General features: G+C 37.9%; 58 protein-coding genes, 2 pseudogenes and 1 riboswitch (2 of these 61 cut by a window edge). Of the genes and pseudogenes, 7 read left to right on the forward strand and 53 right to left on the reverse strand.

Features of this window, described 5'->3' with window-relative positions:
• The 3 genes from ACI3K6_RS19675 to ACI3K6_RS19685 form a co-directional block, all read right to left on the reverse strand.
• Positions 1 to 587, reverse strand: partial view of a DUF817 domain-containing protein gene (locus tag ACI3K6_RS19675; protein ID WP_435556225.1) — the 5' portion only. 187 nt of this gene lie to the left of the window's left edge; the window shows 587 of its 774 coding nt (coding positions 1-587); its start codon is at positions 585 to 587; the stop codon falls past the left edge of the window.
• Between the two features lie 133 nt (positions 588 to 720).
• Complete coding sequence (locus ACI3K6_RS19680; RefSeq protein WP_335479372.1) at positions 721 to 942, reverse strand: helix-turn-helix domain-containing protein; 222 nt, start codon at positions 940 to 942, stop codon at positions 721 to 723.
• Between the two features lie 10 nt (positions 943 to 952).
• Entirely contained in the window at positions 953 to 1,435 is a 483-nt protein-coding gene (locus ACI3K6_RS19685) for a DUF2975 domain-containing protein (protein WP_435556168.1), read from the reverse strand.
• A 250-nt stretch (positions 1,436 to 1,685) separates the two neighbouring features.
• On the opposite strand from ACI3K6_RS19685, the gene ACI3K6_RS19690 reads away from it, so the two are divergent.
• The gene (locus tag ACI3K6_RS19690) at positions 1,686 to 2,297 is read left to right on the forward strand and encodes a TetR/AcrR family transcriptional regulator (protein WP_435556169.1); all 612 of its coding nucleotides are present in this window, start codon (positions 1,686 to 1,688) and stop codon (positions 2,295 to 2,297) included.
• A 2-nt stretch (positions 2,298 to 2,299) separates the two neighbouring features.
• Positions 2,300 to 2,737 carry a hypothetical protein gene (locus ACI3K6_RS19695; protein WP_435556170.1) on the forward strand — a complete coding sequence of 146 codons (438 nt, stop codon included), beginning with the start codon at positions 2,300 to 2,302 and terminating at the stop codon, positions 2,735 to 2,737.
• A gap of 160 nt (positions 2,738 to 2,897) precedes the next feature.
• Here ACI3K6_RS19695 and ACI3K6_RS19700 read toward each other — a convergent pair whose 3' ends face one another.
• The gene (locus ACI3K6_RS19700) at positions 2,898 to 3,296 is read right to left on the reverse strand and encodes a hypothetical protein (protein ID WP_435556171.1); all 399 of its coding nucleotides are present in this window, start codon (positions 3,294 to 3,296) and stop codon (positions 2,898 to 2,900) included.
• A 220-nt stretch (positions 3,297 to 3,516) separates the two neighbouring features.
• Between ACI3K6_RS19700 and ACI3K6_RS19705 the strand changes: the two genes are divergently transcribed.
• Positions 3,517 to 3,675, forward strand: a complete 159-nt coding sequence (locus ACI3K6_RS19705) for a hypothetical protein (RefSeq protein ID WP_435556172.1) — start codon at positions 3,517 to 3,519, stop codon at positions 3,673 to 3,675.
• A gap of 450 nt (positions 3,676 to 4,125) precedes the next feature.
• Here ACI3K6_RS19705 and sstT read toward each other — a convergent pair whose 3' ends face one another.
• From sstT to sda, 4 genes are all read right to left on the reverse strand, one after another.
• Positions 4,126 to 5,364, reverse strand: a complete 1,239-nt coding sequence (gene sstT, locus ACI3K6_RS19710; protein ID WP_435556173.1) for a serine/threonine transporter SstT — start codon at positions 5,362 to 5,364, stop codon at positions 4,126 to 4,128.
• A 406-nt stretch (positions 5,365 to 5,770) separates the two neighbouring features.
• Positions 5,771 to 6,295 carry a hypoxanthine phosphoribosyltransferase gene (gene hpt, locus ACI3K6_RS19715; protein ID WP_435556174.1) on the reverse strand — a complete coding sequence of 175 codons (525 nt, stop codon included), beginning with the start codon at positions 6,293 to 6,295 and terminating at the stop codon, positions 5,771 to 5,773.
• A 47-nt stretch (positions 6,296 to 6,342) separates the two neighbouring features.
• Entirely contained in the window at positions 6,343 to 7,380 is a 1,038-nt protein-coding gene (locus tag ACI3K6_RS19720; RefSeq protein WP_435556175.1) for a DUF3231 family protein, read from the reverse strand.
• A 156-nt stretch (positions 7,381 to 7,536) separates the two neighbouring features.
• Positions 7,537 to 7,677: a sporulation histidine kinase inhibitor Sda gene (gene sda / locus ACI3K6_RS19725; RefSeq protein ID WP_335474542.1), complete on the reverse strand. Its 141-nt coding sequence runs from the start codon at positions 7,675 to 7,677 to the stop codon at positions 7,537 to 7,539.
• A gap of 649 nt (positions 7,678 to 8,326) precedes the next feature.
• On the opposite strand from sda, the gene ACI3K6_RS19730 reads away from it, so the two are divergent.
• Positions 8,327 to 8,590 carry a hypothetical protein gene (locus tag ACI3K6_RS19730; RefSeq protein ID WP_335480786.1) on the forward strand — a complete coding sequence of 88 codons (264 nt, stop codon included), beginning with the start codon at positions 8,327 to 8,329 and terminating at the stop codon, positions 8,588 to 8,590.
• A gap of 43 nt (positions 8,591 to 8,633) precedes the next feature.
• Here the strand turns inward: ACI3K6_RS19730 and qoxD are convergent, their stop codons facing one another.
• The 4 genes from qoxD to qoxA are packed head-to-tail and all read right to left on the reverse strand — an operon-like array spanning position 8,634 to position 12,421.
• Complete coding sequence (qoxD, locus tag ACI3K6_RS19735) at positions 8,634 to 8,915, reverse strand: cytochrome aa3 quinol oxidase subunit IV (protein ID WP_335480784.1); 282 nt, start codon at positions 8,913 to 8,915, stop codon at positions 8,634 to 8,636.
• Position 8,916: 1 nt separating this feature from the next.
• Positions 8,917 to 9,513: a cytochrome aa3 quinol oxidase subunit III gene (gene qoxC, locus ACI3K6_RS19740; protein ID WP_435556176.1), complete on the reverse strand. Its 597-nt coding sequence runs from the start codon at positions 9,511 to 9,513 to the stop codon at positions 8,917 to 8,919.
• Positions 9,513 to 11,459, reverse strand: a complete 1,947-nt coding sequence (gene qoxB, locus ACI3K6_RS19745; protein WP_435556177.1) for a cytochrome aa3 quinol oxidase subunit I — start codon at positions 11,457 to 11,459, stop codon at positions 9,513 to 9,515. Before qoxB ends, qoxC begins: the two co-directional genes overlap by 1 nt.
• Before the next feature lie 53 nt (positions 11,460 to 11,512).
• Positions 11,513 to 12,421 carry a cytochrome aa3 quinol oxidase subunit II gene (qoxA, locus tag ACI3K6_RS19750; protein ID WP_435556178.1) on the reverse strand — a complete coding sequence of 303 codons (909 nt, stop codon included), beginning with the start codon at positions 12,419 to 12,421 and terminating at the stop codon, positions 11,513 to 11,515.
• 541 nt (positions 12,422 to 12,962) lie between these two features.
• Here qoxA and ACI3K6_RS19755 point away from each other — a divergent pair.
• The gene (locus tag ACI3K6_RS19755; protein ID WP_435556179.1) at positions 12,963 to 13,775 is read left to right on the forward strand and encodes a cobalamin-binding protein; all 813 of its coding nucleotides are present in this window, start codon (positions 12,963 to 12,965) and stop codon (positions 13,773 to 13,775) included.
• A 35-nt stretch (positions 13,776 to 13,810) separates the two neighbouring features.
• On the opposite strand, the gene ACI3K6_RS19760 is transcribed toward ACI3K6_RS19755, so the two are convergent.
• The 15 genes from ACI3K6_RS19760 to ACI3K6_RS19830 form a co-directional block, all read right to left on the reverse strand.
• Positions 13,811 to 13,936, reverse strand: a complete 126-nt coding sequence (locus ACI3K6_RS19760) for a bacitracin ABC transporter ATP-binding protein (protein WP_335480774.1) — start codon at positions 13,934 to 13,936, stop codon at positions 13,811 to 13,813.
• A gap of 1,079 nt (positions 13,937 to 15,015) precedes the next feature.
• The gene (locus ACI3K6_RS19765; protein ID WP_335480772.1) at positions 15,016 to 15,351 is read right to left on the reverse strand and encodes a DUF3870 domain-containing protein; all 336 of its coding nucleotides are present in this window, start codon (positions 15,349 to 15,351) and stop codon (positions 15,016 to 15,018) included.
• 23 nt (positions 15,352 to 15,374) lie between these two features.
• On the reverse strand, positions 15,375 to 16,592 hold the full coding sequence (gene lhgO / locus ACI3K6_RS19770) for an L-2-hydroxyglutarate oxidase (protein ID WP_335480769.1): 1,218 nt from the start codon (positions 16,590 to 16,592) through the stop codon (positions 15,375 to 15,377).
• 117 nt (positions 16,593 to 16,709) lie between these two features.
• Positions 16,710 to 17,657 (reverse strand): glutarate dioxygenase GlaH, encoded by a 948-nt coding sequence (gene glaH, locus ACI3K6_RS19775; protein WP_435556180.1) that lies wholly within the window; start codon positions 17,655 to 17,657, stop codon positions 16,710 to 16,712.
• Between the two features lie 358 nt (positions 17,658 to 18,015).
• On the reverse strand, positions 18,016 to 19,251 hold the full coding sequence (gene hmpA, locus ACI3K6_RS19780) for an NO-inducible flavohemoprotein (RefSeq protein ID WP_435556181.1): 1,236 nt from the start codon (positions 19,249 to 19,251) through the stop codon (positions 18,016 to 18,018).
• 152 nt (positions 19,252 to 19,403) lie between these two features.
• A complete protein-coding gene (locus ACI3K6_RS19785) occupies positions 19,404 to 19,970 on the reverse strand; it encodes a hypothetical protein (RefSeq protein WP_435556182.1) in 567 nt (188 codons plus the stop codon).
• A 192-nt stretch (positions 19,971 to 20,162) separates the two neighbouring features.
• Positions 20,163 to 21,011: a GHMP family kinase ATP-binding protein gene (locus ACI3K6_RS19790; RefSeq protein ID WP_435556183.1), complete on the reverse strand. Its 849-nt coding sequence runs from the start codon at positions 21,009 to 21,011 to the stop codon at positions 20,163 to 20,165.
• 50 nt (positions 21,012 to 21,061) lie between these two features.
• Complete coding sequence (gene cobO / locus ACI3K6_RS19795; protein WP_435556184.1) at positions 21,062 to 21,616, reverse strand: cob(I)yrinic acid a,c-diamide adenosyltransferase; 555 nt, start codon at positions 21,614 to 21,616, stop codon at positions 21,062 to 21,064.
• 12 nt (positions 21,617 to 21,628) lie between these two features.
• The gene (locus ACI3K6_RS19800) at positions 21,629 to 23,134 is read right to left on the reverse strand and encodes a cobyric acid synthase (protein WP_435556185.1); all 1,506 of its coding nucleotides are present in this window, start codon (positions 23,132 to 23,134) and stop codon (positions 21,629 to 21,631) included.
• On the reverse strand, positions 23,127 to 24,497 hold the full coding sequence (locus tag ACI3K6_RS19805; protein ID WP_435556186.1) for a cobyrinate a,c-diamide synthase: 1,371 nt from the start codon (positions 24,495 to 24,497) through the stop codon (positions 23,127 to 23,129). Before ACI3K6_RS19805 ends, ACI3K6_RS19800 begins: the two co-directional genes overlap by 8 nt.
• 147 nt (positions 24,498 to 24,644) lie before the next feature.
• Positions 24,645 to 24,834: riboswitch (cobalamin riboswitch) on the reverse strand.
• 576 nt (positions 24,835 to 25,410) lie between these two features.
• Positions 25,411 to 26,511, reverse strand: coding sequence for a GerAB/ArcD/ProY family transporter (locus ACI3K6_RS19810; RefSeq protein WP_435556187.1), 1,101 nt, complete (start codon positions 26,509 to 26,511; stop codon positions 25,411 to 25,413).
• A gap of 22 nt (positions 26,512 to 26,533) precedes the next feature.
• Positions 26,534 to 26,746 (reverse strand): hypothetical protein, encoded by a 213-nt coding sequence (locus ACI3K6_RS19815; protein WP_435556188.1) that lies wholly within the window; start codon positions 26,744 to 26,746, stop codon positions 26,534 to 26,536.
• Positions 26,747 to 26,750: 4 nt separating this feature from the next.
• Entirely contained in the window at positions 26,751 to 28,010 is a 1,260-nt protein-coding gene (locus tag ACI3K6_RS19820) for a Ger(x)C family spore germination protein (RefSeq protein ID WP_435556189.1), read from the reverse strand.
• Between the two features lie 25 nt (positions 28,011 to 28,035).
• A complete protein-coding gene (locus ACI3K6_RS19825) occupies positions 28,036 to 29,565 on the reverse strand; it encodes a spore germination protein (protein WP_435556190.1) in 1,530 nt (509 codons plus the stop codon).
• Positions 29,566 to 29,854: 289 nt separating this feature from the next.
• Positions 29,855 to 30,490, reverse strand: coding sequence for an FMN-dependent NADH-azoreductase (locus tag ACI3K6_RS19830; RefSeq protein ID WP_435556191.1), 636 nt, complete (start codon positions 30,488 to 30,490; stop codon positions 29,855 to 29,857).
• Between the two features lie 575 nt (positions 30,491 to 31,065).
• Here ACI3K6_RS19830 and hpaB point away from each other — a divergent pair.
• On the forward strand, positions 31,066 to 32,502 hold the full coding sequence (hpaB, locus tag ACI3K6_RS19835; protein ID WP_435556192.1) for a 4-hydroxyphenylacetate 3-monooxygenase, oxygenase component: 1,437 nt from the start codon (positions 31,066 to 31,068) through the stop codon (positions 32,500 to 32,502).
• Positions 32,503 to 32,511: 9 nt separating this feature from the next.
• Here the strand turns inward: hpaB and ACI3K6_RS19840 are convergent, their stop codons facing one another.
• The 5 genes from ACI3K6_RS19840 to ACI3K6_RS19860 all read right to left on the reverse strand — a co-directional run bounded on the left by ACI3K6_RS19840 (position 32,512) and on the right by ACI3K6_RS19860 (position 36,725).
• A complete protein-coding gene (locus tag ACI3K6_RS19840; protein ID WP_435556193.1) occupies positions 32,512 to 33,318 on the reverse strand; it encodes an ABC transporter ATP-binding protein in 807 nt (268 codons plus the stop codon).
• Between the two features lie 248 nt (positions 33,319 to 33,566).
• Positions 33,567 to 34,037, reverse strand: a complete 471-nt coding sequence (locus ACI3K6_RS19845; RefSeq protein ID WP_335475815.1) for a flavin reductase family protein — start codon at positions 34,035 to 34,037, stop codon at positions 33,567 to 33,569.
• Between the two features lie 230 nt (positions 34,038 to 34,267).
• On the reverse strand, positions 34,268 to 34,549 hold the full coding sequence (locus ACI3K6_RS19850; RefSeq protein WP_435556194.1) for a hypothetical protein: 282 nt from the start codon (positions 34,547 to 34,549) through the stop codon (positions 34,268 to 34,270).
• 18 nt (positions 34,550 to 34,567) lie between these two features.
• A complete protein-coding gene (locus ACI3K6_RS19855) occupies positions 34,568 to 35,989 on the reverse strand; it encodes a radical SAM protein (RefSeq protein WP_435556195.1) in 1,422 nt (473 codons plus the stop codon).
• A complete protein-coding gene (locus ACI3K6_RS19860; protein ID WP_435556196.1) occupies positions 35,982 to 36,725 on the reverse strand; it encodes a prolipoprotein diacylglyceryl transferase in 744 nt (247 codons plus the stop codon). Before ACI3K6_RS19860 ends, ACI3K6_RS19855 begins: the two co-directional genes overlap by 8 nt.
• Positions 36,726 to 36,918: 193 nt before the next feature.
• Here ACI3K6_RS19860 and ACI3K6_RS19865 point away from each other — a divergent pair, with 193 nt between their 5' ends.
• Complete coding sequence (locus ACI3K6_RS19865; RefSeq protein ID WP_435556197.1) at positions 36,919 to 37,467, forward strand: GNAT family N-acetyltransferase; 549 nt, start codon at positions 36,919 to 36,921, stop codon at positions 37,465 to 37,467.
• Positions 37,468 to 37,485: 18 nt separating this feature from the next.
• Here ACI3K6_RS19865 and ACI3K6_RS19870 read toward each other — a convergent pair whose 3' ends face one another.
• The 21 genes and pseudogenes from ACI3K6_RS19870 to ACI3K6_RS19970 all read right to left on the reverse strand — a co-directional run.
• Positions 37,486 to 37,686, reverse strand: coding sequence for a hypothetical protein (locus ACI3K6_RS19870; RefSeq protein WP_335475804.1), 201 nt, complete (start codon positions 37,684 to 37,686; stop codon positions 37,486 to 37,488).
• Positions 37,687 to 37,743: 57 nt separating this feature from the next.
• Positions 37,744 to 38,124, reverse strand: a pseudogene (locus ACI3K6_RS19875) (VOC family protein); the annotation flags it as partial.
• 354 nt (positions 38,125 to 38,478) lie between these two features.
• Positions 38,479 to 38,793: pseudogene (locus ACI3K6_RS19880) on the reverse strand (VOC family protein); the annotation flags it as partial.
• 132 nt (positions 38,794 to 38,925) lie between these two features.
• Positions 38,926 to 39,471: an outer spore coat protein CotE gene (locus tag ACI3K6_RS19885; RefSeq protein ID WP_335475802.1), complete on the reverse strand. Its 546-nt coding sequence runs from the start codon at positions 39,469 to 39,471 to the stop codon at positions 38,926 to 38,928.
• A gap of 204 nt (positions 39,472 to 39,675) precedes the next feature.
• Positions 39,676 to 40,131: a YlbF/YmcA family competence regulator gene (locus ACI3K6_RS19890; protein ID WP_435556198.1), complete on the reverse strand. Its 456-nt coding sequence runs from the start codon at positions 40,129 to 40,131 to the stop codon at positions 39,676 to 39,678.
• A 1-nt stretch (position 40,132) separates the two neighbouring features.
• On the reverse strand, positions 40,133 to 41,677 hold the full coding sequence (miaB, locus tag ACI3K6_RS19895; protein WP_335475798.1) for a tRNA (N6-isopentenyl adenosine(37)-C2)-methylthiotransferase MiaB: 1,545 nt from the start codon (positions 41,675 to 41,677) through the stop codon (positions 40,133 to 40,135).
• 192 nt (positions 41,678 to 41,869) lie between these two features.
• A complete protein-coding gene (locus tag ACI3K6_RS19900) occupies positions 41,870 to 42,736 on the reverse strand; it encodes a 2-oxoacid:ferredoxin oxidoreductase subunit beta (protein ID WP_335475795.1) in 867 nt (288 codons plus the stop codon).
• Positions 42,737 to 44,476, reverse strand: coding sequence for a 2-oxoacid:acceptor oxidoreductase subunit alpha (locus ACI3K6_RS19905; RefSeq protein ID WP_335475793.1), 1,740 nt, complete (start codon positions 44,474 to 44,476; stop codon positions 42,737 to 42,739). It abuts the gene before it with no gap.
• Between the two features lie 532 nt (positions 44,477 to 45,008).
• The gene (spoVS, locus tag ACI3K6_RS19910; protein WP_038541258.1) at positions 45,009 to 45,269 is read right to left on the reverse strand and encodes a stage V sporulation protein SpoVS; all 261 of its coding nucleotides are present in this window, start codon (positions 45,267 to 45,269) and stop codon (positions 45,009 to 45,011) included.
• Positions 45,270 to 45,444: 175 nt separating this feature from the next.
• The gene (locus tag ACI3K6_RS19915) at positions 45,445 to 46,242 is read right to left on the reverse strand and encodes a TIGR00282 family metallophosphoesterase (RefSeq protein ID WP_335475791.1); all 798 of its coding nucleotides are present in this window, start codon (positions 46,240 to 46,242) and stop codon (positions 45,445 to 45,447) included.
• 95 nt (positions 46,243 to 46,337) lie between these two features.
• Positions 46,338 to 47,897, reverse strand: coding sequence for a ribonuclease Y (gene rny / locus ACI3K6_RS19920; RefSeq protein WP_435556199.1), 1,560 nt, complete (start codon positions 47,895 to 47,897; stop codon positions 46,338 to 46,340).
• 307 nt (positions 47,898 to 48,204) lie between these two features.
• Positions 48,205 to 49,245 (reverse strand): recombinase RecA, encoded by a 1,041-nt coding sequence (recA, locus tag ACI3K6_RS19925; RefSeq protein ID WP_335475787.1) that lies wholly within the window; start codon positions 49,243 to 49,245, stop codon positions 48,205 to 48,207.
• 499 nt (positions 49,246 to 49,744) lie between these two features.
• Positions 49,745 to 50,995, reverse strand: a complete 1,251-nt coding sequence (locus ACI3K6_RS19930) for a competence/damage-inducible protein A (RefSeq protein WP_435556200.1) — start codon at positions 50,993 to 50,995, stop codon at positions 49,745 to 49,747.
• A gap of 22 nt (positions 50,996 to 51,017) precedes the next feature.
• Positions 51,018 to 51,596 (reverse strand): CDP-diacylglycerol--glycerol-3-phosphate 3-phosphatidyltransferase, encoded by a 579-nt coding sequence (pgsA, locus tag ACI3K6_RS19935; protein ID WP_335475783.1) that lies wholly within the window; start codon positions 51,594 to 51,596, stop codon positions 51,018 to 51,020.
• Positions 51,597 to 51,683: 87 nt separating this feature from the next.
• On the reverse strand, positions 51,684 to 52,580 hold the full coding sequence (locus tag ACI3K6_RS19940; RefSeq protein ID WP_335475781.1) for a helix-turn-helix domain-containing protein: 897 nt from the start codon (positions 52,578 to 52,580) through the stop codon (positions 51,684 to 51,686).
• Between the two features lie 20 nt (positions 52,581 to 52,600).
• A complete protein-coding gene (locus ACI3K6_RS19945) occupies positions 52,601 to 53,389 on the reverse strand; it encodes a DUF3388 domain-containing protein (RefSeq protein WP_335475779.1) in 789 nt (262 codons plus the stop codon).
• Positions 53,390 to 53,564: 175 nt separating this feature from the next.
• Positions 53,565 to 53,813, reverse strand: coding sequence for a DUF3243 domain-containing protein (locus ACI3K6_RS19950; RefSeq protein WP_335475776.1), 249 nt, complete (start codon positions 53,811 to 53,813; stop codon positions 53,565 to 53,567).
• Positions 53,814 to 53,891: 78 nt separating this feature from the next.
• Positions 53,892 to 54,614, reverse strand: coding sequence for an elongation factor P 5-aminopentanone reductase (ymfI, locus tag ACI3K6_RS19955; protein ID WP_335475774.1), 723 nt, complete (start codon positions 54,612 to 54,614; stop codon positions 53,892 to 53,894).
• Positions 54,615 to 54,688: 74 nt separating this feature from the next.
• Positions 54,689 to 55,981, reverse strand: coding sequence for an EF-P 5-aminopentanol modification-associated protein YfmH (gene yfmH, locus ACI3K6_RS19960; protein WP_435556201.1), 1,293 nt, complete (start codon positions 55,979 to 55,981; stop codon positions 54,689 to 54,691).
• Entirely contained in the window at positions 55,981 to 57,261 is a 1,281-nt protein-coding gene (gene yfmF / locus ACI3K6_RS19965; protein WP_335475770.1) for an EF-P 5-aminopentanol modification-associated protein YfmF, read from the reverse strand. The genes yfmH and yfmF overlap by 1 nt, the downstream gene beginning before the upstream one ends.
• A gap of 169 nt (positions 57,262 to 57,430) precedes the next feature.
• A protein-coding gene (locus ACI3K6_RS19970; protein ID WP_435556202.1) for an ABC transporter permease crosses the window boundary here: on the reverse strand, positions 57,431 to 57,671 show its 3' end. Its footprint extends 719 nt past the window's final position; only the last 241 of its 960 coding nucleotides appear in the window; its start codon lies beyond the right edge, outside the window; it ends in the stop codon at positions 57,431 to 57,433.

The following is a 57,671-nucleotide window of genomic DNA, read 5'->3' on the forward strand; positions in this document are numbered from 1 at the left end:
CCAATGAGTACAAAAGAAAGGGCGAGTGGCATCCGGTAACGAGTTCCATCCACTTCGTATGTAACCCATGATTTCCAAAAGACAATCAAGACAAGCCCAGATAACCACCATCGAACGTCCATCATATAATGGTGGGTGAAAAAATTCAAATAAATTGCCACTGCGAGAGGAACTACCACAAAAAACGGTGGCCACCTAACTAGTTCAACCCTTAACCTTCTCCACGCCTGACAAAGAAAACTTGCAACACTTGCGTACATGAATCCGCTATACAATGGCACTCCAAAAACCTTGAAATACCCTTCCTCCGGATATGACCAGGAACCCATATGAACCTTGAACATCTCAAGAGCAATTCCAATAAGGTGGAACAATGTGATAACTTTTAGTTCATCCATTGTTTCAAGACCTGAACGCACCATCCACCATTGCATTAGGAGGAAGATGATGAGCAGCCAGTCATATCTTGGCAGGATTGGAAGGGATATGAATTTTGTAAAAGCTAAGGTGGTAAATATAACAACAGGAAATATACAGGAAAGTGCCTGCTCCCACCCAAAGAAAACTAGTTGTTTAAGCGTTCTCATGATTTGTGGTTTCAAAGTTTTTTTCTGATCTCCATTTTGAATGGTTACATTCATGAGTACACCCTCTTTTAATGATCTTAATTGAAAGAATAATGGAAACAAAATCCTTCCACGCTAAATTCCGCCAATTTTTTTATTCCTGAATGGCTTCGTCACTGCGGTATTCTAAAATATCCCCAGGCTGACAATCTAAAGCTTTACAAATTGCCTCTAACGTTGATAAGCGGATCGCCTTGGCCTTTCCATTTTTCAAAATAGAAAGGTTCGCCATTGTAATACCAACCTTCTCAGACAGTTCTGTCACACTCATTTTTCTTTTTGCTAACATCACATCAATATTAATAATAATTGCCATTGTTCTCACCTCAGACTATTAAATCATTTTCCGATTTTATATCAATCGCCTCTTTTAAAAGCCTTTGAAGAACAGCAGCAAAGACAGCAATCACCATAGATGCAAAAGGAACAACCAATCCAATAAAAATGACACCTGGGGCATCGTCTTTCTCTGCAAAGAGATAAAAAAGCGGCAAGACGAGCAAATGCAGGGTACTAATGGAGATTACACATTGTTTGATTTTCTTAAGAGCATTTACAGACAAATCGGAAAAAGCCTCATTTTTGTCAATATGGCGCAAAAGTATAAAAGCCTGATACAGCGCAATGTAATAAGGAATCGCGGATGCATAAAAAATGATGAACACGAGATATTTTATATAAGCAAAATCTGGTAGCAATTTTGCAGCAAGATCCCCTAACTCAGGTACCAAAAAAATACATAAAGCAAGAATGGGGATCCCCATTAGAACAATCGTTAACTTTAAAAAGAGTGTTGAACCACTTTTCATATAAAGCACCTCACTTATATTTTCAAATTGATTATAATGAATTATTTATCGATTTACAATAAATTTTTTATCTAAATTAATATAAAGTTATCGTTTTTGCCAAATAAACATGGCACTCCTCATCAATCCGGATCGTGAAAAAAGTTTTTTCCTTAAAGAAAAAGGAAACAACTTTTTACTACTTGAAAAACGAGATTACTCTCGTTATAATAAAAAACGAGAATAATCTCTTTTTAGGTGGTGATACCCTTTGACACCAAAAGTATCAGAGGAATACAAAAGAAAAAAGCGGATTGAAATTTTAAAGGCTGCCTCACAAGTTTTTCAACTAAAAGGCTTTGAACCAACAACCATGAAGGATATTAAAGAGGCGGCAAATATAAGCTTCGGTGCCTTATATTCGTACTTTTCTAACACCGAGGAAATCTTTTTAGAAATCCTAGAGTTATCAAATGTGGAAAATGATTCAAAAGAAAATGAACTAGAAGCAACAGCTTGGGGAAAAATTGAATTCTTATTGGACACACAGGCAGCAGGTTTTGACAGGCTTCAACAATCAATGGTACCTGTCACCTATGAGTATCTCATGACTAGCTGGCGGGAGGAAAAGCGACGGCAGCTTTTGCAGAATCGATACGAGCAGGGAGTAAAAGAACTTCTTTCCTTCATTCAACAGGGAAAGGCAAATGGAGAATTCTCTCCAACTTTATCTGAAACTGCCATTGCCAAGATGATAATCTCAACATTAGAAGGGCTGAATATCAGCTCATTATTTTTAGAGCAAAAATTGGTCGAAGCTAAAAATCAAATTGAAGTTTTAAAGTCTGTTCTAAAAACTATTTTAAATTTGAAGGAGAATTAAACATGTCCCATCTTCAAATGGCATCTTTTATGTTACCGTTACTATTTCTTGTCTACCAAGTTATCATTGATTTTGCCAATCTCTATCCATTTAATGATGTCCAATCCAGGGATAGTCGTTTACGCAAATATGAAGTTTTAGGTAACTATCCACCTCTCATCATCATATCAGCCTGTTTTTTCTATTCAAATGGAGTAGGGCATTGGGTAGGTTGGGCCATGACCTGTATTATAATGGTGATGCATTTACTGGCCTGGTGGATCCCTTATTTCACGGGTTATCCGCATCATGTTCAAGCAGATTATGAAAAATACTTTCACAACACCTATAAGTTTTTGCCTTCGATAAAAAATCATATTATTCCGGATGCTGAGCATGTTGGTGTGGGTGTGCTTCTTACAGCAACACTACTTGTTCAGAGTTTCTATTTATTTAGCTGATATTATCTTTACATTTATTCTTGAAAACCATAGGGGGTAGTCTTTTTGTTTCATTGTCAAATAAAAAAAGCGCTCCCCCTTTGGATCAACGCCTTTTGGATAAAGTTATACTTGCCGTTATCATTATTGAAATGTATCTTTTACACAAGATCTCTAGTTTTTATGGAACCAAACGAGATGTTTTAACTAATTCCTCCTCAAGAACTTGAAGTCCTCCGATGACTTCAATTGCTGAACCTAATGAGACAAGAAAATCTCCTGCAATGGCTACTTTTTGTTCTTCAATAAGTTTCGTTTTATCTGTTTCACCTATTTGTCTTGACACCGAAATAGCCTCTAATATTTGTCCGATCGTCTTTGCCCAAACACCAGTCAGTATTTGCTGTTCACCTTTTGGATTTGCATCTTCTTCCAAATGTTGAATTCCTAATAAACCTGTCAATTCAAGAATATTCCCTGCTACTTGAATCCAAAGCCCTAAAGAAACTTGCTTTTCTAAGCCTAAAATTTTTTTATTTATCTCGTTTTCGTATTGGTAAACCTTCATTTCATTCCCCATGTTTACTCACTCCAAACCCCTGAGTATGCTGTATTGTATGAAAACCAATCATTATTGTTCGACTTTATCTAAATTTCCAAAAGGTAAGAAACAAAAAAATAGGCATAACTTTGCCACCTCTTTCAGTTTTTGTATATGAGCTTCCAATAAGTGAATAAGTCATTATTTTTTTACAATCATGAAATAATAATATGGATTAAATAAAGTTAGGAGGATTTGTATGGTTCAAAAACAAAATGCTAAAGAAAACCTGGGGAAAATGATGAACCCTGAATTTGCCGGAACAGACGCACAAAGAGTAAAGCAAGAAATTCAGAGAGATGTAATCGAAGGACAAGGTGCAATGACCTCCCGGGAGGCGGGAGCTATGCGCGATTAAAAACGAATGTACTTTAACCTCTAAAGTAATTCATTCATGAATGCTTTCAAATTGTATAAAAAATGTTTCATAATAAAAAAATAAATTTAGTGTTATCATGTAACACTAATCTCAATGTGGAGGGATGAACTTTGAATATCCTATTTAGCTTACTCCAAAGTCTTTTTATACTTCTTCTAAAAATAGAGTATTTCATTAATAAAAAGACGTTTGAATATAAGGGTAGATTTAAAATTCCATCTTTAACGTAAAGCGTTGATATTCTTTCATTGCTCTTTACCACATTGGAAAGTAAAAGGTGAGGATTCTATTTCTCACCTTTTACCGTTTTGAACCCCATCTATTTCACCAAATAAAGGTATTATTACTTAAAACTTAACATGATTTATTTTAAAAAAAGAAAAGTTCAATAAATTTAACCCCCTCTAGCCTGATAGAAGGGGTTTTGTTTTATGCTACCTTATTAATTTTAGTAATTCTTCCCTCTTTCAACTGTTTTCGATAATCAGCTGCAGCTGTAAACAGAACGTCAGTGGATGAATTGAGTGCTGTTTCAAAAGAGTCCTGCAATACACCGATGATAAATCCGACCCCTACTACCTGCATGGCCACATCATTAGGGATTCCGAATAGGCTGCATGCCAGCGGAATTAACAATAACGATCCGCCAGCAACCCCAGAAGCACCACAAGCACAAACAGCTGATAGTACGCTCAGGATAATAGCTGTTGGAATGTCCACATGAATTCCAAGTGTATGAACCGCAGCAAGTGTTAAAACAGAAATGGTCACTGCAGCACCAGCCATATTAATAGTAGCGCCCAATGGAATTGAGACAGAATAGGTATCTTTATCTAAATTAAGTTTTTCGCATAATTTCATGTTAACCGGAATGTTCGCAGCCGAACTGCGAGTAAAGAATGCTGTAATTCCACTTTCCTTTAAGCATTTAAAAACCAATGGATATGGGTTTTGACGGATCGTTACATACACGATGATTGGATTAACAACTAAAGCTACAAAAAGCATACAGCCAATCAAGACAGCCAACAATTTACCATAGTTTAGCAAAGATTCAATTCCATTTGTCGTGATGTTTTCAATTACAAGGCTCATGATTCCAAGCGGAGCAAATCTGATGACCCATGTTACCATTTTGGAGATACCATCAGAAAAATTAGAAATCAGTGTTTTTGTTGTATCCTGGGCATTTTTCATCGCAAATCCAAGTACTACCGCCCAAGCTAAAATACCGATATAGTTCGCATTAAATAAAGCTTTAACCGGATTATCAACAACGTTCATAAGTAGTGATTTGAGAACCTCTGTTACACCTCCGGGTGCCGCCAAATCCTCTGTGCCTTTTACAAGCGTAATACCCACTGGGAAAATAAAGCTTGCTATAACAGCGATAAGACCTGCTAGGAAAGTTCCTGAAAGATAAAGAACGATGATCGATTTCATATTTGTTTGATGACCACTCTTATGCTGTGCAATAGCCGACATAACCAGAAAAAGGACCAAAACAGGTGCTACTGCTTTCAAAGCTCCAACAAACAAAGCACCAAAAATCACTAAAGGTTTGGCAACTTCAGGAATGGCAACTGCTAGGATAATACCAATAATAAGACCAATAATAATTTGTTTAACCAAACTTATTTGATTCCATTTTTTCAATGGATTTTTCATCAAATTATTCCTCCCTCTCTATAAATCTACTATTTCCAGAGAATTTTTACTTCTTGAAAAAAAAACAATAGTTAAATAAGATTATAATGAATATTTAGATATATTACAATAGCAATAATGTTTTTGATTTTATTTTATAACAAAAAGTCTCTGTTAGACTTGTCTGTTGATTTCCGCTCCAGGTGCTTCGCTTTCCGTGGGCGTTTCGGCGAGCCTCCTCGGCGCTTGCGCCTGCGGGGTCTCTCCAGAACCGTACTCCCACAGGAGTCTTCGCACCTTCCGCTCCAATAAACAGAGTGTAAAAAATCAACACTGTTCTTTAACACAGCCAACAAAAAAAGGATAGATCCTTTTCTAAATACCGAAGTACTTGATAGGTCTTACCCTTTTACTATTGATCATTTTATTATTCCTTTAACGTGGCTATATAAGGTAAATTCCGATATTTTTCAGCGTAATCGATCCCATAGCCAACAATAAATTTATCAGGAATGATAAATCCGACATAGTCAGCTTTAAGGTCAACCCTTCTGCGCTCAGGTTTATCCAATAATGTACAAATTTTTATAGATTTAGGTTTATGAAGTTGAAAATGTTCTTTTAAAAAAGCTAATGTTAATCCCGAATCTATAATATCCTCAACAAGGACGACGTTTTTGCCAGTGATGTTTACATCAATGTCCTTCAACAATCGTACTTTTCCCGAGGTTTCAGTTTGATCTCCGTAACTGGACGCAGCAACAAAATCAACAGTTACTTTCCCTGTTAACTCCCGTATTAAGTCTGCAGCAAAAACAAATGCACCCTTTAACACAATAATTAAGACAAAGGGTTCCTCTTGATAATCAGCCATCATTTGAGTACCGATTTCTTTCACTTTTCCCTTCAATTGATCCTCTGTAATTAAAACAGTATCCATTTTATATTCCATTATTTAATTTCTGACCCCTCTCAATCAATTTTGGCTCAAGCCTTCGTTTAAGATCGATCAAATGCCTTCGGTGGTGATTCCATCCACCCCTTATCAATTAGGATATTAGCACCGTCTTCTACAAATAATCCAAGTTTAATAAGTGTCCTTCCATACAGCATAGTCAGGTCCCTTCTTCCATTCACTGCTAACGAGTTACCATATGACCTTATCTTCATCGAAAACATATCCACTTTATGAAATAACATGATCTTATCTGAAAAAGGAGGAAATGTAGATGTTGTGACTAAGTGATCTATATAAGATGGAGTGGGCAAGTTTTCAATGTGAAGTTTTTCTATGTATTGCTTAACAGCTTTGTCAGTCATGTCTAAACCACGTTTAAATAAGGCCTTAATCTTTTGGTCCTTGGCAGTCTGATAAAACCCTAATAATAGTGCTTTACTAGTCGCGTTGTTCTCAATATTATCATAAAGATGTGTGATCTCTAAAGCATGCAGTGGACGAATATCTCCCACAAAACCATTTAAATAATCTTGTTTGTCTATAAAATCGACCCCATTTGGTGTTGGAATAATGGGTGGCTTTGAAATTAATTTTTTTTCAACTAAAACATTGTTGATCTGGTATAGAAAAATCGTCGTGCATTGGTTGGCATAGACGAAAAATGCTCTAATATCTTTCCGCATTACCAAGGGGATCGCTACTGCATATAGGCTCATTCCCGCCTTTGCTGCATATTTTAAATAATGGACATAAAATGTATCTTCATATAAACGTGGTGCTGCAAGATTTATATCTTCTTTCGTAAAACCAACTGGTAAAGGAAACTTCTCTCTAGTAAAAAATGTTTCAATCCGCTTCATAAAGTCTTTGGATAGCGCCAAGCCATTCTTCAATAAAGTCTTAATGTATTCATCCTCACAATGTTGAAGAAAATAACTTAAAATTTGACTTGACATGCTGTTTCCAGTATAAGTGGCCCATAGTTTCCCCATTTCAAGTGAAGTTAAAGGCTGGGATTCATCTAATTCGGGTGTACTTAATAGAATTGGCTTCATAACATCCATTGGTTGTAAGTCCATCGATAGTCCCCTTACTCAAATTTTAGTCTATGATTTAACATTAACATTAGAAAGTTATTTTATTCCAATTACACGTAATCGTATACATTTAGCAAAGGAACCTAATTCCCTGTACGTTCATTTTAGAGAAATGCAGTGGTTCCACCCTTCCATTTATTAGGATGCTAATTTGAATGCGTGATCAATAATTCTTTGATTGATCTCATTTACTAACAGCAAAATAAAGTCTTTGCTTGTGTTCAGTTCAATAGCCTTTATAAGTGCTTCAAATAATTGTTCAGTACTTAGGTTCTGCATAAGTAGTCACTCCGTTTGTTATTTACCTTATTAGATTGAGTATTTTTGGGAAAATTAATGGTATATACCCCCGTTATAGGTATATACCATTAATGAAATAATTTAATTAGGTAATATGGGTATTACTTGTTCTAGATCTGAGAATATCGCATAAGCTGATTTATCCATTTCCACATTTTTCTCAATCAGATCAGGAATAATAATGGATCTCATTTTAGCACTGTTTGCAGCCCTTAAACCATTTAGAGAGTCTTCTAAAACGAGCACATTTTCAGGAGGCATAAAAATAAATTAATAACACCTGATGTACAAATTAGTGTAATATAAGCTGTTAATTGCGATTTCATGTTAGATACCTCTGTTGATCTCACTTTAACCTTAATAAATGTAACATAGAAAAATATAAATGTGGATGATTTTGTTGAGTATGAGTTCCAAATAAAAACCGATTATCCTAGCATATTTTGTATAAAAATAATTAACTAAATTTTAACAATTTTTTGAAAAAGTTTTGACAATTTTGTGAACATAATGAATAATAGTATTATATAGAAAGTGGAAATGTTGCTTTTTATAAACAACAAAAAAGAAACCGCTTTCAACTTATCTAAAATTCCAATAATGAATACGTACAGAGGGGGCCGTTATCATGAATTCACGCTTGAAAATCTTAAAGGTAACTCAGTGGGCCGGTGGTATTACATTAATAACTGGTATTATGGTCTTTTTATACGGAATAATAATTAGCCATATGGATCCGGTAATTGGAATTGGAATTGGGACCATCGTAGGATCAGTCATGTTCTTCTTAGTAGGAATGTTATTTATTGCCACTGAGGAAATGGTCGAAAACACCGATAGAGGAATTGAAATGGCGCCAATCAAACCAAAATTATATTTAGTCAAAAGATAAAGAAAGAGAGCATCTGATCAGATGCTCCCTTTCTCTTTTATTCCTACATATCCCAAAGGAATATGAGTAATGTTCCAAAGACAGTTATTAAGGCAATTGCTACCATGAAAAACACTTTTCCGTAAATAATCCATTTGTCATCCGTTTCACCAGCGTGCATGAACACAACTAACTGAAGCAGCGCCTGAACAAAAGCAGTGATGACCAATACGATCATTCCTTGTGCAAATGACAAGTGAAGGTAATAAACAGCTAGAGCAGCGGCTGTTAGAACCAAGGAAAAGACAAACCCCATTATTTGTTTTCGCGGAAATAATTCACTCATCTTACATCAGTCCTTTCAAATAGATGAAGCTGAAGATAAAGATCCAGACCACATCCAAGAAATGCCAATATAACGAAAAGATAAATGACTTGTTTGCCGTTTCAGGACTTAGTCCGCGCTTTTTCACTTGCAAAATGATGGCTGTTCCCCAGAATAATCCAAAGGTAACGTGCGCACCATGGGTTCCCAAGGTAGTCATCAGCATGGCGGTAAACGCACTTGTCTGCAATGTTGCTCCTTCATGGATATAGGTCATAAACTCATCAATTTCAAAGCCCAGGAATCCTAAACCAAGAAGCAGTGTAATCACGAAAAATGTCAACATAGCTTTTGTACGGCCTATCCGCATTGCGTGAACAGCAAGTCCAATGGTGAAACTACTTGATAATAATAAAATGGTTTCAATGATCACCGGTGTAATTTCAAAAATTTCGGTACCGCCTGGTCCGCCTCCGGTTCTATGTTCTAACGTAAAGTACGATGTAAAGAGTGTCGCAAACAGCATGATTTCAGCCGCGAGGAACACCCAAAATCCAAAAATATTCAATCCGTTTTGTTTCGTACTATATTCTAATGGCAGCGAGTGGTCGACTTTCATTAATTAGCACCTCGCAATTTCGTTTCGGTTTCTTCTACTTCTTTTAAAGAAATATAACGGCCATGATCTTTCTCAAAGGATCGCATTGCCATGCATGCAAAAATACCAAGCAACGCAACAATAGCTGGAATCCAAAGAGAGAAAATCAGTGAAAAGCCTAAGACAAAGAAGATTGCACCCATGATAAATGGAACTCCACTGTTATTCGGCATATGGATTTTCTCCAAATTACCCGGGAACAGCTTGTGACCTTTTTTCTTAGAATCCCAGAATGCTTCGTATGATGTAACGTGTGGTTCAATGGCAAAGTTATATTCCGGAATCGGAGTATGTGTTGCCCACTCAAGAGTACGTGCATCCCAAGGGTCAGCTCCAATATTTCTTGGTGAATAACGAACACTGTAATAGACGTTATAAACAATTAATAAAAAGCTGATCGCCATAACTCCTGCACCGACAAATGATAGCATATTCAACGGACCATAGCCTGTCGCTGCGGAATATGTGTACATACGACGGGCTTGCCCATCCAAACCAGTAATATACATCGGGAAGAAGGCTAAGCAGAATCCAATAGAGAGAGTCCAGAAGGACCATTTTCCAATTCTTTCATTTAGCATAAAGCCAAACATTTTTGGCCAATAATACGTTAAACCTGCCAGCATCGCAAATACAACACCTGGGATGATTGTATTATGGAAGTGGGCTACTAAGAACATGGTATTATGGTATTGATAGTCTGCTGCAGACATCGCTAGCATAACCCCAGTCATCCCACCGATAACAAACAACGGAATAAAACCGAGCGAGTATAGCATTGGAACGGTAAAACGAATTTTCCCCTTCCACATAGTAAACAGCCAGTTAAAAATCTTAACACCTGTTGGTATCGAAATGGCCATTGTCGTGATGGAGAAGAAGCTGTTTGATAGTGCTCCTTGGCCCATCGTAAAGAAATGGTGCGCCCAAACCATACAGGAAAGAGCTGAGATCACAACCATGGAAGCTACCATTGATTTATAGCCATAAAGGTTTCTGCTAGAAAATGTCGAGATAATTTCACTGTAAATTCCAAATGCCGGCAAAATAAGGATGTATACTTCAGGATGGCCCCAAACCCAGAAAAGGTTGGCCCACAGCATATCCATTCCGCCATTTGTCATGGTAAAGAAGTGAGTTCCAAATAATCTGTCCATCGTACCCATTGCAAGGGCAACTGTGATAACTGGGAAAACAGTAACAACGATTAAGTTTGTTGCCAACGTAGCCCATGTAAACATTGGCATTTTCATCAATGTCATACCAGGTGCTCTCATTTTGAAAATGGTGGTAAGCATATTAATACCAGTCATCAAGGAGCCAATACCGGATATTTGAACTGCGATCATATAATAGTTGGTACCGACGTGTGGGCTGAATTCATTCCCTGCTAGCGGAAAATATGAAGTCCAACCTGCATCAGGTGAGCCTCCGATTACAAAAGAGATATTAAATAGCATGGCTCCAAAGAAGAAAAGCCAGAAGCTTAACGCGTTTAATCTAGGAAAAGCCACATCACGTGCACCAATTTGCAATGGAACTACGAAGTTCATAAACGCAAAGATGAATGGCATGGCCATAAACATAATCATGACTACCCCGTGTGTGGTGAAAACTTCATTGTAATGCTGTGGGTCTAACATCTTATTATCAGGCACTGCAAGCTGAGCGCGCATCATGATCGCATCAGCTCCGCCTCGGAACAACATGATTAAAGCAGAAAGCATATACATTATACCAATCCGTTTATGGTCCACTGTAGTTAACCATTCACGCCATAAATATCCCCATTTTTTAAAATAAGTCAGGCCCGCAATTATAGCGACCACCGTAAGGCCGATCGCGACCATCGAAGCGTAAATGGCAAGACTTGGATTAGGAATGGCAAAACGATCAAAGAAATCCATTCTTTTTAACTCCTCTCAAGAGATTAACTTTTTACTATTTTTAAATTACCTTATTATTTATCGTGATCTGACATATCCATATTCATATCCATTTCAGAATCCATTTTTCCATCGTGACTCTTTTCTGATCCACTATGATGCAGATTTGGAGCTGGACTAAATTCTAAATGGGTTCCTGTAAATGTCATTTGTCCAAGGTGACCAGGTTTTAATAACTGATCAAATTTTTTCTCTGTTAAAGGTTTTGCTGTTTTCTTTACGTCTTTTACCCATTTATCAAAATCTTTCTCAGACATGGCTGTTACATTAAATGTATTTTCGGCTGTTCCTTTACCGCTGAAGTTTGCGTTTCGACCCATCATTTCACCAGGCTCATCAGCAGCTAAGTGAAGGGTTGTTACCATGTTTGACATGGCATACTTTTGTCCGCCCAGTTGCGGAATCCAGAAGCTAGTAATAGGTCCGTAAGAATACAGTTTAAATTCTATTGGACGATCCGTTGGAATGTATAAATAGTTAACGGTTTCAATATCTTGCTCCGGATAACTAAAATGCCATTTCCAATCTGATGAAGAAGCATAAATCACCATAGGTTTCTGATCCTGATACTGTTTTGGTTTTGCCTCAACGATGTAGTTACTTTGGACAGAAACGATTGAAAAGTAAACGACGATAATAACAGGAATTCCGACACATAGCAACTCTACCCACTTATTTCCTTCGATGTGAGGTGGTTCATAATCAGGACTCTGCTTTGATGCACGATACTTTACCAATACGTAAATCAAAATAGCAAATACAACCAAAACAACTAATGACATGATTCCGATCGATAATAAAATGTCGTGGGCTTGCCTTTCAGCTTGTGGCCCTTTTGGATTCAGAACCATGAGTGGCTCACACCCTGTTAACACTGTAGCAATAGTGAGAACAAGTAATAATAAAGCCGATTTTACTTTCATACTAGTACCCCTTTCCTTTGATTAAAAAATTTCAATTTTATATTATTGTGAATTTCATCACATTTTTAGTTTTGTGATTTAAATCACATCTCGCCACTATTTTAATACCAAATTTGAAATTACGACACCCATTTATGAAATTTGTCACGAAATGTTCAAAAAGAATTCGATATTTCGAAAAAAGTTATACTTTTCATTTGCTTTTAATTGTGAATCGATATATTATCTCTATTTTATTTACCCTGAGCTCAAATACCCTTGAATACTCAGAAAAACCCTGCATTCACAAGGGTTCTAAACACTATTCATTCTTCGAATTAGTATACTCTAGTTTGTTCATGGGTTCTCAAACAATTATATTACTTAAAATTATTACATTTTTCTAGAATGATAAAACCAAAGGAAATGGCGATCCTTTAGGCTTAACTCTCACTTCAGAATTGGATTTTATTTTGTGTTCATTCATCATTATTTTTTGATAGGGAACATGGAGATTTTTATTATAATAGATAGTAAGAAGATTTGATTAGGGGGAAGTATATTGAAATTGATTTCCATTTGTCCGAGTAATACTGAATTTATAGCCTATTTAGGGCTAACTTCTTCATTAATAGGGGTAGATGATTATTCAGATTGGCCGAAAGAAATTACTGAATTGCCAAGGTTGGGACCAGATTTGAACATCGATATGGATAAAGTAGAGAAACTACAGCCTGATTTGGTTTTAGCTTCCCTATCCGTTCCGGGTATGGAACGAAATATCGAGGAGTTAGAGAAACGTAAAATACCATATGTAATTGTGCCTAATCCACAAACACTAGAAGAAGTGGGGAATTGTCTTTTGTTCGTTGGCAATGCCACAAGCACCTACCCACGGGCCAACGAATTATTTGAAAGATTTAATCGTACCTTAAAACTGTATAAATCTTTAAGCAAACAAGTTAAAGAATCAAAAACCCTTTATTGGGAATGGTGGGCAAAGCCGATCTTCACCCCGGGCTCCCTGAACTGGCTGACAGAAATTAGCGTGCTTGCGGGTGGAAGAAATATTTTTGATGACCAAGTGGTTGCAAGTTACCAGACGGATTGGGAAGAGGTTAAGTTCCGCAACCCAGATATAATCTGTGTCGTTTGGGTAGGTGTTCAAAAACATAAAGTTAACCCAAAGGTCATTCTGAAACGCCCCGGCTGGGATCAGATGACAGCGATAAAAAATAACCAACTTCACATTTTAGATGAACCGCTTTTTTGCAGGCCATCCCCTCGGCTTTTATATGGCCTGGCTAAAATAGCTCATATACTCCATCCCGAAATTTTCCCTGGGTTTCACGAGGGAGATGACATGTTATTGTAGCCAGTGTAGAAAAACAAAATGGCAAACAATTATTTTTACTCATCTTCATGGATTGATTCCAGATTTTCTTCTTTGTTAGGCCAGCCATATTTTTCATTTATATCCTTTGTGAGTTCATCCAGGAATTCATCCGAGAATAAGGGGCTATTTTCTTTATACATGTAAACCCTCCTTATCTTTACTAATTCATATTAATAAAATATGTTTTACCCTACTTAACATTTCCTTTGTTCTAAGTTTTAAACTATTTTCGGACGATTAAGGTATGAAAACAAAAAAGAAGCAGAGAAATCACTGCTTCTTTTAACTTTAATCGTATAGGTTGTTGTTTTTGGCACTAAAAATGGACCTTAGAAACCAAGGTCCATTTTTAGTGTACATTTTTTCGGGTTACGAAATAATTATCTCTTTTTGTCAAACCGAGGTCTGGGTAACTTCGGTCATGGTTATGACATTTCAGTTTGATTGTGTCCAAAGTCATGGCAGCTTCGGACACAGTTATGCCAAATTAACTTGATCGTGTTCGAAGTCAAGAGAACTTCAGACATAGTTATACCAAATTTTGCTTGATTGTGTCCGAAGTCAGGAGAACTTCAGACACTGCTACTAACATTTTGCTTGATCGTGTCCGAAGTCAGGGTAACTTCAGACACAGTTATACCAAATTTTGCTTGATCGTGTCCGAAGTCAGGGTTACTTCAGACACAGTTATACCAAATTTTGCTTGATCGTGTCCGAAGTCAGGTGAACTTCAGACACCACTACTACAATTTTGCTTTATTGTGTCCAAAGTCAGGGTAACTTTAGACACAGTTATACCGAATTTGGCTTGATCGTGTCCGAAGTCAGGGTAACTTCAGACACAGTTATACCGAATTTGGCTTGATCGTGTCCGAAGTCAGAGTAACTTCAGACACAGTTATACCAAATTTTGCTTGATCGTGTCCGAAGTCAGGTGAACTTCAGACACCACTACTACAATTTTGCTTTATTGTGTCCAAAGTCAGGGTAACTTCAGACACAGTTATACCGAATTTGGCTTGATCGTGTCCGAAGTCATGGCAGCTTCGGACACAGTTGTGCCAAATCAGTTTGATCTTGTCTGAAGTCTTAAAAACTTGAAATATCAGTAAAACAAAATGAGAGAGAGCCTCTGAAGTTGTATTTACTCCGGACAATTACAACAACCTTTATAAATATTTTTCAAGTGATTTCTGGAATACAAAGTGAAATATTGGTTTTATACAATTGTTATTCCTTCTGCCTTAATTTGTTGAAAATGCAAATGCAAGTCTTTTAAGGCCGCAATTAAAGCGTTTGTTGCTTTGCCCCGATAATAGGTTTCGATTGCCTTGACGGCATCCTCCACTCCATCATTTAAACTTGTCCCCCTTAACAATCCACCGATAAAATCACGTCCGTGTTCAGTGGCCAAGGTACAGGTAGCCTGAATAATTACTCCATATTTTGTATCCACTTCCGCAGTAATCGTTAAGGTTTCGAAGACGCTTTTGGCAGCCATGCCTTGCGGTAACCGAGCATGACCGGCAATAAAAATCGTTTTTCCGTTAAACATCCTTGATCAACCTCTCATTAAAATTAAATGATTAACGCAGTTTCTTTTAAGTTTGTTTGTTCCGGAATCCTACTTACGATTTCTTTTCCAATTTCAATAGAAGCTGTGGCAGCTGGTGATGGTGCATTACAAACATGAATGGTACGCTTGCCCATAATTATGTGGAAATCATCTACCATACTTCCATCATTTCTGATGGCTTGGGCGCGTACTCCAGCAGGCGCCGGTATTAAATCGTCTTCTTGAATCTCCGGAATTAGTTCCTGAAGACTTTTGGTAAATTGTTTTTTACTAAAGGAACGAACGTATTCTTCCATTCCTTCTTTCATAAACTTTCCTGCCATTTTCCAAAGACCGCTATAACTTAGAGATTCTGCAAGATCCTTTACATTAAAATCTGTCTTTTTGTAACCTTCCCGTTTAAAGCTGAGCACTGCATTCGGTCCTGCATCCACTTCTCCAGTAATCATCCGGGTAAAATGAACACCCAAGAATGGGAATTTAGGATTTGGAACAGGATAAATTAAATGTTTTACAAGATACCGCTTTTCCGGTTTTAATTTATAATACTCACCTCTAAAAGGCAGAATCTTCATATCTGTTTTATACCCTGCCGCTAAAGCAACACGATCACTAAAGAGACCGGCACAGTTGATTACCATACGTGCCTTTATTGTACCATTGTTTGTTTCAATGTTCACTTGATCGACTTCTTCGACTATTTTTTCTACCTTTGTATTTAACCTTATTTCTCCACCACTTTCTTCAATTGTATCAGCAAATCTCTCACTAACTTGACGATAATTGACAATACCAGCTTGGGGAACACGTATAGCCCCAAAGCCATTAACGTGGGGTTCAATCTCTTTTAATTCTTCCGGACTAATTTTTTGAATATCAAGTTGATTTTCAAGGCCTCTCTTAAATAAATTATCTAATAGAGGCATTTCCTCCGGCTTTGTAGCAACAATGACCTTCCCGCAAATGTCATGCTCAATTCCATGAGTTTGACAAAATTCTTTCATTGATTGGCTGCCTTGACGGGCAAATCGTGCCTTAAAACTACCTGGCTTGTAATAGATGCCGGAATGAATGACCCCACTATTATGACCTGTCTGATGCTCTGCAATAGCTGATTCTTTTTCAATCACGACTACTTTAGCGTTAGGAAATCGTGTATAAATTGCCATACCGGTCGATAAGCCAACTATACCTCCCCCTACAATCGCAAAATCAAACACAAAAAAGCCCCCTTTTTTTCTACTAAAAACTGTTCCAATGCCTAATAGTTGAAAGAAAAGAATTCATTTTCCACCCTAGGGATAGAAAATGAATTCTCTATAAGTTAATTAAGAGATTTATAGATTATTTTCATTAAATCGTCCACGTTGACGAAGTAACTCACGGTATAAATTTGGATCCTTTTCAAAGGCTGCGCGGCCATGTAGCCAAAAAATATTATTTACCACGACTAAATCACCTACAGGAAGTTCCAACTCGATCACATTTTCATCGTTCTCCATCGAATTAGAAAGATCACTCAAATATTTTGACTGCTCAATTGTCTCTGGATAAACGAATTGATCAATATAACAAATCCCCGGCTTGTTATGATAATTAAAGAATGTCAATCGCTCAACTTCCTGACCCACATTCTTACTGCTCGGTGCTTTATAGGTAAATTTATGGTTAGCTAAAGGGTGTGAAGCATATTTATCTAGTTCGTTCCAATCATCTAGGTGCAATAATCTTGATTCTCCACCACGTGCATTTTGTTCTACCATTTTCATCATTAATAGCCAGTCAGTCGGTTCATCGACAAAGGTACCATCAGTATGAAGTGTAAATAAACGATAAGCCTGACGTAAATAAGAATCACTGTTATCTGTATCTTTCACGCTAAAACGCGCATAGTATTTTCCAGTCATAGCATCAAAATTCGGAATACCTACTAGATGGGAAACAGCAGTTGAGAAAATCACGTAATCATCGGTATTTTCTGTAACCCCGTTCAAACCAAGTGTAAATCCACCAGACTCACGATCGTGAACAATACTTCGAAGTAAGGCACCGAATTCTTCTCCTACTTGATCCAATAAATGTGATGCGATAATATGACGAGCATAAGGAGTATATTCCAAATGTTGGACAGAATAGTTTTCTTTCTTTACTGCTTCAAAAAATTTCATTAGACTTTCCGTCGATAATTCAATGTGATATAAACGATTGGATTGTGTGTGTGCCTTCACTTGATAATGTTCCGTCACCATTTCAAATTTCAATTTACTCTTTTCTGCAATACTCATTTTTCATTCCTCCTGAAATAGTTTTTTAATTACAGGAACAATAAAAAGCCAGTTGTAAAAGGAGTCCTAATATATAGGAATCTACTTTATACAACTGGCTTATATTCACTTCACTGCTCTATGTGAATAGAGTCATAGCAAATAATACAGTTTTATTGTTGATTTATTTTCCTGTCCATCATTATCTACTGTTAACGTTTTTTGAAAGGGTATTTTCCAAAAGGTAAACATCTTAATAACTATGGATAACTTAATTATATACAATTATTTTAAGTTGTCAAATGATTTCTAATTTTTTGTTCACTTTTTAAAAAGGGGCTACCAAAAAATATGGAGCCCCATTGACTACTCTATTATTCTATACAGTAATTCGTTCTTCTTGTTCTTCAAGACTATCTTTTGGTCCAAAGAATTCGAAATGGATTCGATCTTCACTTACACCTAAATCCTTTAACGCCTGGTTGATGGCTCTCATAAATGGAACAGGTCCACAGAAATAGAAGTCGCCTTCTTTTACCGGAACATTTTCCCCAAGCCACTCTTTTGTGACAAAACCTTCAACATCAAAGCGTTTATTTATACGGTCATCTTCAGTTGGCGAATCATAAAAAACAATTGAATCTACAGTTTCGAGCTTAGAAATTTCTTTGATTTCATCCCTTAGTGCATGAACATTACTATTCGCAGCAGCATGGATGAAGCATATTTTTCGTTCTGGCTGAGCGTTTACGACTGTTTTTAACATACTTAGCATTGGTGTTACACCGACCCCGCCGCTTAATAAAACTACAGGAGTATGATGATTCATATCAAGAACAAAGTCACCTGCAGGGGCACTCACCTTTAGGATGTCGCCTTCTTTTACCTGATTATGCAGAAAATTGGATACTTTTCCATCAGGATTGGCAGTGCCTGCCTCTTTCTTCACACTAATTCGATAATAGTCTTTCCCAGGTGCATCCGATAAACTATATTGACGAATATGAGTATATTCCTCGCCATCGATTTCTAATTTAATGCTGATATATTGGCCTGGCAAGAAAGTTGGAATTTCTTTACCGTCCTCTGCTTTAAGATAGAATGAGGTAATGACGTCACTTTCTTTAACTTTACGATCCACCACAAAGTTACGAAAATCATCCCATCCACCTTGCTGATTAGAGGCTTCCTCATACATCTCTGCTTCTACACTAATAAAGGCATTGGCAATCTCACCATAAGCTTTTTCCCATGCCGCTAAAATTTCATCAGTTGCGGCATCTCCCAATACATCTTTAATCGCTAATAAGAGATGCTTTCCAACAATAGGATAGTGTTCGGATTTTACACCTAGACTTCTATGTTTATGGCCGATTTGCTTAACGACAGGCAGAATAGCTTCAAGATTATCAATATACGCTGCTGCGGCATACACAGCTCCAGCGAGTGCCTTTTGCTGTCTCCGTTGTTTTTGATTTGCATGGTTAAAAATATGAAGTAACTCAGGATGATTTCCAAACATCAATTGATAAAATCGAGTGGTAATGGCTTCTCCATGGATTTCTAATACAGGTACGGTTGATTTAATAATGTCAATTGTTTTTTGATCTAACAACATAATCACTCCTTATGTATTAACACTAAACTCACAGTGATTATATTAGATAAATCACTGTGAGTTAGTGATATAGATCACACATTTGGAGAATTGGATCATTTGCTCTATAAAAATACACTTCATCTATGAAGTGCATCTTCATGCCCTACCTACTTTTTCTCCATTGGAAATATTAATTTGAACACTCTTTTGCTTAAACCAGTCCATACAAAGCTGTAGATGATTGAGCAAATCAGAATAATGACAACTATTTTTAGATCAATTGTATAAGATACATCTGGACCTAAAACAGGAAATTTCAATACATATAATAAGAATAATATCCCGATGGATAACGCTGCTCCTCCAAAAAAAGGAATTAGCAGCCAATGGTGATAAAATTTAAAGGCAGCTCCGAGGGCAATCCCTAATAAACCAGTGGTAAAAGGAAACACAAACAATTCGCTCGGCTGCATAATGACTAATAATAAGATCGTGATAAAGTAAGACATGAATCCTATTCTTAAAGAGAGCATGGCTGAAAGGACAATTGGAAGGGTCGCCAATATACTAAACGCAAAACCAATTCCTGTAAAAACTCCTGCAGATTGAAAAAGGGTGGTGATGGCAGCAAGTACAGACCCCATGACTAATTTTTTTGCATTTGTATAAGGTGTGGCCTGATGAACCTTCTTTGATTTTTTAAATGACTGCTTATTTTCCAAATGGTTTTTCATGTCACACCCCCTATATTAATAAAGATTTATTCTTTAAGTCTGTATTTATTACTGCAGTTCTTTTTGATTTTTATTATAGGGCCCTTTAAAGTTGTCTGTTAATTTCCGAACCATCCGCTCCAATCAACCGGGTACAAGAATCATCAATGTTGTTTAACATTGCATATTAAAAAAACCAGGCTTTCGCCTGGACTATTCTGTATTATGGAAGGGGCCCAACATTTGAATGGTGGGGAACTCTGTTAAAATACAAGATATTACCTCTTTTTTTTTCGCTATGTTATGATCCATCATGATTCCTGCAACAGTGCCACTATGTGCAACTACGACACCACCCTGAACCTGTTCAGCCAACATTTTCAGTTGGTTAAAAATAGGTTTGGGCAATATTTTTTGATTAATACTTGCACTTATCGTTGCAGCCTTACAAATATACGATATATTATTTTGCCTGAATCCTTCTTTGATCAAGTCATAGGCTACGATCAATCGATCTTTGTCCTGCTCGCTATACGTTTTCTTTATTTGATTATGTTCGATGGTGTTTATGGTTCCACCTAGGTCTAGCCCTACTAGTGTATATGGTGGCAAGAAACCAAAGCTTTCAATCCATTCACCGTGAATATGGTCATAAGCGACAACTTCCTCGTACATGATTCCATCAGTAGGCTCAATTTTTGCTGCTATTTTTGAGATGGTTTCCTTTGAAAGTGGAATGGAAAAACTGTCTGCGATAGCTTTTAATGTTGCCACAATATCGGCGGAGCTGCTGGCCATTCCCTTACCTTCTGGAATGTTTGAACAAATCTCCAAACGGCCTCCCCACTGCAGCCCATAAAATTGTAAAAGGTATTTCGCTGCTTTTTTGGCTTTACTTTTCGAATTCTCCCCCAATATTTCCGATAAAGTTGGGTCTGGGATAAATAAGGCCTCACTTCGCAAGCCCTGGATTGGCATAGTAATTAAAAAAGGCCGGTCCCCCAGCTGACCTTGTACAAGCTCACCAAACGTTCCATTACAACAACCTTTTCCTGATCTCATGACATGAAGCTCCCTAGTGTTAAACATTATAACGGTGAATCCGCTTCGAGTTAAAACTCTATTCCTCTAACGGCAGGAATACCTTCGTCATAATAATGCTTCATCGGCTTCATTTCCGTCACCAAATCGGATTTTTCGATAATTTCATCCTTGGCTGAACGGCCTGTAATAACCAGATGCATTCCTTTAGGGCGCTTTTCAATCAGCTCTAGCACCTCTTCCAAAGGCAGAACATCATGAATTGGGAATGTTTCAATTGCCAGGGCATTGTTCAGTTCATCCAATATGACAAGGTCATAACCGCCAAATTGAACCATTTCTTTAGCAAATGCCCAGGCTTTTTGGAATGCATCTCGATGCTCTTCAGGTGTTTTTGTCCAGGTGAAACCCACTCCGGTTTGAACGATTTCGATTCCCAATTTTTCAAACATGATTCTTTCACCAGATTTACTTTCTGGAGATTTGATAAATTGGATCACAATGACTTTCTTTCCTTGACCGGCTGAACGGACTGCCAGGCCAAGGGCGGCTGTTGTTTTTCCTTTTCCATCTCCGGTATATACTAGCGTAAGACCTCGTTTTGCTTTATTTTCTCTTTTTTCCATCCCTCTTGCACCTCATCCGTTATTTTTTTGAAATTCTAACATTTTCTGTTCGATTAGTGGTACATTTACATGTTTCCTGACATGACTCGCTAGGCGATCAAACGCTTCCTCCCGCAATTGAGTAAAAGATTCACGCTCTTCGATTGGCTCCAACCCTTTTGCACCACGAAGCTGATTAAGGAATTCCTTGCGAAACTCGTCATTATGAAAAATACCATGAAAATAGGTACCTATCACTTTTTCTTCTGTCGTTTTACACCCATCCCATTGGCCGTATAAATCGATAAGGCCCAAGTTTTCTCCTATCGACTCTGTTTCGCCCATATGAATCTCATATCCTGTAACATCGAACCTCTTGTCAAAAAGAGTTAGAGTCCCATTTGATAGTTCGGTCCTTTTGTCTTTTGTGATAGTTGTCCGAATTGGCAGCAATTGAAGGCCCTCTAATTCGGGATTCATAGACTCGATGGCAAACGGGTCTGCAATTTTTTCACCGAGCATTTGGTAGCCGCCACAGATACCAAAAATGACTGCCTTGGTCTGTAACTCGGTTATTTTTTGGGCAAGCCCGCTTTTTCTTAAAAACAATAAATCCTCGATGGTATTCTTACTACCTGGTAGTATCATCAGATCAGGGTTATGTAATTGGTCGGCTCTTGTAACAAAGCGGACATGGCAATCCGGCTCAGCAAAAAATGGATCCACATCGGTGAAGTTGGAAATTTTTGGATATTGGATTACAGCAATATCTAGATCCTTTTCTCTATTTGGGTTTGAAGAATATTGGTTTAATATTAATGAATCCTCCGCATCAATATTTAAATGATCTAAGTAGGGGATAACCCCAAGAACAGGTTTACCGGTATACTCCTCAAACCATGTTAACCCAGATTCGAGAAGCCTGATGTCTCCCCGGAATTTATTGATGATTACCCCGATAACCCGATCACGATCCTCAGGCTCCATTAGCTGAAGCGTTCCTACTAAACTGGCAAATACACCGCCTTTGTCAATATCTCCAATTAAAATCACCGGTGCGTTAGCCATTCTGGCAACCCGCATATTCACTAATTCCCGATCATTTAAATTTATCTCTGCAGGACTGCCGGCTCCTTCAATCACAATCCTTTCAAATTTTTCGGACAGAACGGAAAGCGAACCTTTTATCAGCTTTAATCCCATTTGAAAAAAATCACTTCGATAGGCGCCGGCTTCCATGTTCAGATAGGGTTTCCCATGGACCACCACCTGTGATTGATACTCACGGTTAGGCTTTAACAAAATAGGATTCATATCCGTTGTTGCCTGAATGCCAGCTGCTTCCGCCTGGACTCCCTGGGCTCTGCCAATTTCTTTTCCGTCAATCGTTATGTAAGAATTTAAAGACATATTTTGTGACTTAAACGGAGCCGTTTTATGTCCATCCTGTGCAAAAATGCGGCAAAATGCAGTGACTATCACACTTTTGCCTACATCTGAATTAGTTCCTTGAAACATAAGAGGAATCGCCTTAGTCATTTGCTTGATACTCCTTACATTTATTGATCCAATTCTCAACCAACTCAGGGCATGAGCCAAAGTGGAGGTGGGTATATCCAGCAATTAGGTTCCCTTTCATATATCCTTCTTGTTGTTCGCTGCGGATCCCAGAAGTTAGGTAGGCATGTTTCCATTCCTCTTTCGGATGAAAGGTTGAATAGTGAAATTCATGGCCTTTGGCAATCAGCTTACCTTTTAGCAGAAAGTTTTCGTCCGCTCCTTTAATTTCGCGATATCCCAAGGCAGCAAGTTGTTTTTGCATTTTTACCTTCCCGGGTATAACTCCTGCCATTTCGTACTTATTCCCATCTGTTGTTTCAATAGATTCCGTTAAATACATAAAACCCCCGCACTCAGCTAAAGTAGGCAAACCATTTTTAATCGCAGAATGGATGGAATTTTTTGTATCAGTATAATTTGCCAATTCTTGGGCAAATTCTTCAGGAAATCCTCCTCCTATATATAAGCCATCAATCCTCTCGGGCAGAATTTCGCCTTTTAGCGGAGAAAATTCAATGAGCTCGGCACCAAAGGCTTCTAACAGCTCTAGGTTTTCCTGATAATAAAAATTAAAAGCTGCATCTCTGGCAATAGCTAGACGAACGGAACGATGCTCTATTTTATTAAAATGGGGTTTTTTTACCACTAAAGGAGGGGCTTGTGCTAGTTTATATAATTCATCAACATTTATCGTTTTTATAACCAAGCTGGCTAGCTTTTCAAAAAAGGGCTTCAATTCACCTCGTTCTATCGATGGAATCAATCCTAAATGCCTCTCCGGAATGGAAAGCTCTTGAGTTTGTTTCAAATAACCAAGGACTGGGATGCCACACCCCTGTTCAATAGCTGATTTGACAATATGATAATGTCCTTCACTCCCCACCTGATTGGCAATTACTGCAACAATATTTGTCCCGCTATGAAACTCCTGAAATCCTTTTACCACAGCAGCAGCACTTCGGGCCATACTAGCACAATTGACTACCAATACAACTGGACTTTCGGTGATCATACTTATTTCTGCAGTTGAGCCTTGATTTCTTAAGGGATCTTTTCCGTCAAAGAATCCCATTACTCCTTCAATAATAGATATATCCGTACTTTCGCCAGCCTTACTTACAATTTCTTTTACCATTTCTTCAGTTAACATCCAGCTGTCAAGATTTCTGGAAATTCTGCCAGTAACCGCTGTATGGTAACTTGGATCTATATAATCTGGTCCACATTTAAACCCTTGTACCGTATACCCCTTTTTCATTAGCGCAGACATAAGTCCAATGGTAAGTGTCGTTTTACCAACACCGCTGCCTGTACCGGCAATTACAATTCTTCGATTTGCCATTCCTATTCTCCTCCTACTATGTTAGAAAACTGAATGTAAAAAATCCGTTCAACAAAAAGCTGAACGGATTAAACGCAAGCAGAAAAAGGTTAGAAAGGCGTACCTTCAAACGCTAACGTCTCACCTTCTCAACCCCCGAAGAAATCAAAACTTTTCATAGTTAAGACAGGTCTCCTGACTTGTGTTTCTTCCTACTATCGACCCTTCCCGCACGGACAATTCTACTCCGATACAGTGGTTTGTCTATTTCGTCCACACTTACAGTTACGGGGATAGTTCCGGACTTTCACCAGATTCCCTATTAAGCCTTCTTGGCATCTTACCTATTTTCATATTTTTCTATTATAGTAACCTAATTATAGACACAATTTCAATAACTTCCATAAAAACTATGAAAAAACCCTTACATAACTTTTATTTAAGTTGGATATGTGAAATAGTTGATATTAAAAGGACACACAATTTATTACCTTCCAACTAAAGCCCAGTTAGTTTGAGTACAAAACTTCACCATCTGCAACTAATATTTGTGTGATTAATGGAATTCGGATTGTCCTCTTATTTTTGAACTGATCCCATCAATTATGAAACGGTTCCAGAAAAAATCTAAAAGAGCTTTATATTCATTAGTATTTTCGATTTATCATTTTAACCACCCTCATCTACTTATGGTACGGTTCACCGCACTTAGTTATGGGAAGGTTATTAAAAAATTACAAATTATAAACTAACTATCGAAACAAACATATTTTAACAGTACTGATTTTATTACTAGCTGCTTTAAAAATGGAGCCAGTTGAATGACAGGGTTTTCTATTATTTGTCTTTAATGTAGAGCTTCAGCAAATAAGAAAAGGACATCCCTCGATATCCTTTTTCCATTCACTATACTTTTTTAAAATCAGTTTCAAACCTACACATTAGCCAGTACCTTTCTCTTACGCCTCACCACAGCCCAAAAGATAAAAAGAAGTGGCAGAACCGTCCCCATTAAAATATTTAGGGGTACATAGGTCTTAAATAGGAATTCTGTTAACTCAATGAAATTTTTAGAGAAAAAAATAGCCCCAACACCTATTAACCATCCTATTGGAACAATCAGTGGCTGGTAGGTCGATATCCTGAGTACTTGTGCGGTACCAAGGCTAAGGCCATAAAAGAATAATGAAATCCTAACCATTAAACCAACAGTCCAAAATAAAATCGCAATAGCATCAAATCGATTTACAACTTCCCCCGCCTCAATATAACGAACCTCTGTAAATGTCGGAAATGACATATTTGCCGCTTCTTCAGGGCCAAATAAGGCAACTGGCCCAGTGATTGGTCCCAAAAAGAAAAGCAAAGTGAACCCCACTGCATATAAACCCGTCTTGATTAGTTTTTCCGGACGCTTTACATATGGCAGAACCATGCCTAAAATAACAAATTCTCCAAACCATCCCATTATGGATACGGCTCCTTTTGCAACCGGGATAACACCATTGCCCATGATGGGAAGAAGGTTGCCATAGTCCTTGTCATTCACAAATGTCATAAATACAACAGATACAGCCGCCAATACTAGAACTGGCAGCATAATTTGGTTAATTCGTGCCAATGTTTCTAATCCTAAATAAACTATAAAGGCAGTTAATAAAAGAATGACAGAGATGAAGGCCCATAATGGAGTCTCTTCCATAATAATTTTATAGGCTTCACCAAATAATCGTACCCCTAAAACGGCCATTATATAAAAATAGAGCAAATAGATAATCCCCAATATTTTCCCAATCCATGAAAAATGTTGAAAGAGAATTTCTATCAAGGAGAGCCCGGGAAAACGTTGAACCAATTTCGACAGGGCTAGAATTCCAATTAAGCTCAAAATAGAACCAACGATTCCGGCAAGCCAACCGTCTTGCTTGCTTTGATCAAGAACCAAGGTGAGCAAAATCAAGTGTCCAATTATAGTTAAAGAGGTGATTGCAAGCATAGCTGCCTGAACGTTGCTGATTTGTCCTTTTTCGCCCATAACGGTCTCCTTCTTTCCATTCTTATAGGGGGGATAATAGATTTAATAATTTTGCAATGGATAACACATTCTGAACTTTATAAATCGCCAGTACCCCGGCAACAATGGTCAAACCGATAATACCAAGCTGAACCGCTAAAATTTTATACTCTTTCTGTTTCCATATATAGTACACGTGGAGACCAGCAGTTCCAAGAACCAGAATAATAAATAAAAGACATATTAAAATATTCATATCTTCACCTTTCCCGAAGTCCATAACGTGATATATTGGTAATGACTTTTATCTGAACTGGCATCTCTTTTAATCCGCCGCTTCTCCACCCCGAAGAAATATCTTTCCATTCTTTGGGGTATTTGCGATAGATGGACTCTCCAAAGTAAAAAATATCGGCTTGCCATTCTTGTTTTACTTTGGCAAATGTATGATTTACCTCTTGCTTTATTTTATCTTTTAGCTGTATGTTTAACTTTTCCATTTCATCTGAACTCAAATTTACATTTTGACAAGTAATTTGTCCGATATCCCCATCTACCTTGATCGTAACCTCCATTTTTGGTTTACCGTTTACGATTTGAGGAGTACTTACAGAGCTAGTTTGGTTAATTTTTAAACTAATGGTTCCACTCTCATCCTTCGGACAACTCAAAATCACAACATCATTTTTTAATTTCCCATTGACCCAAAGAACACCGCGTGTTTCGTCTTTGTCTAGCCAGCCAATAAGGTGATCTCTTTTGAAGACGGCTGTACCTTGAATACTGAATGTATCAGTATTTTGTTTCATGGTTGAGTCTTTTTTCTGCGAATCCTGGCTGCTTGCATCTTTTAGAAAACTTTTGCCGGACACAACTTGCTCCAACTCTATTCCCTCGTCGCCAGCTGCGCTAATCTCACCGGTAAATGGGTCTTTCATTTTCATTGAGAGAGCTTCAGTAAATTGACTGAGATTTTGAACCATACTTGACATAGTGATCCGTTTTGTTTTGGTGAAGGCTGAAATTTCAGAACCTAACGGGTTTTTTAACTGTGTGGGTTTGTTGATAATATCGCTAGCCTTCCCTTTCGTAATCAACAATTTTATGTTTGGCCGAAAGCCATTTTCCCTTCTTAAAAAATCCAATGATTCTTTCATGCTTTCGCTTGCGGCCTTTTCCCCAAAAATTACGACCTGGACATGTCCCAAATAGACTTCCTTTGAAAGGGAGGTAGCAAGCTGGCTCATTGATTCCAACAAACTCCTGCCTTTGCTTGTGAAGATTAACTCCTTATCTTTTGCGCTGCCGGAAGATGATTGGTGAGTTCTGTCTTCCAGTTTCGGGATTAATGCCGTTAATTCAAATTGACCAACCTCATTTTTGTCGATCCCTACCACATTTAAAATAGCAAGATCATTTGCTTCCCGGCTGCTCCAACAACCTGTTAAGGTAAAGGAACTTATGCATAGGATAAAAGATAACAAAAAGTTTCGCGTTTTCCCAAGATCATGTTTTATCATTGGCATCACCCTCTTTAAGCTTCCTTTAAGGATTGTCTTCATTAGGACCTGTACGAAGTATGTTATCTATGTCCAACCCAGGCTGGCGTGTTTTGATTGCCCACCATGGAGCCCTTATAAACACATCTTTCCATCCTTCTTTTCTACCAGGGGAGATAGGTGAAAAATAAGGTACACCGAAAGAACGTAAACTGACTAAATGTGCAAGTGCAAACATTAGTCCAACCAGTATCCCCATAAATCCAAAAAATCCTGCTAATAATAGCATGGGTAATCCTAATAACCGAACCACTTGATGAAATGCATAGTTAGGTAAAATAAACGAAACCATGGCTGCCACTGAGACAGAAATAGCCATTACTGGCCCGATAATTCCTGCTTGAACTGCAATTTGGCTGACCAATACAAGCCCTAATATAATAATAACTGCACCACCAAACACTTTTGGCATCCGAAGTCCGGCCTCTCGGACCAATTCAAACGTTATAAACATGAAAATGGCTTCTACCAAAACCGGATATGGCAACCCTTCCCGACTTGCCGCGATTTTAAGCAATAGTGGCGTTTGAAGTAAATCCTGGTGAAACGTGTTCATGGCCAAAATAAAACTTGGAAGAATGAGTGTAACCAAAAGCCCCAAAAGCCGAATCCATCGGGTAAAGGTGGCGATTAAAGAGCCATTATAATAATCCTCATTCGAGTGAAGAAATTCTACAAAGACAGCTGGTGCGGTTAATACAAATGGGGTTCCATCCGTCAAAATTGCAACCTTACCATCCAGCAAGTTTGCACATACCCGATCCGGACGTTCCGTGCTATATACAGTTGGAAAAGGGGACCATCTTGAATCTGCCATTATCGATTCTAAATAATGGCTTTCTAAGATGCCATCAATATCAATAAGAGAAAGCCGCTTGCTTACTTCGTCTACCACCTTATCATCAGCTATCCCCTTTATATAAACCACTTTTATCTCGGTATTGGTCTGCCTTCCTACTCGTAAATGTCTCACCTTAAGTGAAGGATTTCGCAACTTCCTGCGAATTAGCATCAAATTTGTTCCGATATTTTCCACAAATCCTTCTCTAGGCCCTCTTACTAATGATTCCGAGGGTGGCTCTTGCACCGACCTTCCTGCTTCTTTAACGGTAGAAAACAAAAAGGCTTGATCGATTTGATCAACCAACAGCACTGTGTTCCCGATCAAAATATGGTCAATGATGGATTCTAAACTTCTAACATTATTTATATTGCTAAACGGGAAACGATTACGAATAGATACTCGAATATCATCGGAAGACTCCTTCTTCAACAGGCCACCGGAATCAGTGAGACCCTGCTCTATTTCCTTCAGGGCATGATCACTTGCCATTTCTGATAAATAGAAAATACATCCTTGAATATAATCGAATTGAACCATTTGAGAGATAAAATCATCGCAATCAGCAAATGTATATTGCAAAAGAGACAAGTTTTCCTCTAATGAAAATGATAGCTCTGTTTGTATGGAATCATTATCCGGTAAAGATTTATTTCTAAATTGCAATCTTTTCATCAAGAATAGCCTCCCTTTTTAGGTATTATGTTAATAAAAGGAAAAGATATTCAAAATTTCTACATACTTCAATATAAAAAATAAAAAGGTAGATTTATCCAATTGTTTAGATATACATGGGATGTCGGATCCAGACATTATTTTTCTAAACGCTTTAAACATGAATTCATTAAATTCCATTTTGTCATCCAATAAATTAGGTAAATAAAAAAGGATCATTAGCCCTTATAATGGACTAACAATCCTGGGAATTATGATTTATATTTAATGAACTAAGGGCTTTGGATTATTAAAAAGTATGTGCGATATCCTTCGCACTAGCAATGGCGTTTTCTTTTATTTCCTGCGCTTTATCCGGCATTGCATTATGTCCTTCGACAAATAATCCTTCAAAGGATGGCACTCCGTAAAACTGCATGATAACCTCTAGATAGCGATGACCCATTTCCATCTGGGCTGCTGGCCCTTCAGAATAAATTCCGCCGCGCGCTTGAATATGTAGGGCTTTTTTGTCGGTTAACAGACCTACAGGACCTTGTTCCGTATACTTAAAGGTTTTTCCAGCTACTGATACCGCATCGATGTAAGCTTTCATAACCGGGGGAAAAGAAAAATTCCATAAAGGTGTGACAAACACATATTTATCTGCAGAAACGAATTGATCGCATAGCTCAGAGAGTCGACCAACCTTGGCTTTCTCATCAGCTGAAAGTTCATCAAACCCTGAACCGCTTCTCAATTTCCCCCAACCGCTAAATACGTCAACATCAAGTTCGGGGATCGTTTCTTTGTATAGATCTAAATTGATAATTTCATGTTCTGAATGGACTTCCTTGTATGAGTCAATAAATGCCTTCCCAACTGCCATGCTGTAAGACTGAGTATCATCGTGGGGATGAGCTGTAATGTACAGTAATTTCGTCATTCGATTTCTCTCCTTCATTTTTTTATTTTACATTTTAGTTTTTGCTACAACAAATGAACTATACGCTACACGTTTTTGATTTTAAAAATCAGGCTCTGTTAATACTTGTCTGTTGATTTCCTCTCCAGGTGCTTCGCTTTCCGTGGGCGTTTCGGCGAGCCTCCTCGGCGTTTGCGCCTGCGGGGTCTCTCCAGAACTGTACTCCCACAGGACATTGATTTTCTTCCTAGCTTTCGCCCACGCACGAAGGAAATGCGTTAGCATTTCGAGGAGTCTTCGCACCTTCCGCTACAATCAACAGAGTGTAAAAAATCAACACTGTTCTTTAACACAGCCAAAATCAAAAAGGGATTTTCCTCCTCCACAGATCCCTTATTTTCAATTGAGTATCGGCTTCTTCTAATATTTGCCCGGATTTTACCATAATGGCCCTCTAAATTTCTGAAATCTTTTAGCAAAGCCCTTTATTTGATTTTACATTAATTGGGTAGAACTCGTTTATAGGGTTGGCAATAAAATAGAACTAGCTAGATAAATTTAAAAATGAAAAGGCTCCTTTAAGGAGAGGGTTAACAGTGGGAGCGATTAATGGAAAACAATTTATAGATCGGATTAATCAAGTAAAATCCAATATCTGGATAGATGGCAAGCAAATTACTGAAAAGTTGTCAGAACACCCAGCATTTAAAGGGATCATCAAAAGCAAGGCTTCTCTTTATGATCTCCAGCATGATTCTGTTCTCTCGGAAAAATTAACCTTTACTGAGTTTAATGATAAAATTAGCCTTTCCTTTTTACAGCCAAAAACGATAGAGGACTTAGTTAAAAGACGGATTATGTTTGAGATTTGGGCTAAGAATACAAACGGGATGATGGGAAGAAGTCCTGATTATATGAATACAGTAGTAATGGCGTTTGCCTCTTCTGCTAGTTATTTAAATAGTAAAGAAAACTGCTTCCCCAAAAATATTACGGCCCTTTATCAGAGGGCGATGAAAGAAGATTTATCTTTTACTCATACATTTATTACTCCTCAGGTCAATCGTTCCCAGTTGATGTGGGTAAACTCAAAAGAACCGATTTCTGCGAAAGTAGTTGAAAAAAATGATCAGGGAATCATTATTAAAGGGGCTCGCCTTCTAGCAACCCAAGGCGGTTTAACAGATGAAGTGCTGGTTTATTCTGCCGGTGGAGTATATGACCTTGATTCTGCTTTTGCATTTTCTATTCCTTCAGATACAGAGGGATTGAAATTTATTTGCCGCCAATCTTTTGTTGGGGGAGAATCGACCTTTAATTTCCCCTTAAGTTCACGGTTTGAAGAAATGGATACTCTATTGGTATTTGACCATGTCCTTGTACCATGGGAGCGGGTATTTTTTTACGAAAATATTGAAGTTGCCAATACCTTTATCCTGCAAAGCTCTTTTCATTCTAATGCCTTTCATCAAGTCATCACTAGACAAATTGTCAAAACGGAATTTTTATTAGGCCTAGCAGAGCTTCTTGTGAACGCAATCAATATAGGAGAATACCTGCACATAAAGAATAAATTATCCGAAATCATTATGGGACTTGAAACGATGAAAGCACTATTACAAAAAGCAGAGAATGAAGCAGCGTTGGATGATTCGGGATTTATGCGGCCAAATCTATTGCCTCTCCAGGTTGCTAGTAATATTTTCCCCAAAATCTACCCAAGGTTTTGTGAAATCATTCAAATTATTGGTGCCAGCGGTATCATTACGTTGCCAACGGAAGAAGATTTCAATTCAGAAATCAGGGGTGATCTTGACCAATACTTACAAGGAGCCTGTTGTAATGCAGTGGATCGTGTAAAAATTTTTCGACTGGCATGGGAACTCACGATGAGTTCATTCGGAACGCGACAAACACAATATGAACGTTATTTCTTTGGTGACCCTGTACGGTTATCCGGTAGTTTGTACAATTCATTTGAAAAAGAACCTTATGTTGCGCGAGTGAAGGAATTTTTGGAGATAGATGATTGAGAAACCAGGTTAGTCTTGAACTGACCTGGTTTTATTCAAAACTAGTTTAGAAAGCAATGGCCTTTGGTTTTGCCATGACACTTGGACAGGGACTTCAAAAAAATCGCTCAACCTTTCATTTGATAACATGTCTGTCGTCTCCCCGGCTGCAAAAACTTGTCCTTTTTTTAGCAATAAGGTCTTATTAAAAATAGGCAAAATTTCTTCAACATGATGGGTTACATAAATAATCGTAGCTGCCTCTGGTTTCTTTGCAATTTTCTCAATCGAATCCATCAGGTGTTCTCGAGCTATGAAATCCAGCCCATTAGTGGGTTCATCCAAAATAAGAATGTTTGGATCAGCCATTAAGGCCCTTGCAATTTGAATCCGCTGCTTTTCACCCTGAGACAAGGTCTCATAGCTTCGGTTCGCATACTCTATACACCCAAGGTCCCGAAGAAGGCCAACCGCTTTTTGTCGCATCTCATCTGTGGGGGTTTCATAAAGTCCAATCGAAGCAAATGCCCCGCTTAAAACGACTTCAAAAGCAGGGTCACTTGAATATAATTTTTCTTGTATAGAACTTGAAACAAATCCAATTTGTTTACGCAGCTTTTCCCCCAGATAGGTTTTACCAAATTCCATTCCTAAAACAGAAATATTCCCCTTAGTTGGGAAATAAAATGCATTCAACAAATTCAAAATAGCAGTTTTGCCTGATCCATTTTGCCCAAGCAAAACCCAATTTTCTCCTTTTTTAATGGTCCAATTTACATTTTGCAGAATCCACTTTCCATCACGCTTTAAACTCACACCTTCTAGCTGTAAAACCATTTCTTCTACACCTTCTCCAAAAATTTTTATTATACTTAATAATACTAAAATTTTCAGAAGATATAAATAATTAACTGTGTTTAGTAGATTTTGGCTAATGCCAATAAGGATTCAAGAAAACATAGAATAAGTTGAATTTGATTGTAATCTAGACTTCAACAGTCAACGATCCTGATACAAATGTAATCCAAATGAAAAAGATGCCAACCAGGCACCTTCTTCATTATTCCTCCATAACACCCATTATTTTAATTTGAGTCTTTTGTTAGTGAGCGATATTTTCCGCTAAAATATATCAGCGGTTCTAAGTCCTCCACGTGCAAGCCAGTAACTTTTCCAATAAATAGTGTATGATCCCCTTCGACATGTGTTGCTGTCGTTTCACAGGCAATTTGAGCAATTGCCCCCGGTAAAACTGGCACCTCCCCCAAACGATCAAAAACCACTTCACGATTGTCTTTCACCTGTCCGGCAAAAATCATGGATATCTCCTGCTGGTTGTCTGCCAAAATATTGATGGAGAAATGGTGGCTTTGTTTTAATTTTCCCAGCATATGCGCCTTTTCCGAAACTGAAACTACCACCAATTTTGGATTTAGTGAAACCGACATAAATGCATTTGCTGTCATCCCGTGAATTTTTCCTTCAACCTCAGTTGCTACTACAGTGACTCCAGTCGCAAATTTTCCCATCGCAGTGCGAAATTGACGGTCATCCATATTCTTTCCCTCCTAGCCATCTTAATCTTCTCTTTAAAAATTATGATACTGACCGGGCTTTATACCATTTTGTCTTTGACTTGACTCATTAGGAAAAACAAGATCATTAGGTCCATATACACTTTTTATTTAACAGCGAACTAGTAGGACTGAACTGAGTTATTTTTTTCAAAAAAAAGACTCCTTACATTTACTTATACGGAGTCTGCTTCAAATTAACTTGTTTTATTTCATCCGCCAAAACCGGAAATAATGATTCCAAAACAAGCTGTGAATAATAAAATATTTAACCCAAGCCCAATTAATGCTCCCTGCCCAAGCCTTTTTCTTCCCTTAACAAAGCTGACGATTGGAATGATTATTAATGCCATGGCAGCTATACACAAATACGGAAAAAAGAATGCTCCCCCAATAAACAAAGTTAGTACTCCCAATAGATAGATTCCTAACGAAATTCCAATCCCAAGCCAAAGATCTTTTAGCGATTCTTTATTTCCATGATTCTGGCTCAAATGCCTCACTCCCATAATTTATTCGGCATTGATGAACGTCCTTCCCTCTAGCTCCGCATGAATTTTTAAAAGCTCCTCTTCTTTATCATCCCGATAAAATAAATTATACGTATCAAACGGAATGATTCTTCCATCAGGATGAGCAATATGAACACAAGATTTTTTCACTGAACGGACATCAAAATTATAAGCATCTAAAAATTGCATGATGATGACTCGAAAAACATTATCATAGCCAATTTGTCCCGGAAGTGAGACCTTCGGCAAACAGCATAGCAGATCTTTTAACGACAACGCTGATGACGCCGGCGAATGATTTAATGAAAATAATTTAAAAATCATATTCTTTATACTATCATCTTGTTCAAAAACGATGGTGTTCCGCTCACCTTCAAGTAAGATATTAGGATCAATTAATCCAGTTAGAGGGGTAACCTCCCCATTCAATTTTAAAGCATACCCCATTGCAAGGCAGTCTGGATGGCACGGGACTGGTATAATATCCTTGGAGTTAAATACGTTCGATTGATCAATGATCATCTGCCTAACTTCACTTAAAGTTAACCGATTTACAGCAGGATCAAATTCTTCTAATCTTCCAGCCGCCTGAATAGGTTGGAAAGTTACACCCCGAACACAATTCTGGCTTAGGCCGTATTGAATAATTTTACCGACTTCATGATCGTTTAACCCTTTTTTTAACGTTACAACCAATGTTGTGGAGATATTATATTCATTCAAATTTTCGATTGCTTTTTGTCTTACTTCTCTTAAATCTACTCCCCTTAGCTCTTTCAATGCTTCCTCTTCGAAACTGTCAAATTGAAGGTAAATTTCAAATCCAGGTAAATAATCAGCAAGCCTCTTTACAAATTCCTTATCATTCGCTATTCGAAGACCATTGGTATTCACCATGATATGTCGAATAGGCCGTGTTTTTGCTAAATCAAGAATGTCAAAGAATTGGGGATGAATCGTCGGCTCGCCGCCGCTAATCTGGACAATATCCGCTTGCCGTTCATTTTTAATAATATTATCTAACATGTATTCAATTTTCTCCAAACTTCGGAAGCTCGCTTTTTGTGGAGAGGACTCTGCATAGCATATTGGACATTTCAAATTGCATCTTTCGGTAATCTCAAGTAGAGTTAAACAACTGTGTTGCTCATGATCGGGACAAAGACCGCAATCATATGGGCACCCATACTTAATTGGAGTGTTCCAGCGATACGGCATCTCTGATGGCTTAATAAATTCACGACACCACTTATAATAGTCAACATCGGTTGATATCAATACCTTTTCCCGCCCATGCTTCAGACAATTCTTTACGAGATAGACCTTTTCATTTTCAATAATGACCTTTGCTTCCACTTTTCTCAAACAAGTTGAACAAATACTGTTTGTTAATTCATAAAATAAATACGGTCGATTAGGCATGGATTCCTCTCCTTTTTGCAGTATGTTTTTTCATAATCAGCCAAACATAGTAGCCAATTCCTATTAAACTGGCAAGTTGAATATTATTGAAACCTAAATAGGGATGAGGTGTTGGTTTAATAAAATCGATTAGGAGCCGAAAAAGAAGATATCCCGACATGAATAATTGAAATTGCAACCCTTCCCAGCCTACCTTGCTTTTTTTTACCAAATAGTTACTAAAAGCCAGCACGCCCAAGAAGACCATTTCATAAAGTTGGGTTGGATGACGTTTGATCCCATCACCAAAATCTATTCCAGTCAGCCACATGGTCTCCACTCCATAGGTATGATCGCTTAAACCCGTTAAAAAGCAGCCAATCCTGCCGATCATCATTCCCACAGTTAATGGCAGAACGAAATCATCCCCAGTAGACCGGGTCCATCCAATGCACTTTTTCGCAAGTTCTACTCCAAATAATCCACCTAATAAACCTCCAACTATGGTTTTTCCTTCAATCAAATAGACGAAATGGTGCAGATTATCAAAAGTCCTTTTCGGATCCTCCAACAAATATAAAAGCTTTGAACCAAAAGCAGCCCCAAGAGTAGCCCCAACTATTACCCACAAGGCCTTATCCATTGGAATTCTTTCCTGATTTCGGGTATATAAATAGACCCGAAATCCGATAAAATACGAAAGGCTTTCAAATAAGAGATGGGGATGGATGCCAAAAATATAGAACGGAAAATGCATGTGGCTCCACTCCTTTAGATCACACTATTTCTTCTATTTTATCAAAATATTGCCAAATTTTAATAACATAAAAATATTTCTTTTATTAATGATCTAAAAGTAGTGATAATCATTGGGATACCCCTTTATTTTTAGAAGTAATGACATTACACTTAAATTACCATTGGAGATTTTCTCAAAGGAAGGTGTAACTGTGAAATTTCCCATTTTAGAGACAGAACGTTTGAAATTAATCGAATTAACCCATCATCATGTCGATTGTGTGTTAGAGATTTTTTCCATGGAGGAGGTAATCAAATTCTACGGTACGGATCGTTTTACCATTCCTGCCGAAGCAGCGAGTCTAATTGAATTATTTAGAAAAAATTTTGTAGAAAAACGTGGGATTCGCTGGGGAATCAAATTAAAGGAATCACAAAGAATCATTGGTACTTTAGGGCTTAACGGATTGCAGCTAAAAAATAAACGTGCGGAGATTGGCTATGAACTCCACCCGGCATATTGGCGTAAAGGATATACCTCTGAGGCCATTACGAGTGTTTTGAAATATAGTTTTGAACAGCTTGATTTGTTCCGGATTGGCGCTATCGTTTTCCCGGAAAATGAACCATCCTTAACCTTATTAAGAAAACTGGGGTTTAACAACGAGGGTTTACTTCGCAGTTATATCTTTCAAAATGGGGAGCCGCAAGACACCTACATCCTATCCCTTTTAAAAACAGAATGGAAAAAAGCCAGGTAAACTAATTCCTGGCCTTTGCTATTCTTCAAAGTAGTCTTTAAATTCTTTTGGATTTTTTACCTCATCACTGTGATAGTACGGATTATTTTCAGTGACATCTTTTGGATCTAGATTCGTTCTTATTACAAGCTTTGGCTGGGATGAACTTTCAGCAATCAATCGGTCGTTTAACTGATCAAAATCTGGTAAGCTTTTATTTCCAGGCTGTTTAGGCTCCATGTTTCTTCACCTCCTAGAAATAGCTTACGGACTTTTTCAATTAATCATTCACCTTTTTTAGATACCTGTTGAATTCATTAAAACCACTCTCCAGCCATCTGGGTCCTCAATCGTAACACCACCTCTTCCCCAGTATGGATTCTCAGGCTTTACTTCATGAAATCCCATTTCTGCAAGTCTCATAGCTATTTTTTTTAATTCAAATATATTAGGTATATAAAAGACAAGTAAATGCTCTTTGGTTGGTTTAGGTAATTCCATGTACTCTTTAGATTGAGTGAATTCTAAATGATAAGGGAATTCCGGTGCCCCGAACATGACTCCATCATAACCCTCATGACCATGAAATTCTCCAATTTTTCTTAACCCCAGTCCCTGTTGATAAAATTCTGTCATTTTCTCTATTTGATTTGTCGGACGAGCTACACGAAATTGTACAGCGGGAACAGATCCCTTCCACTCTTTTTTTACGGTCCATTCATAAGGATATACCGGATGACTAAATCGCATTTCGTGGTCCCCCGAAATAACAGCTTTAATCGGATGTATGGTTGCTGGGCGTTTTGTGGGATACCAGTGGCGCCCTTCTTTTACCATCACAAATACTCCTTCTTGATTACCATAAAAGGAGAACGAATCACTCTCAGTTTGAAACGTGGATTCAATTGTTGAGTTGAGATCCTGTTGAATCTCGTGAATCGAATGGACCGGCATCCCTATTTCACCGACATCAAACCAGCCAGTAGCATTCTCATTCCCCCAATGAAAGGGCCTTTCTAGCACTTCTAGAATATTTCCATCTGGATCCGTGAAATATGCCTGCTTTCCTTCCCAAAACATACTAAAATTCCCTTCTTCATCTGACAATAAACCATTACCACTTGAGAGTCTTTCACAAATATAATCAAAGTAAGTATCGTTTGTGCGAAAACAAATATGATAAAATGGTTGACTCAAATCCCGTTCAAATATTAGTTTTGTTGTACCTGCCATAACGGAAAAATAGTCAACTGATTCGTTCAAAAGATGCATTTCCAGTACATCGGTGTAAAACCTTTTCATTTCTTCTAAATGAAAACAATTTAATGTTAATTGGAAAATTTTCATTATGAATTCCCCCTTTTTTCTTCATTATAATGGAGGCAATTCAACTATTTGTCAGACTAAAGTTGTAACCTTATTCATCAAATAGACTTACCAAAAAGAAAAAACTAGGAAGTAGAAACCTCCTAGTTATGGTTATTCTTCTTCGCCACCGACTAAGAAATCGGGATTTAGCTCTTCGAATTCTTCGTCGTCCACATCCATGCACCATTCATCGTCATCTTCCTTGCAGCCTTCTGGGTTAATCCGAACACAAACCTTCGTTTCACCAATTACTTCCACAAGGAATTCTCTTTCGACATGAACAATAATGCGATTGCCATTTGGTGAAATAACAGCTTCTGTGCAATTTGGCTGTTGCAATACACGTGCAACGATTTCATTATCATCCAGGCAGTCGTGGTCACGATACTTTAATTTGATGACATCTGTATATTGAACCCGCTCCGTCACTACCTCCGTTTTGGTGTTATCGTTGAAGGAGTACCAAACGTTGATGTCATACGATCCGTGAATCTCTACGGTTTTGCCAACTTTTTTCGCGTTGTATTTATGGTTGATAATCCAACATCCAAGGATACTTGTTGGATTATGTGCCGGGCTAATCGTATGATTGGACTGGGTGAATTTACGTCCTTTTGCGACGACGGCCTTCGTAATTATCTCTCTATATTCTCCCATTTCGCGCGAACCCTCCTCATTCAGTTTCATTTCATCCTATGCGATTGTCTAAACTAGTGTGATATATAATTTTGCAAATACTGGTTAAAAGTTTAGTCATGATTCATACTATGCGGGAAACTGGGGTGTGTGCGTTCTGGGAATGGAATTTCAAAGCATGAAAACAATAAAAAACCAGGCTTATCTTAAAGCCTGGTTACCATGTTAATGATCGTGATCGCAATCGTCGTGCCCTTCGCAAGATCCGCCGCCATGTTTTAAACTGGCACCTGTTTCTCCTTGTAACACATCTCCGCCAGTGGAAGTGATAATTTCATCCGTAACAGTATTAGAAATAGTTGAAGCAATAAGTTGAAGAAGATCATTCACGTCTACTTGTGATTGCTTAAACTCTTGAACAACTGGTATTTCATCCAATTCCTGTTCAAGGGAAGCCATTTTCTCTTCCACCTTTTTTAATGCTTCCGGCTTACCATAATGTTGAAGATTAACAGCTTGTTTTTGCAAGCCCTTAATATCAGCAATTAACGTTTTCACCTTTGGATTTTCATGAATATGTGCCTCTGCACGTTTAAAAAAATCCACTTCTTCTGTTTCCGCTATCATGCATGCTAACTCAGCTGCGCGAGCAACGATATCGTCTTTCGTATATTTCGCCACTTTAGTTCACCTCTGCTGTTTCAAGTTCTTCCACCATTTCTCCGTTTAACGACCATGTTTTTGCCTCTTTAATCTTTACTCTAACAATTTTACCGATCGCTGATTTTGGTCCAACAAAATTTACTAGCTTACTTTTAGACGTATAACCAGCCAACACTTCAGAATTGTTCTTGCTTTCCCCTTCAACAAGGACCTCAACAACCTGACCTTCATATTTTTTCAGGGCTTTGGCAGAAAGTTCATTCACAACATCATTTAAGCGCTGAAGACGTTCCTTTTTCACTTTCATTGGGACATTGTCTTCCATTTTCGCAGCAGGTGTACCTTCCCTTGGCGAATAAATGAAGGTGTAAGCTGATTCATAGCCAACTTCACGATACAGGGACAAAGTTTCTTCAAATTGCTCATCTGTTTCATTTGGATATCCAACAATGATATCTGTGGTTAAGGCAACATCAGGAATAGCAGCTTTAATTTTCTTAGCCAATTCCAAATATTGTTCTCTTGTATATTTTCTCGCCATAATCTTTAAAACGTCTGTTGAACCGGATTGCACTGGCAGATGAATGTGATTCATTAAGTTTCCACCATTTGCAAGCACTTCAATTAAATGATCATCGAAATCACGAGGATGGCTGGTAGTAAAACGAATCCGAGGAATATCAATTTTACGTAATTCATCCATTAAGTCACCTAAACCATATTGGATGTCCTCGAAATCTTTTCCGTACGCATTTACGTTTTGACCAAGTAATGTAACCTCTTGGTATCCCTGGGCTGCCAAGTGTCGTACTTCCTGAATAATTTCTTCTGGACGTCGACTGCGTTCTTTTCCGCGGGTAAATGGAACAATACAGTAGGTGCAAAATTTATCACAGCCGTACATAATATTTACCCATGCTTTAATATTTCCACGACGTTCCTTAGGAAGGTTCTCAATAACGTCACCTTCTTTGGACCAAACCTCTACCACCATTTCTTTTGACATATATGCCTCGTTTAAAATATGAGGTAAACGATGGATATTATGGGTTCCAAAGATCATATCAACATGATGATACGTTTTCAAAATCTTGTTTACCACGGATTCCTCTTGAGACATACAACCACAGACACCTAGAAGTAAATCTGGTTTCTCCATTTTTAAAGCTTTTAAATGCCCAAGTTCTCCAAACACTTTATTTTCAGCGTTTTCGCGGATAGCGCAAGTATTCAGCAAAATCACGTTTGCATCTTCTGTACTGTCGGTTGGCTCATAACCAAGGGCTAGAAAAATACCTGCCATTACCTCAGTATCATGTTCATTCATTTGGCAGCCATAGGTACGGATATAAAACTTTCGCCCATTACCCATGCCACGGAATTCTTCAGGGATTGAAAAATCGTGATGATATTGCACTTCTTCCTTACCGCGTTTTTTAGCATCTTTTAAAGATGGTGCGGTAATCACTTGTTCGAAATACTTACTGTAATCCTTGGCGGATTTTTTGTCCGAAGAATTATCAGTGACTACTTGTTGTCCTTCTAAACGTTGTTTTTCATTCATGTACAAGAATTCCCCTTTCTTCTTTTTGACTATGAAAGTTTTTTTAAAACTTAACTTCAATAGCTCAATAAATTTGGCTTTATCTGCACATTATAATAGTATAAAGGTTTACATGTTTGAAAACAATAGAAAATCAAGGCTGCTCAAAGTGCGTAAAAAATCCCGGGGGATACCCGGGATTTTACTAATTTATTACATAAATTCGGCTACTAATTTATCAAAGTAGTTTTGATCAAGGTTAAGCTCCGCTTGTGTAAGTGGTGCTTCTGCATATCCATGTACTAATTCTTGGTATGATTTTTGTTCAGTATTCTGATAAATCAAACCTGTAACTAAACCGTTATGCTTCATTAACGTGTTCATTGCCATTTCACGGCTATGTGGATTGTAGCCTTCTATTTCACTTAATTTCGTAAGGTTCTCTTTAAACCAATCGTAGGTATTTACCTTATTGTACGTTACACATGGGCTGAATACGTTGATTAAAGAAAATCCTTTATGCCTAATTCCTGCCTCAATTAAAGCAGTTAAATCTTTTAAATCAGTTGAAAAACTTTGAGCAACAAAGGTAGCTCCAGTTGTTAAAGCTAATTCCATTGGAGAAATCGCTTGTTCAATTGATCCTGCAGGAGTTGATTTTGTCTTAAAGCCTGCTGCAGAACGTGGAGAAGTTTGTCCCTTTGTTAGACCATAAATTTGGTTATCCATTACGATATATGTGATATCAATATTGCGGCGAATAGCATGTACAGTATGACCCATTCCAATCGCAAAACCGTCACCGTCACCACCAGAAGCAATAACTGTTAAATCACGATTTGCCATCTTAACACCTTGAGCAATCGGAAGTGAACGGCCATGAATTCCATGGAAACCATATGAGTTAATATAACCAGAGATACGTCCGGAACATCCAATACCAGAAATAACAGCCAAATTTTCTGGTTCTAAGCCAGCATTTGCAGCAGCACGTTGAATTGCCGCTTGTACAGAGAAGTCGCCACAGCCAGGGCACCAGTTCGGTTTAACATCATTGCGGAAATCTTTAAAAGTGGCCATTTAGAACAACTCCTTACATTTTGTATAAACTTCATGTGGCAAGAAAGGATTACCATCATATTTAAGATGTTTATAGATTTTATTAGCGTGTCCAACGTTCATTTTCAAAATGTTTGTTAACTGGCCAGTCGCATTGTTTTCCACTACTACTACTTTCTTAGCAGATTCAACAAGTGGAAGAACTTCATCTGTTGGGAATGGATGAATTAAGCGAATGTGAGCATGGTTCACTTTGATTCCGTCCTTCTCTAAACGAGTCATCGCTTCTTCAATTACACCACGTGTAGAGTTAAAGCCGACGAATAATACATCTGCTTCTTCATGCTTTGCATTTTTGTAAACTGGAGTGTCAAACTTAATATTATCAAGCTTTCTCATACGCTTATCCATTTGTGCAAGCCTATTAGCAGCAGATTCAGATGGTTTACCTGTCTCAGCGTGTTCTACACCTGTTACATGGTGGATACCGTTTTTCATACCTGGAATAACCCGTGGTGAAATGCCATCCTCTGTTACTTCGTAGCGTTTAAAGTATGCATTTTTATCATCACTTGCAGGAATTTCACCAGTGATTAATTTCCCACGTCTGATTTCAACTTTACTTGAATCTAGTGGTTCAACCGTTTGTTTTCCTAATGATAATTGTAAGTCAGATATTACAATAACTGGACACTGATATTCTTCAGCCAAGTTAAATGCTTCTGCCGTATCATAGAAAGCTTCTTCAACAGTACTTGGTGCCATGACGATCTTTGGAATTTCACCATGTGTACCATAAATCATTGCCATTAAATCAGATTGTTCCTGTTTTGTTGGTAATCCTGTAGAAGGACCACCACGTTGGGTATCAACAATAACAAGTGGAGTTTCAGTCATTCCGGAAAGACCGATTGCCTCCATTTTTAAGGATAAGCCTGGTCCAGCGGATGCTGTAATGGTACGAACACCTGCATAGTTGGCGCCAATCGCCATAGTTGCAGCTGCAATTTCATCTTCTGTTTGGATAACAGTACCGCCAAGAGCAGGTAATTTTTTAATTAAATATTCCATAATTTCAGACGCTGGTGTGATAGGGTAAGCAGCCATAAAGCGACAGCCTCCTGCAATGGCACCTAATGCAATTGCATCATTACCAATCATAAACATCCGCTTTTTACCATCCGCTTTTTCCAAATGCATTGGTTGAATGTCAGAACCTAGATTGGATTTAAGATTTTCAAAACCAGCTTTGATTGCGTCCATGTTTTTAGCTACAACTTGATCGCCTTTTTTACCAAATATTTCACGTACCACTTCTTCAAAAACGTGAATATCCAAATCAAGTACAGCAGCAGTTGCACCAATCGCAACCATGTTTTTCATTAACGAAGTACCAAGCTCAGTTGCAATTTCAGTAAATGGTACGGCAAATAATGATGCTTCGGTGTCTTCAGGTTTTTTAGGATTGAATTTTGCATCAGCAAGGATAATTCCTTTGCTATGAAGCTCTTTGTAGTTTAAATCGATAGTTTCTTGATCAAAAGCTACCAGGATATCAAGATCATCAGAAATAGAGCGAATTTCAGTCGTACTTACCCTGATTTTGTTGTTTGTATGACCGCCCTTAATACGAGATGAAAAGTGACGATAGCCATACAAGTAATAGCCCAGGCGATTCAATGCAATTGCAAAGATTTCCCCAGTACTTTCAATACCTTCCCCTTGTTGTCCGCCAACTTTCCACGAAAGTTGATTGATCATGTCTTACACCCCTTTGGATATGTAAAAAATATATTGGTTGGATCATGTATTAGTGTAGCACTTTTCCGAGTAATCCACTAGAAATTAGCTTATTCATAAAAAGAGTAAAATTGCCACTAGATAGAAACAAGGATTGTACTAAACGCTTACAATTCTAGACCTATGAACCGAAAATTGCAACCCTTTACACTCAAATATTGTCTAAAATATGAATATTTTTTTATTATTTTAAATTAATGCCTTTGAATCTTTGAAAACACTAAAAAAAAACGGGACAGAACAGTATATTTGCTCATTTTGTTCAACTATTATAGTACAGTTAGAATCGATATTATATAAACTTCCTTTATTCCAAAATAATATTTTCATGGACTTACACGCTTAAATATGAATCAGAAAACACAAAAATACCTGCTTGTTTAACACAACCAGGCAATAAGTTTCATATTTTTCATTTTCAGGTGACCTTTTTTATCCCCCGCCCATGACTTACATGGTAAGAACGTTTTTTACCCCCAGTTATTTGATGATTTTATCTCGGCTCAACAATTAACTTTATTGCTGTGCGCTCTTCTCCATCAATCAGTATATCTGTAAATGCTGGGACACAAATCAAATCCACTCCGCTAGGTGCTACAAATCCTCGAGCAATGGCTACTGCCTTTACGGCTTGATTCAATGCACCTGCACCAATTGCCTGTATTTCTGCAGCTCCTCTTTCACGCAGAACTCCGGCAAGTGCACCAGCTACAGAATTAGGATTAGATTTTGCTGAAACTTTTAATATTTCCATTCCTAGCTCCTCCTTGTAAAATCCCGATTCCGCATGAGCAGTTTCATGAACAAATCAGGTATATAACATTCCACTGCTACTATATTCATGTAAAGTATGACATATTCCGGCTTGGACAAAAAAGGCTGAAGAATTCACGCAAAAAAAAATAAGAACAGGGTAAATTCTCCTGTTCTTACGAAAAAAATGGATGATCATCATTAATGAGAATAGGTTGAATCTTTTTGGCGTGTCCTGATTTAGCGTCTAAATCAATTAGGACTGCACTTAATTGATTTCTACCTTCTTTAGGTACCTCAAAACGGACAGGCAAGCTAGTTAAGAACCGTTTTAAAACCGCTTCTTTTTCCACTCCAAGAATTCCATCGTACGGTCCTGTCATACCTACATCCGTTAAATAGGCAGTTCCACCAGGTAAAATACGATGATCCGCCGTTTGTACGTGTGTATGTGTGCCAACAACAGCAGATACTTTTCCGTCCAGATACCAGCCCATTGCTTGCTTTTCACTAGTAACTTCAGCATGAAAATCAACAAATATGAATGGAGTTCTTTTTCTTGCCTTCTCCACTAGCTCATCGGCCTTTTGAAACGGGTCATCAATCGGATTCATAAATGTACGTCCTTGAAGATTAATAATGGCGACTTCATATTGATTGATTTTTAGAAAAATAATGCCTTCTCCTGGAGTATTCCTTGGAAAATTGGCAGGCCGCACTAAATATTTAGCCTGATCAATGAATTCAAAAATTTCCCTGTTGTCCCAGGCATGATTCCCTAATGTTACTGCTTGGGCACCCCATTCCAAAAATTGACGGTATATTTTTTCAGTTATTCCTTTTCCGCCTGCAGCATTCTCTCCGTTTATAATGGTTAACTGCGGACGGTACTTTTCCTTTAATTTTGGCAAATATTCTTTTACCATATCTCTGCCCGGGGATCCTACTACATCACCGATAAAAAGAAGATTCATATTTCGTATTGCCCTTTCTTTTATAAGAATTTGTTTTTAAATTGTAACATATATTTAAGTGGTCGCAAAAAATAAAGCGGTGCAAGTGCACCGCTTTACTTTGCATATTCTACAGCCCGAGTTTCTCGGATTACTGTCACTTTAATATGTCCTGGATAATCCAGCTCTTCTTCGATACGCTTCCGGATATCTCGAGCCAACCGATGTGCAGCTAAATCATCAATCGTATCTGGTCTTACAATGATACGCACTTCACGCCCTGCTTGAATAGCAAATGATTTCTCAACACCCTCATAGGATTCTGAGATTTCTTCGAGCTTTTCAAGACGACGGATATAATTTTCAAGTGTTTCACTGCGTGCACCAGGTCTGGCAGCTGATAGAGCATCTGCAGCAGCAACAAGTACGGCAATAATTGATGTTGGTTCTGTATCACCATGGTGTGAGGCAATGCTATTGATGACAACTGGATGTTCCTTGTACTTAGTAGCAAGTTCTACTCCAATTTCAACATGGCTACCTTCCACTTCATGGTCAATCGCTTTACCAATATCATGCAGTAATCCTGCTCTTCTAGCTAATGTTTCATCTTGACCAAGCTCTGCAGCTAATAAACCGGAAAGCTGTGCAACCTCCATCGAATGCTTTAATACATTTTGACCATAGCTGGTACGGAATTTCAAACGACCAAGAATCTTAATAAGATCCGGGTGAAGTCCATGGACTCCAACTTCAAAGGTTGTTTGCTCCCCAACTTCACGAATGTACTCATCCACTTCACGGCGTGATTTTTCGACCATTTCCTCAATTCGAGCAGGGTGAATTCTGCCATCTTGGACAAGCTTTTCAAGTGCCAAGCGGGCGGTTTCCCTACGAATTGGGTCAAAACCTGATAAAATAACAGCTTCTGGGGTATCGTCGATAATCAAATCAATTCCCGTTAATGTTTCAAGCGTACGAATATTACGTCCTTCACGACCGATAATACGGCCTTTCATTTCATCATTCGGAAGGTTGACTACAGAAACTGTAGTTTCCGCAACATGGTCAGCAGCGCAACGTTGGATTGCCAGCGATAGAATTTCTTTCGCTTTTTTGTCTGCTTCCTCTTTAGCACGATTTTCACTTTCCTTAATCATCATCGCTGATTCATAAGAAAGTTCTTGCTCCACACGATCGAGAATAATCGCTTTAGCTTCCTCACGCGTTAAGCTCGAAATTCGCTCGAGTTCAGTTTGTTGTGTACGTACCAACTCGTCCACTTTGCTTTCCATCTCTTCAATATGCTGTTGTCTTTGGTTTAGAGAATCTTCTTTCTTTTCTAAAAGAATTTCACGTTTATTTAACGTTTCATCTTTTCGATCTAAATTCTCTTCTCTTTGCAGTAAACGGTTTTCTTGTTTTTGCAGTTCATTTCTTCGCTCACGAACCTCACGTTCTGCTTCAGTACGAAGCTTGTGAATTTCATCCTTTGCCTCTAACAGGGCTTCCTTTTTTAATGAATCAGCATCACGTTTAGCATCTTCGAGAATCTGCTCCGCAGCATTCTTTGCACCTGCTATTTTTGCTTCAGCAATGGATCTACGAATAAAATAGCCAACAACGGCACCGACGATAAGGCCAAGCAAAATGGAGATGATCGTAATTGGGTCCATCGTTACACCTCCTCTTGCTATGAACTTTTGTTTCGTTTTTTTAAGTGTCGGCATGTACATTGTTTAGACTCAACATACAGCAAGCACTAAGGCTTTTTAGCAATGTAATATTTCCAAAAATGTAAAATATACATATTAATTGTAAAGGTGGGGCAATTTATTGTCAAGGTTTAGAAAAATTGGCTTTGGATTATTTCGAATCTTTTTCTAAAATAATAGGTGGTAAGTATGTAAATTTTATAAGCAATATTCAAATCGTTATAAAAACAGCAAGACTCTCATGGAGTCTTGCAATTTTTTTATAGGATTAATCCAATAATTCTATTTGATCGTCATCTTCCGTTTCAACAACTGTTTTTTCTCCATCCAATCCAAAGTGCTCGCGGATTTTTTGATGGATCTCCTGACGAAGTTCAGGGTTTTCTTTTAAGAATAATTTTGCATTCTCACGACCCTGACCAACTCGCTCTTCATTATAGGAGTACCAAGCACCACTCTTTTGCACAATTTCCAATTCTGCTCCCATATCGATAATTTCGCCTTCTTTAGAGATTCCTTCACCGTACATAATATCCACTTCAGCTGTTCGGAACGGAGGAGCTACTTTGTTTTTGACAACCTTAATTTTTGTTTTGTTACCAACTATGTCAGTTCCTTGCTTTAATTGTTCAGCACGGCGGACTTCAAGACGGATGGTGGAGTAGAATTTTAGAGCACGTCCACCAGGTGTCGTCTCGGGATTTCCGAACATGACACCAACCTTTTCACGAATTTGGTTTATGAAAATAGCTATTGTTTTAGATTTATTAATTGCTCCTGATAGTTTACGAAGTGCCTGTGACATTAGACGAGCTTGTAAGCCAACGTGAGAGTCACCCATTTCACCTTCTATTTCAGCTTTTGGCACTAGAGCCGCTACCGAGTCGATTACGATGATATCAACTGCTCCGCTTCGTACTAATGCTTCTGCGATTTCAAGTGCCTGTTCACCTGTATCCGGCTGGGATAGTAATAATTCGTCAATATTTACTCCCAATTTTTGTGCGTATGCTGGATCCATAGCATGCTCAGCATCGATAAATGCTGCTTGTCCGCCTTTTGCCTGTACTTCTGCGATGGCGTGAAGTGCGACCGTGGTTTTACCTGAACTTTCTGGACCATATATCTCAATGATTCTTCCGCGAGGGTATCCACCCACTCCCAGTGCTACGTCAAGTGCAAGGGAGCCGCTTGGTATTGTTGAAATTTTTGTTTCAGTTTGCTCTCCCATTCTCATAATGGAACCTTTACCAAACTGTTTTTCTATTTGCTTTAACGCCATCTCTAAGGCGGCCTTACGGTCACTCACAAATAGTTCCTCCTTTTTATCATTAAATTTACTTATTTCTGTAATCTATTAATTAATGCCTATTAATAATATAACCTCTTTTTAAGGATTTGTCGAGCAAAAACACGAACATTCATTCGACCCTTTTCTAAGGTGTTTTAAAGGAGAAAATGGCTTTTTCTAACTGCTTTTGTCATTTCTCTATGTTTTTACTTAAAGATTGGTAATTATTCTCTTATCTTCAGAAAACTACTTTCTAAATAGGAATTGGTTCTGCATGACTGCTTTTCGTTCTTGGACCTACTTTTGGAAACGTAGACCTCTTATATATGACTCTATTTCGTTGTTCTACTGATTTTCAAGCAGATAGGAAAATCTCTATCCTACCTATTTTTCATTGACACATCGAATTTCGGACAAATAAACAAACTCTATCTTCCCTGATATAAATAGAATTTAACTCTATGACAGGTAGATCATTTATTGTTCCAGTTCATTCTATAAAAAAATCACAGAGTTACTAGGCACTCTGTGATTCCTTCAAATATTTAAGTAAATAATAGCAGCCGAATTTTACGGCGCGAGCCCGATTGGCCTCTCGTGAGCCTCCAAGTGTTAGTTTTTGAACCATTGTCGGACGTCCAGCAATGGTAATTCCGATATAAACAGTTCCAACAGGTTTTCCCTCGAGTTCATCCGGACCGGCAACACCGGTAAAGCTAATACCAATGTCAGTAGAAAAAATTCTTGCCGCATTTTCTGCCAATTCTTTAGCGCACTGTTCACTAACAGCACCATGCTGATCCAATGTTTCAGAACGGACTTGTAACACCTGATGCTTGATTTCATTGGAATAGCAGACGACTCCGCCTTTAAAAACCGAACTGGCTCCGGAAATTGAGGTGATTTCCTGTTGGAACATCCCGCCTGTTAAGCTCTCGGCAGCTGTTACAGTTAATTGCCGTTTTTTTAGCAGTTTGGTCAGTTCTTCAAGAAGAGACGTATCATTATAGCCGTAAAAAAATTCACCTACTCGATGATTGATTTTCTGTTCTAAAACATCAAGCATGAATTGTGCCTCATTGTGGTCTACATGCTTTGCAGTTAACCTCAATGTAACTTCCCCATCTCCAGCGAGCGGAGCAATGGTTGGGTTTGACTGGGCATCAATTATATCGATAATTTCTGTTTCTAAAGCAGCTTCCCCTATTCCAAAGAAACGAAGGACACGAGACACAATCTGTTCTTGACTTTCGCCATGCTCTGCAAGTGCTTTGGCACCATAATGCAAAAACATCGGTTCCATTTCTTTAGGAGGTCCCGGGAGAAGCATGTAGATATGATTGTCTTTTTTTATGACCATGCCAGGTGCCATTCCGTGATCATTAGGAAGCACCTGTGATCCTTCTAAAATAAGAGCCTGTTTTCTGTTATTTTCAGTCATTGGGCGGTTCGCTCTTTTAAAATAGTCCACAACCGCTGTCAATGCCGTGTGATCGATAACAAGATTTTTTCCAAGGTGACGGGCTATGGTTTCTTTGGTCAAATCATCCTTTGTTGGCCCGAGGCCACCGGTAAAAATGATGATTTGTGCCCGTTTCTCCGCTGTTTCAATTGCTGATACTAATCGATTTGAATTATCCCCCACAACTGTGTGAAAATAGACGTCAATTCCCAAGTTTGCCAGTTGCTGAGACAAAAATCGGGCGTTGGTATTTACAATTTGCCCAAGAAGCAGTTCAGAGCCAACAGCAATAATCTCAGCATTCACATTGATCACTCCCAAAAACAAACTATTTAGAATTTTTTAGTATATGGCTGTTTTTTGCAAAATAGTCCCAGCCAGACCATATGGTAAATATTAATGCAACCCATAATGCAAGCATATCAAAACGGAATGGAATCATGACAAAAATAATGTTATGTAGTAAAAGGGATGAAATAGCAATAATTTGAGTCCATGTTTTGATTTTACCTAGCATATTTGCTGCCACTACCTCGCCTTCACCAGCAAGTAAAAGACGCAGTCCTGTAACGGCAAACTCCCTACTGATAATGACAATTACAATCCATGATGGAGCATACTGAAGCTCGACAAGAACGATCAATGCTGCTGAAACTAAAAGTTTATCAGCAAGCGGATCAAGAAATTTCCCCATATTTGTCACCAGGTTATATTTTCGTGCTAAATGACCATCAACCCAGTCAGTTGTAGAAGCAACAATAAAAATCAACGCACCAACAAAATGGGTTATGGGCATATCCGCGCCAAGGAAATGAATATTTCCCCACTCAAATGGGACTAACATAATAATTAAAAACAAAGGAATCAATAATATTCGAGATACAGTTATTTTATTTGGTAAATTCATGGTTTGTCCTCCTATTAGAAACCAAAAGGCACAATATCTAGTACCTTTTAAACAAAATTACATGAGAAAATAGCCATCAACAGATGACTATTGGCTCTTCGGTACAAATTGGATCGTAATATCCTGTCGAACTTGCTGATTTGCCGGAATGGAATACTCCAACTTTTGATCATTTACATAGATATCTGTGACAGTTGAATTTCCAATGATCATGACAGCTTCACTTTCGCCGGATAGATCCACGGTTTGATTATCAACCTGACCTGCTCTAAGGGTCCCTTGATAAAACGATTTGCCTTTTCCATTTTTCACACTTACCCAACTTTGCCCCCTGGACACTAGCTTAATAACAAATTTGTCCGCATTATTTAATGAATAAGTGGTATTACGGCCGCTACTTTGAACAACAGATACCTGTTGTTCCGCCGTTTTGACCTCTGGAGCTTTTTCTTCTTCTTTCTTTTGGCCTTTATCATTATTATTTTTTGATTTATCTTTATCAGTTGATTTTGCTTTTTCAAGACTTTCAGACTTTACATAATTTACAGGTTCATGATCTTTACTAACTTGCTCGTTTGAGTCACTTCCTGCATGACTGGACACAAAATAATAAACAATACTGGCAATACCAATGACAAAAACCACGATAATTACTTTTGGTAATATATCAAATATTTTTGAGTTTCCTTGTGAAATGGTTTTATGCGTATTTACCCTTGATAAATTTTGTGGCAATTCATCATGATGGGCTGCAGGGATCTCATTTTTATAGGTTTCAAAAATTTCATCCGGATTTAGACCAAGTGCTTCTGCATATTGCTTTATAAAGGCACGCACATAAAAATTCCCGGGCATGCTGGAGTAATCGCCTTCTTCAATTCCAATTAAATATCGTTTTTGGATTTTTGTCATAGTTTGTACATCATCGAAACTTAATCCTTTGTTTAAACGGGCTTCTTTTAATCGATTCCCTAATTCCGTCACCTATTAACACCTTCCAATAATTAAAAATCAAAATCTCCGAAATCTGAACCAGAGAACATATTGTGTTGATCAACGACCTCGTAAGTAATTTCCTCATCGGCATGATTTCTTAGCTCAATGATATAATCAAAATCTTCAAGGGTATATTCGGAGTTTTGCACAAAAATATCAGGATGTTCAATAACTTTTACAGCAGGCATCCTCATAATTTCTCTTACAAGCTGCCAATGGCGCTCATTCGCCCGCCTTGTTGAAACAATTCCATCTAAAATAAATAAATTATTAGCATTGTACTCGTCTTCAATGAGCTGATTGCGGATGGTTTGTTTTAACAGGGTGGATGACACGAATAACCACCGTTTATTAGCACAGACACTGGCTGCTACAAGAGATTCTGTCTTGCCGACTCGAGGCATTCCACGAATCCCAATCAGTTTATGACCTTCTTGCTTAAATAATTCTGCCATAAAATCAACCAAAACTCCAAGTTCGTTCCTTACAAAACGGAATGTTTTTTTATCATCCGCATCTCTTTGAATATATCTTCCATGCCTTACTGCAAGGCGATCTCTCAATTTTGGTTCTCTAAGTTTAATTATTTTTATTGTGTCCATTGTATGTAAAATTGACTCAAGCCTTTTTATCTGATTATCATCTTGTGCTTTAATGAGCAATCCTCGTTTGCCTTCGTCCACACCATTTATGGTTACAATATTAATAGAAAGCATTCCTAAGAGGGATGAGATATCACCTAATAAACCCGGACGGTTTTTTGTAATTTCATATTCTAAATACCATTCTTTTTTCATGCATTGCTTTCCCCCTTAAAGAAGTTTCGACATTTTTTTCATTCGCATCCATCTAAACCCTATCATATATGATTTTCATGGAAGATGAAAGAAAAAACACAAACCGTCATAATGGATATTATAAAAGAAGACTATAAAATATACAAAAATAAGAGAGGAGTTGCCTCCTCTCTTACTATTCACTCTTTACTAGTTTAACCATTACTTTCGCAATAGCCTGTTGCTCGTCTGGGCTAGCAACTGACCACATATCGGAAAGAACACGCTCTTGCTCGTTTTTAGGATCAACATTGTCAGCTAAATAGCCCCCGATTTGATAAGCAAGACTATTGATAGCACCTTCGCTCATTCCTTCGTTTTGAGCATGTTGGAGACGATCTCCCAGAAAATCCTGCCATTGCTTCCAGTTATCTAAAACAGACATCGTTTTGACCTCCTTTATAATGGTACAAGGTTATTTTGTGATGCAGACAGGGAAAATATTCGTACATATTTTTGAATTTTATATGTACCACCCACCGTTAATTGCTAAGATTTGCCCTGTTATGTAACTTGAATCTTCCGATAATAAAAAGGAAACACCTTTAGCGATTTCTTGCGGTAACCCTAATCTGCCCATGGGAATTTCAAATTGAATCTGTTGTAATTCCTCATCAGAGAATTCTTCCATCATCTTGGTTTCAATAGCGCCAGGTGCTATTGCATTAACTCTGATCCCATTTAAAGCCAACTCCTTACTCAATGCTTTAACAAAAGCAATCTGCGCGCCTTTTACAGTGGAATAGGCAACTTCACAGGCCGCACCAGTCTGCCCCCAAATGGATGAAATCATGACGATATTCCCTGACTTTTTCCCTAAAAATTTGGGAAGCATTTCTTTTGTCAGCATTAACGGATTGTAAACATGAAGATTTAATAACTTCTCTAGATCTTCTGATTTTAAGTCCATGAGAAGACCATACTGACTATTTCCACTGCAATAAACAATGCCATCAAGCGAGTATATTTGAGGACAAATCTGCAGATAGCCATTTTGCAAGGATAAATCAGCTTTGATGGGGATATACTCACCGCCAAATTGAATTAGATTTTGTAATAATTCCTTTATGGATGACTCATTTTGATGATAGTGCAAATACAGATGATATCCTTTTTCAGCTAAATAATAGGCGACTGCTTGTCCGATTCCTCCACTTGCTCCCGTGATTAAAATATATTTTTTCAAGCTTTCATCATCTCTTTCTCCTCAGTTAAAAATATAGTAGGAAAAGCGCCGGCAATGCGACGCTTTCCTGTTAGTTATTTTTGTTTTGGTACTACCTGGCATACAGCTATACGTTCTTCATTGATGACCTCACCTGCCAAATTTCTAACATCAGCTAAAGTGATTTTTTCAAGGGTAGGAACAACATCAAACAAATTCATATCATTAAAGGCATATCGAGTAAACTGATTAGCTATATATTCTGGAGAGTTTACTGCTCTTAAGAAGGCACCAATCTTTTTCTTTTTTGCTCGATCTAATTGTTCTTCTGTAAAAACATTTTGGCTATTGACATCCAGTAGCATTTTTTTCAGTCGTTCCGTCAACTGATCAGGATTATTCGTATCCCCACCAATCATGGCGAACCCAAAGCCTTGTTCTTGCGTGTAGTCATAGGAGAAAGTTTCATCAATCAATCCTTCATTATATAACAGGTCAAAGTTTTCGGAACTCTTGCCAAAGAGTAAATCGAGAAGAACATTCATCGTTAATTCATTTTTTAACATTTCTTCTCCCGTTTGATCCACGTGGAGTGCCTTGATCCCAACAAGACACTTAGAAGTCTGAACGTTCATGTGCAATACCTGTTTTTTCTCGGCTACTTCTGTCGATTCCTCTTCAAATTTTCGTTTAATTTCCGGCATTTCCTTATATTCTTTTTTAGCTTGATTTTCCCTGACTTGATTCATGATTTTTTCCGCGTCAATAGGACCCACTATGAATAATAGCATATTGCTTGGATGATAGAAGGTATTGTAACACTCATATAACCAGTCCTTCGTAATATGTGAAATCGATTCAATGGTCCCGGCTATATCAATGTTGACAGGATGATTTTTATATAAGTTTTGAATGATTCCAAAATAAAGTCTCCAGTCAGGGTTATCATCATACATGGTAATTTCTTGACCAATTATACCCTTTTCTTTTTCAACCGTTTTTTCAGAAAAATATGGACTTTGGACAAAATCAATTAGTGTTTCCAGGTTTTTTTCAACATTCGAAGTACTTGAAAATAAATAGGCTGTTCTGGTAAAGGAGGTAAAGGCATTTGCTGATGCCCCCTGCTTACTAAACTGTTGAAATACATCGCCATCTTCCTTTTCAAACAATTTGTGCTCAAGGAAGTGGGCAATTCCGTCAGGCACTTTTACATATTCAGTTTTTCCTATTGGAATAAAGGTATTATCGACTGAGCCATATTTTGTGGTAAAAGTTGCATATGTTTTATTGAAACCTTTTTTAGGGAGTACATATACATTAAGCCCATTCATCATTTTTTCGTGGTAAAGTTCCTCTTGAAGCTGGTCAAAAGTAATTTTTTCCATTAATTGCCCGCCTCCATTCCTGTTAGGAAATAAATTGTATCAAGTTCGATTTTATTTGCAACATCGATAATTTCTTGCCGAGTCACCTTTTGCATTTCGTCTAACCAAGTGGATAGTTTTATATCTGAAGTGGCCACAACATTATGATATAAAATTTCAAGTAGTCCTCTTGAAGTGTCAATCGTTTCTAAAATTTGATTTTGAATTACTGCTTTCGTTTGATCAAGCTCTTCATCAGTAAAGCTGCCATTTTTCATGGCATCCATTTGTTCATGGATAATCCCTACAGCCTTATCGTAATTTTTCATATCTATTCCGGACATTACCATTAAGAGACCCTTATGACTCTCCAGACGACTTGCAGCGTAATAAGCAAGACTCGCTTTTTCCCTGACATTGATAAATAGCTTTGAGTGGGAGAATCCCCCAAAGATTCCGTTAAACACTTGCAGAGCAAAATAATCCGGATCACCGTAAACTATATTGGTCTTATAGCCAATATTAAGCTTACCTTGTTTAATATCTTGTTGTTCTTTAACCTCTTTAACGTCCTGACGTTTCTTCCAATCATACGGTGGTGCTTTAATAGGGGTGCGAGATTCAAATTGAAGAAGTTCTGAAGCAAACTGTTTTACTTCTTCCTCCTTGACGTCACCTACTACATAAAGATCCATTTCATCCCCTTCTAATGCCTTTTGATAATATTCATAAAGACTTTCAGGGGTAATAGAATCAACGGCATCGGCTTCACCATTGACTTGTAAAGCATATGGATCTCCCTGACACATCTCTTCGATCAGCCTGAAGTTGGAATAACGCATTTTATCATCAAACACAGATTGAATTCGTTGCTTTTGTGTCCGTTTTTCTTTCTCTACTGTCTCTTTATCAAAAGCATTTGCAGAAACATTGGGATTCAGTAATATTTCTGAAAGCAGTTCAAAACCTTTTTTTAGTAATGGACTTGAATCGGAAAGAAACTTTTCGTTGGGTACTTCAATAAGTAAACTAATTACATGATATGGACCTTTTTTTGCCAAATCTACATACAGTGTGGCTCCATATAGTTCATCTAAATATGACCGGAGTACTGTCGTGGTTGGATGTTTTGCAGAACTGCTTTGAAGAACATGTGGAAGTAGAGCCCGTAATGTAACATCTTCTTTTGATAATGGTGCTTTCATTCTCCATACCAATAAATTAGTCTTATATTTATCTGTCTCAATGACGTGAAGCTTATATCCCTTCATTTCTATTACTTTTTCTGACATGGCATCCATTTACTTTCCTCCTTATGATAAAAAGGTCTTACCTTATGATATGTAAACATTTTTCTTTATATTTTTTCCCAGGAGCGAAAACCTATACTGATAACTAATATTTTACTTTTTATATTATATAATTCCAAATAATTTTAAAAAAAAGACCCTCAGTGAGGGCCTTTTAATCTTAACGACTACCTTTGATATAGTGCGTTCCGTCTGCTTTAGGTGCATCAGCACGGCCGATAAATCCGGATAGTGCAAGAATTGTTAATACATACGGTGCAATTAACAAGTATACACTTGGTATTTCTTTTAAGAAAGGTAAGCTTGAACCAATGATACTGATACTTTGGGCAAATCCGAAGAATAGACCGGCTCCGAGTGCACCAAGTGGATTCCATTTACCGAATATCATCGCTGCAAGC

It is taken from the genome of Neobacillus solisequens (assembly GCF_051233465.1).
GTDB lineage: Bacteria > Bacillota > Bacilli > Bacillales > Cytobacillaceae > Neobacillus.

What these genes read in the sequence shown, in the direction of transcription:
- ACI3K6_RS19915 (WP_335475791.1), bottom strand. Translation starts at nt 46,242, where the DNA reads ATGAATCTTCTTTTTATCGGTGATGTAGTAGGATCCCCGGGCAGAGAT.
- cobO (WP_435556184.1), bottom strand. Translation starts at nt 21,616, where the DNA reads ATGGAAAAAAGAGAAAATAAAGCAAAACGAGGTCTTACGCTAGTATAT.
- ACI3K6_RS19845 (WP_335475815.1), bottom strand. Translation starts at nt 34,037, where the DNA reads ATGGATGACCGTCAATTTCGCACTGCGATGGGAAAATTTGCGACTGGA.
- ACI3K6_RS19785 (WP_435556182.1), bottom strand. Translation starts at nt 19,970, where the DNA reads ATGAAAAACCATTTGGAAAATAAGCAGTCATTTAAAAAATCAAAGAAG.
- sstT (WP_435556173.1), bottom strand. Translation starts at nt 5,364, where the DNA reads ATGAAAAATCCATTGAAAAAATGGAATCAAATAAGTTTGGTTAAACAA.
- rny (WP_435556199.1), bottom strand. Translation starts at nt 47,897, where the DNA reads ATGGACCCAATTACGATCATCTCCATTTTGCTTGGCCTTATCGTCGGT.
- sda (WP_335474542.1), bottom strand. Translation starts at nt 7,677, where the DNA reads ATGCAGAACCTAAGTACTGAACAATTATTTGAAGCACTTATAAAGGCT.
- ACI3K6_RS19820 (WP_435556189.1), bottom strand. Translation starts at nt 28,010, where the DNA reads ATGATAAAACATGATCTTGGGAAAACGCGAAACTTTTTGTTATCTTTT.
- ACI3K6_RS19950 (WP_335475776.1), bottom strand. Translation starts at nt 53,813, where the DNA reads ATGTCTGTTTTAGATAACTGGAAGCAATGGCAGGATTTTCTGGGAGAT.
- ACI3K6_RS19705 (WP_435556172.1), top strand. Translation starts at nt 3,517, where the DNA reads ATGGTTCAAAAACAAAATGCTAAAGAAAACCTGGGGAAAATGATGAAC.
- ACI3K6_RS19905 (WP_335475793.1), bottom strand. Translation starts at nt 44,476, where the DNA reads ATGATCAATCAACTTTCGTGGAAAGTTGGCGGACAACAAGGGGAAGGT.
- ACI3K6_RS19805 (WP_435556186.1), bottom strand. Translation starts at nt 24,497, where the DNA reads ATGGCAAATCGAAGAATTGTAATTGCCGGTACAGGCAGCGGTGTTGGT.
- ACI3K6_RS19855 (WP_435556195.1), bottom strand. Translation starts at nt 35,989, where the DNA reads ATGCCTAATCGACCGTATTTATTTTATGAATTAACAAACAGTATTTGT.
- ACI3K6_RS19945 (WP_335475779.1), bottom strand. Translation starts at nt 53,389, where the DNA reads ATGAAAAAAGAATGGTATTTAGAATATGAAATTACAAAAAACCGTCCG.
- ACI3K6_RS19815 (WP_435556188.1), bottom strand. Translation starts at nt 26,746, where the DNA reads ATGAATATTTTAATATGTCTTTTATTTATTATTCTGGTTCTTGGAACT.
- ACI3K6_RS19730 (WP_335480786.1), top strand. Translation starts at nt 8,327, where the DNA reads ATGAATTCACGCTTGAAAATCTTAAAGGTAACTCAGTGGGCCGGTGGT.
- pgsA (WP_335475783.1), bottom strand. Translation starts at nt 51,596, where the DNA reads ATGAATTTACCAAATAAAATAACTGTATCTCGAATATTATTGATTCCT.
- spoVS (WP_038541258.1), bottom strand. Translation starts at nt 45,269, where the DNA reads ATGGAAATATTAAAAGTTTCAGCAAAATCTAATCCTAATTCTGTAGCT.
- ACI3K6_RS19700 (WP_435556171.1), bottom strand. Translation starts at nt 3,296, where the DNA reads ATGGGGAATGAAATGAAGGTTTACCAATACGAAAACGAGATAAATAAA.
- ACI3K6_RS19760 (WP_335480774.1), bottom strand. Translation starts at nt 13,936, where the DNA reads ATGTATAAAGAAAATAGCCCCTTATTCTCGGATGAATTCCTGGATGAA.
- ACI3K6_RS19790 (WP_435556183.1), bottom strand. Translation starts at nt 21,011, where the DNA reads ATGAGATCAGGAAAAGGTTGTTGTAATGGAACGTTTGGTGAGCTTGTA.
- ACI3K6_RS19810 (WP_435556187.1), bottom strand. Translation starts at nt 26,511, where the DNA reads ATGGGCGAAAAAGGACAAATCAGCAACGTTCAGGCAGCTATGCTTGCA.
- ACI3K6_RS19830 (WP_435556191.1), bottom strand. Translation starts at nt 30,490, where the DNA reads ATGACGAAATTACTGTACATTACAGCTCATCCCCACGATGATACTCAG.
- ACI3K6_RS19900 (WP_335475795.1), bottom strand. Translation starts at nt 42,736, where the DNA reads ATGGCCACTTTTAAAGATTTCCGCAATGATGTTAAACCGAACTGGTGC.
- ACI3K6_RS19800 (WP_435556185.1), bottom strand. Translation starts at nt 23,134, where the DNA reads ATGACTAAGGCGATTCCTCTTATGTTTCAAGGAACTAATTCAGATGTA.
- ACI3K6_RS19860 (WP_435556196.1), bottom strand. Translation starts at nt 36,725, where the DNA reads ATGCATTTTCCGTTCTATATTTTTGGCATCCATCCCCATCTCTTATTT.
- ACI3K6_RS19765 (WP_335480772.1), bottom strand. Translation starts at nt 15,351, where the DNA reads ATGTTTAACGGAAAAACGATTTTTATTGCCGGTCATGCTCGGTTACCG.
- ACI3K6_RS19825 (WP_435556190.1), bottom strand. Translation starts at nt 29,565, where the DNA reads ATGAAAAGATTGCAATTTAGAAATAAATCTTTACCGGATAATGATTCC.
- miaB (WP_335475798.1), bottom strand. Translation starts at nt 41,677, where the DNA reads ATGAATGAAAAACAACGTTTAGAAGGACAACAAGTAGTCACTGATAAT.
- ACI3K6_RS19680 (WP_335479372.1), bottom strand. Translation starts at nt 942, where the DNA reads ATGGCAATTATTATTAATATTGATGTGATGTTAGCAAAAAGAAAAATG.
- ACI3K6_RS19720 (WP_435556175.1), bottom strand. Translation starts at nt 7,380, where the DNA reads ATGGACTTACAACCAATGGATGTTATGAAGCCAATTCTATTAAGTACA.
- ACI3K6_RS19685 (WP_435556168.1), bottom strand. Translation starts at nt 1,435, where the DNA reads ATGAAAAGTGGTTCAACACTCTTTTTAAAGTTAACGATTGTTCTAATG.
- ACI3K6_RS19870 (WP_335475804.1), bottom strand. Translation starts at nt 37,686, where the DNA reads ATGGAGCCTAAACAGCCTGGAAATAAAAGCTTACCAGATTTTGATCAG.
- qoxA (WP_435556178.1), bottom strand. Translation starts at nt 12,421, where the DNA reads ATGAAAGTAAAATCGGCTTTATTATTACTTGTTCTCACTATTGCTACA.
- glaH (WP_435556180.1), bottom strand. Translation starts at nt 17,657, where the DNA reads ATGAGTATTGCAGAAAAGAGTAAATTGAAATTTGAAATGGTGACGGAA.
- qoxC (WP_435556176.1), bottom strand. Translation starts at nt 9,513, where the DNA reads ATGAAAGTCGACCACTCGCTGCCATTAGAATATAGTACGAAACAAAAC.
- ACI3K6_RS19695 (WP_435556170.1), top strand. Translation starts at nt 2,300, where the DNA reads ATGTCCCATCTTCAAATGGCATCTTTTATGTTACCGTTACTATTTCTT.
- yfmH (WP_435556201.1), bottom strand. Translation starts at nt 55,981, where the DNA reads ATGGAAAAAATTACTTTTGACCAGCTTCAAGAGGAACTTTACCACGAA.
- ACI3K6_RS19885 (WP_335475802.1), bottom strand. Translation starts at nt 39,471, where the DNA reads ATGGGAGAATATAGAGAGATAATTACGAAGGCCGTCGTCGCAAAAGGA.
- ACI3K6_RS19840 (WP_435556193.1), bottom strand. Translation starts at nt 33,318, where the DNA reads ATGGTTTTACAGCTAGAAGGTGTGAGTTTAAAGCGTGATGGAAAGTGG.
- yfmF (WP_335475770.1), bottom strand. Translation starts at nt 57,261, where the DNA reads ATGGATGCCATGTCAGAAAAAGTAATAGAAATGAAGGGATATAAGCTT.
- hpt (WP_435556174.1), bottom strand. Translation starts at nt 6,295, where the DNA reads ATGGAATATAAAATGGATACTGTTTTAATTACAGAGGATCAATTGAAG.
- qoxB (WP_435556177.1), bottom strand. Translation starts at nt 11,459, where the DNA reads ATGGATTTCTTTGATCGTTTTGCCATTCCTAATCCAAGTCTTGCCATT.
- qoxD (WP_335480784.1), bottom strand. Translation starts at nt 8,915, where the DNA reads ATGAGTGAATTATTTCCGCGAAAACAAATAATGGGGTTTGTCTTTTCC.